At 72.0% G+C, this 56,247-nt stretch carries 51 protein-coding genes (2 of these 51 running past the window's edge); 25 read left to right on the forward strand and 26 right to left on the reverse strand.

All coding sequences use genetic code 11. The features are described 5' to 3' along the window. A protein-coding gene (locus ACQCO7_RS41000) for an FAD-binding dehydrogenase (protein ID WP_464076596.1) crosses the window boundary here: on the forward strand, positions 1-639 show its 3' end. 1,035 nt of this gene lie to the left of the window's left edge; 639 of the gene's 1,674 nt are visible here — the last part of the coding sequence; the start codon falls outside the window, past its left edge; the stop codon is at positions 637-639. 179 nt (positions 640-818) lie between these two features. Here ACQCO7_RS41000 and ACQCO7_RS41005 read toward each other — a convergent pair whose 3' ends face one another. Then, on the reverse strand, positions 819-1,166 hold the full coding sequence (locus tag ACQCO7_RS41005) for a DUF488 domain-containing protein (RefSeq protein ID WP_464076597.1): 348 nt from the start codon (positions 1,164-1,166) through the stop codon (positions 819-821). Positions 1,167-1,320: 154 nt separating this feature from the next. Here ACQCO7_RS41005 and ACQCO7_RS41010 point away from each other — a divergent pair, with 154 nt between their 5' ends. Continuing rightward, a complete protein-coding gene (locus tag ACQCO7_RS41010; RefSeq protein WP_464076598.1) occupies positions 1,321-2,703 on the forward strand; it encodes a M1 family metallopeptidase in 1,383 nt (460 codons plus the stop codon). A 122-nt stretch (positions 2,704-2,825) separates the two neighbouring features. Here ACQCO7_RS41010 and ACQCO7_RS41015 read toward each other — a convergent pair whose 3' ends face one another. Next, a complete protein-coding gene (locus ACQCO7_RS41015; protein WP_464076599.1) occupies positions 2,826-4,043 on the reverse strand; it encodes a saccharopine dehydrogenase family protein in 1,218 nt (405 codons plus the stop codon). Between the two features lie 110 nt (positions 4,044-4,153). On the opposite strand from ACQCO7_RS41015, the gene ACQCO7_RS41020 reads away from it, so the two are divergent. Next, entirely contained in the window at positions 4,154-4,867 is a 714-nt protein-coding gene (locus ACQCO7_RS41020; protein ID WP_464076600.1) for a TetR/AcrR family transcriptional regulator, read from the forward strand. On the opposite strand, the gene ACQCO7_RS41025 is transcribed toward ACQCO7_RS41020, so the two are convergent. Continuing rightward, positions 4,842-5,729, reverse strand: a complete 888-nt coding sequence (locus ACQCO7_RS41025; protein WP_464077420.1) for a LysR family transcriptional regulator ArgP — start codon at positions 5,727-5,729, stop codon at positions 4,842-4,844. The genes ACQCO7_RS41020 and ACQCO7_RS41025 overlap by 26 nt on opposite strands. Positions 5,730-5,798: 69 nt before the next feature. On the opposite strand from ACQCO7_RS41025, the gene ACQCO7_RS41030 reads away from it, so the two are divergent. Further along, positions 5,799-6,413: a LysE/ArgO family amino acid transporter gene (locus ACQCO7_RS41030; protein ID WP_464076601.1), complete on the forward strand. Its 615-nt coding sequence runs from the start codon at positions 5,799-5,801 to the stop codon at positions 6,411-6,413. Between the two features lie 52 nt (positions 6,414-6,465). Next, the gene (locus ACQCO7_RS41035) at positions 6,466-7,749 is read left to right on the forward strand and encodes an MFS transporter (RefSeq protein ID WP_464076602.1); all 1,284 of its coding nucleotides are present in this window, start codon (positions 6,466-6,468) and stop codon (positions 7,747-7,749) included. Position 7,750: 1 nt separating this feature from the next. Here ACQCO7_RS41035 and ACQCO7_RS41040 read toward each other — a convergent pair whose 3' ends face one another. The 3 genes from ACQCO7_RS41040 to ACQCO7_RS41050 all read right to left on the reverse strand — a co-directional run bounded on the left by ACQCO7_RS41040 (position 7,751) and on the right by ACQCO7_RS41050 (position 12,171). Then, positions 7,751-8,197 (reverse strand): cyclic nucleotide-binding domain-containing protein, encoded by a 447-nt coding sequence (locus ACQCO7_RS41040; protein ID WP_464076603.1) that lies wholly within the window; start codon positions 8,195-8,197, stop codon positions 7,751-7,753. Positions 8,198-8,511: 314 nt separating this feature from the next. Beyond that, the gene (locus ACQCO7_RS41045; protein WP_464077421.1) at positions 8,512-10,725 is read right to left on the reverse strand and encodes an FUSC family protein; all 2,214 of its coding nucleotides are present in this window, start codon (positions 10,723-10,725) and stop codon (positions 8,512-8,514) included. Between the two features lie 93 nt (positions 10,726-10,818). Further along, positions 10,819-12,171, reverse strand: coding sequence for an NAD(P)/FAD-dependent oxidoreductase (locus tag ACQCO7_RS41050; protein ID WP_464076604.1), 1,353 nt, complete (start codon positions 12,169-12,171; stop codon positions 10,819-10,821). Between the two features lie 241 nt (positions 12,172-12,412). Here ACQCO7_RS41050 and ACQCO7_RS41055 point away from each other — a divergent pair, with 241 nt between their 5' ends. Beyond that, entirely contained in the window at positions 12,413-12,784 is a 372-nt protein-coding gene (locus ACQCO7_RS41055; RefSeq protein ID WP_464076605.1) for a PRC-barrel domain containing protein, read from the forward strand. A 3-nt stretch (positions 12,785-12,787) separates the two neighbouring features. Here ACQCO7_RS41055 and ACQCO7_RS41060 read toward each other — a convergent pair whose 3' ends face one another. Beyond that, on the reverse strand, positions 12,788-14,689 hold the full coding sequence (locus tag ACQCO7_RS41060; RefSeq protein ID WP_464076606.1) for an AMP-dependent synthetase/ligase: 1,902 nt from the start codon (positions 14,687-14,689) through the stop codon (positions 12,788-12,790). Between the two features lie 315 nt (positions 14,690-15,004). Here ACQCO7_RS41060 and ACQCO7_RS41065 point away from each other — a divergent pair, with 315 nt between their 5' ends. Then, positions 15,005-15,463 (forward strand): pep a2, encoded by a 459-nt coding sequence (locus tag ACQCO7_RS41065; protein ID WP_464076607.1) that lies wholly within the window; start codon positions 15,005-15,007, stop codon positions 15,461-15,463. Here ACQCO7_RS41065 and ACQCO7_RS41070 read toward each other — a convergent pair. Then, positions 15,460-16,239 (reverse strand): VOC family protein, encoded by a 780-nt coding sequence (locus tag ACQCO7_RS41070; RefSeq protein ID WP_464076608.1) that lies wholly within the window; start codon positions 16,237-16,239, stop codon positions 15,460-15,462. The two genes, ACQCO7_RS41065 and ACQCO7_RS41070, sit on opposite strands and share 4 nt — an antisense overlap. Positions 16,240-16,356: 117 nt before the next feature. On the opposite strand from ACQCO7_RS41070, the gene ACQCO7_RS41075 reads away from it, so the two are divergent. The 4 genes from ACQCO7_RS41075 (at position 16,357) to ACQCO7_RS41090 (ending at position 19,149) form a co-directional block, all read left to right on the forward strand. Further along, a complete protein-coding gene (locus tag ACQCO7_RS41075) occupies positions 16,357-16,824 on the forward strand; it encodes a MarR family winged helix-turn-helix transcriptional regulator (protein ID WP_464076609.1) in 468 nt (155 codons plus the stop codon). Beyond that, positions 16,821-17,639 (forward strand): ABC transporter ATP-binding protein, encoded by an 819-nt coding sequence (locus tag ACQCO7_RS41080; protein ID WP_464076610.1) that lies wholly within the window; start codon positions 16,821-16,823, stop codon positions 17,637-17,639. The genes ACQCO7_RS41075 and ACQCO7_RS41080 overlap by 4 nt, the downstream gene beginning before the upstream one ends. Next, positions 17,599-18,441, forward strand: a complete 843-nt coding sequence (locus ACQCO7_RS41085; RefSeq protein WP_464076611.1) for an ABC transporter permease — start codon at positions 17,599-17,601, stop codon at positions 18,439-18,441. The genes ACQCO7_RS41080 and ACQCO7_RS41085 overlap by 41 nt, the downstream gene beginning before the upstream one ends. Positions 18,442-18,618: 177 nt before the next feature. Then, the gene (locus tag ACQCO7_RS41090) at positions 18,619-19,149 is read left to right on the forward strand and encodes a hypothetical protein (RefSeq protein WP_464076612.1); all 531 of its coding nucleotides are present in this window, start codon (positions 18,619-18,621) and stop codon (positions 19,147-19,149) included. 281 nt (positions 19,150-19,430) lie between these two features. Here the strand turns inward: ACQCO7_RS41090 and hemC are convergent, their stop codons facing one another. The 4 genes from hemC to ACQCO7_RS41110 all read right to left on the reverse strand — a co-directional run bounded on the left by hemC (position 19,431) and on the right by ACQCO7_RS41110 (position 23,635). Further along, entirely contained in the window at positions 19,431-20,366 is a 936-nt protein-coding gene (gene hemC, locus ACQCO7_RS41095) for a hydroxymethylbilane synthase (RefSeq protein WP_464076613.1), read from the reverse strand. Between the two features lie 116 nt (positions 20,367-20,482). Continuing rightward, positions 20,483-21,259 (reverse strand): NPP1 family protein, encoded by a 777-nt coding sequence (locus tag ACQCO7_RS41100; RefSeq protein WP_464076614.1) that lies wholly within the window; start codon positions 21,257-21,259, stop codon positions 20,483-20,485. A gap of 140 nt (positions 21,260-21,399) precedes the next feature. Next, positions 21,400-22,551: a sensor histidine kinase gene (locus tag ACQCO7_RS41105; protein ID WP_464076615.1), complete on the reverse strand. Its 1,152-nt coding sequence runs from the start codon at positions 22,549-22,551 to the stop codon at positions 21,400-21,402. A gap of 43 nt (positions 22,552-22,594) precedes the next feature. Then, positions 22,595-23,635 (reverse strand): zinc-dependent alcohol dehydrogenase, encoded by a 1,041-nt coding sequence (locus tag ACQCO7_RS41110; RefSeq protein WP_464076616.1) that lies wholly within the window; start codon positions 23,633-23,635, stop codon positions 22,595-22,597. Positions 23,636-24,000: 365 nt separating this feature from the next. Between ACQCO7_RS41110 and ACQCO7_RS41115 the strand changes: the two genes are divergently transcribed. The 6 genes from ACQCO7_RS41115 to ACQCO7_RS41140 all read left to right on the forward strand — a co-directional run bounded on the left by ACQCO7_RS41115 (position 24,001) and on the right by ACQCO7_RS41140 (position 29,610). Further along, positions 24,001-24,663 (forward strand): response regulator transcription factor, encoded by a 663-nt coding sequence (locus ACQCO7_RS41115; RefSeq protein WP_464077422.1) that lies wholly within the window; start codon positions 24,001-24,003, stop codon positions 24,661-24,663. Positions 24,664-24,769: 106 nt separating this feature from the next. Next, positions 24,770-25,975, forward strand: coding sequence for a cytochrome P450 (locus ACQCO7_RS41120; RefSeq protein WP_464076617.1), 1,206 nt, complete (start codon positions 24,770-24,772; stop codon positions 25,973-25,975). A gap of 35 nt (positions 25,976-26,010) precedes the next feature. Beyond that, positions 26,011-26,217 carry a ferredoxin gene (locus tag ACQCO7_RS41125; RefSeq protein WP_464076618.1) on the forward strand — a complete coding sequence of 69 codons (207 nt, stop codon included), beginning with the start codon at positions 26,011-26,013 and terminating at the stop codon, positions 26,215-26,217. 30 nt (positions 26,218-26,247) lie between these two features. Continuing rightward, positions 26,248-26,748, forward strand: a complete 501-nt coding sequence (locus ACQCO7_RS41130) for a MarR family winged helix-turn-helix transcriptional regulator (RefSeq protein ID WP_464076619.1) — start codon at positions 26,248-26,250, stop codon at positions 26,746-26,748. 55 nt (positions 26,749-26,803) lie between these two features. Further along, positions 26,804-27,268: a peroxiredoxin gene (locus tag ACQCO7_RS41135; RefSeq protein ID WP_010357303.1), complete on the forward strand. Its 465-nt coding sequence runs from the start codon at positions 26,804-26,806 to the stop codon at positions 27,266-27,268. 32 nt (positions 27,269-27,300) lie between these two features. Next, positions 27,301-29,610 (forward strand): ATP-binding SpoIIE family protein phosphatase, encoded by a 2,310-nt coding sequence (locus tag ACQCO7_RS41140; RefSeq protein ID WP_464076620.1) that lies wholly within the window; start codon positions 27,301-27,303, stop codon positions 29,608-29,610. A gap of 1 nt (position 29,611) precedes the next feature. Here ACQCO7_RS41140 and ACQCO7_RS41145 read toward each other — a convergent pair whose 3' ends face one another. After that, positions 29,612-30,031, reverse strand: coding sequence for a cupin domain-containing protein (locus tag ACQCO7_RS41145; RefSeq protein ID WP_464076621.1), 420 nt, complete (start codon positions 30,029-30,031; stop codon positions 29,612-29,614). Positions 30,032-30,133: 102 nt separating this feature from the next. Between ACQCO7_RS41145 and ACQCO7_RS41150 the strand changes: the two genes are divergently transcribed. Then, on the forward strand, positions 30,134-31,060 hold the full coding sequence (locus ACQCO7_RS41150; protein WP_464076622.1) for a TauD/TfdA dioxygenase family protein: 927 nt from the start codon (positions 30,134-30,136) through the stop codon (positions 31,058-31,060). 3 nt (positions 31,061-31,063) lie between these two features. Here the strand turns inward: ACQCO7_RS41150 and ACQCO7_RS41155 are convergent, their stop codons facing one another. The 3 genes from ACQCO7_RS41155 to ACQCO7_RS41165 all read right to left on the reverse strand — a co-directional run bounded on the left by ACQCO7_RS41155 (position 31,064) and on the right by ACQCO7_RS41165 (position 34,526). Then, positions 31,064-32,089 (reverse strand): LLM class flavin-dependent oxidoreductase, encoded by a 1,026-nt coding sequence (locus ACQCO7_RS41155; RefSeq protein WP_464076623.1) that lies wholly within the window; start codon positions 32,087-32,089, stop codon positions 31,064-31,066. 52 nt (positions 32,090-32,141) lie between these two features. Continuing rightward, a complete protein-coding gene (locus ACQCO7_RS41160) occupies positions 32,142-33,662 on the reverse strand; it encodes a metallophosphoesterase family protein (RefSeq protein WP_464076624.1) in 1,521 nt (506 codons plus the stop codon). Positions 33,663-33,731: 69 nt separating this feature from the next. Then, the gene (locus ACQCO7_RS41165; RefSeq protein ID WP_464076625.1) at positions 33,732-34,526 is read right to left on the reverse strand and encodes a DUF1684 domain-containing protein; all 795 of its coding nucleotides are present in this window, start codon (positions 34,524-34,526) and stop codon (positions 33,732-33,734) included. A gap of 317 nt (positions 34,527-34,843) precedes the next feature. Here ACQCO7_RS41165 and ACQCO7_RS41170 point away from each other — a divergent pair, with 317 nt between their 5' ends. Both ACQCO7_RS41170 and ACQCO7_RS41175 read left to right on the forward strand, forming a co-directional pair. Then, positions 34,844-35,839, forward strand: a complete 996-nt coding sequence (locus tag ACQCO7_RS41170) for an LLM class flavin-dependent oxidoreductase (RefSeq protein ID WP_464076626.1) — start codon at positions 34,844-34,846, stop codon at positions 35,837-35,839. A gap of 43 nt (positions 35,840-35,882) precedes the next feature. After that, positions 35,883-37,238, forward strand: coding sequence for an NtaA/DmoA family FMN-dependent monooxygenase (locus ACQCO7_RS41175; protein WP_464076627.1), 1,356 nt, complete (start codon positions 35,883-35,885; stop codon positions 37,236-37,238). Here the strand turns inward: ACQCO7_RS41175 and ACQCO7_RS41180 are convergent. Next, the gene (locus ACQCO7_RS41180) at positions 37,189-38,025 is read right to left on the reverse strand and encodes an MHYT domain-containing protein (RefSeq protein WP_464076628.1); all 837 of its coding nucleotides are present in this window, start codon (positions 38,023-38,025) and stop codon (positions 37,189-37,191) included. The two genes, ACQCO7_RS41175 and ACQCO7_RS41180, sit on opposite strands and share 50 nt — an antisense overlap. A gap of 330 nt (positions 38,026-38,355) precedes the next feature. Between ACQCO7_RS41180 and ACQCO7_RS41185 the strand changes: the two genes are divergently transcribed. After that, positions 38,356-40,749 carry a M4 family metallopeptidase gene (locus ACQCO7_RS41185; protein WP_464076629.1) on the forward strand — a complete coding sequence of 798 codons (2,394 nt, stop codon included), beginning with the start codon at positions 38,356-38,358 and terminating at the stop codon, positions 40,747-40,749. 60 nt (positions 40,750-40,809) lie between these two features. On the opposite strand, the gene ACQCO7_RS41190 is transcribed toward ACQCO7_RS41185, so the two are convergent. Together ACQCO7_RS41190 and ACQCO7_RS41195 are read right to left on the reverse strand one after the other, a co-directional pair. Beyond that, positions 40,810-41,568 (reverse strand): dienelactone hydrolase family protein, encoded by a 759-nt coding sequence (locus ACQCO7_RS41190; protein WP_464076630.1) that lies wholly within the window; start codon positions 41,566-41,568, stop codon positions 40,810-40,812. 65 nt (positions 41,569-41,633) lie between these two features. After that, on the reverse strand, positions 41,634-42,254 hold the full coding sequence (locus ACQCO7_RS41195) for an L-threonylcarbamoyladenylate synthase (RefSeq protein ID WP_010357318.1): 621 nt from the start codon (positions 42,252-42,254) through the stop codon (positions 41,634-41,636). Positions 42,255-42,333: 79 nt separating this feature from the next. Between ACQCO7_RS41195 and ACQCO7_RS41200 the strand changes: the two genes are divergently transcribed. Further along, positions 42,334-43,809: a helix-turn-helix domain-containing protein gene (locus ACQCO7_RS41200; RefSeq protein WP_464076631.1), complete on the forward strand. Its 1,476-nt coding sequence runs from the start codon at positions 42,334-42,336 to the stop codon at positions 43,807-43,809. 104 nt (positions 43,810-43,913) lie between these two features. Here the strand turns inward: ACQCO7_RS41200 and ACQCO7_RS41205 are convergent, their stop codons facing one another. Genes ACQCO7_RS41205 through ACQCO7_RS41230 form a run of 6 tightly spaced genes read right to left on the reverse strand, consistent with a single transcriptional unit; the run spans position 43,914 to position 49,874 of the window. Beyond that, entirely contained in the window at positions 43,914-45,128 is a 1,215-nt protein-coding gene (locus ACQCO7_RS41205; RefSeq protein ID WP_464076632.1) for a cytochrome P450 family protein, read from the reverse strand. Then, positions 45,125-46,363 (reverse strand): cytochrome P450 family protein, encoded by a 1,239-nt coding sequence (locus ACQCO7_RS41210; RefSeq protein WP_464076633.1) that lies wholly within the window; start codon positions 46,361-46,363, stop codon positions 45,125-45,127. Before ACQCO7_RS41210 ends, ACQCO7_RS41205 begins: the two co-directional genes overlap by 4 nt. Next, positions 46,360-46,956: a GTP-binding protein gene (locus ACQCO7_RS41215; protein ID WP_464076634.1), complete on the reverse strand. Its 597-nt coding sequence runs from the start codon at positions 46,954-46,956 to the stop codon at positions 46,360-46,362. Before ACQCO7_RS41215 ends, ACQCO7_RS41210 begins: the two co-directional genes overlap by 4 nt. Beyond that, positions 46,931-47,293, reverse strand: a complete 363-nt coding sequence (locus tag ACQCO7_RS41220; RefSeq protein WP_464076635.1) for a DUF742 domain-containing protein — start codon at positions 47,291-47,293, stop codon at positions 46,931-46,933. Before ACQCO7_RS41220 ends, ACQCO7_RS41215 begins: the two co-directional genes overlap by 26 nt. Next, the gene (locus tag ACQCO7_RS41225; protein ID WP_409113847.1) at positions 47,290-47,715 is read right to left on the reverse strand and encodes a roadblock/LC7 domain-containing protein; all 426 of its coding nucleotides are present in this window, start codon (positions 47,713-47,715) and stop codon (positions 47,290-47,292) included. The genes ACQCO7_RS41220 and ACQCO7_RS41225 overlap by 4 nt, the downstream gene beginning before the upstream one ends. Continuing rightward, the gene (locus ACQCO7_RS41230) at positions 47,712-49,874 is read right to left on the reverse strand and encodes an ATP-binding protein (protein ID WP_464076636.1); all 2,163 of its coding nucleotides are present in this window, start codon (positions 49,872-49,874) and stop codon (positions 47,712-47,714) included. The genes ACQCO7_RS41225 and ACQCO7_RS41230 overlap by 4 nt, the downstream gene beginning before the upstream one ends. 397 nt (positions 49,875-50,271) lie before the next feature. On the opposite strand from ACQCO7_RS41230, the gene ACQCO7_RS41235 reads away from it, so the two are divergent. Together ACQCO7_RS41235 and ACQCO7_RS41240 are read left to right on the forward strand one after the other, a co-directional pair. Continuing rightward, complete coding sequence (locus tag ACQCO7_RS41235) at positions 50,272-52,758, forward strand: glycoside hydrolase family 127 protein (protein ID WP_464076637.1); 2,487 nt, start codon at positions 50,272-50,274, stop codon at positions 52,756-52,758. Between the two features lie 181 nt (positions 52,759-52,939). Next, positions 52,940-53,704 carry a chitosanase gene (locus ACQCO7_RS41240; protein WP_464077423.1) on the forward strand — a complete coding sequence of 255 codons (765 nt, stop codon included), beginning with the start codon at positions 52,940-52,942 and terminating at the stop codon, positions 53,702-53,704. 12 nt (positions 53,705-53,716) lie between these two features. On the opposite strand, the gene ACQCO7_RS41245 is transcribed toward ACQCO7_RS41240, so the two are convergent. After that, complete coding sequence (locus ACQCO7_RS41245) at positions 53,717-54,760, reverse strand: GAF domain-containing protein (protein ID WP_010357331.1); 1,044 nt, start codon at positions 54,758-54,760, stop codon at positions 53,717-53,719. Between the two features lie 668 nt (positions 54,761-55,428). On the opposite strand from ACQCO7_RS41245, the gene ACQCO7_RS41250 reads away from it, so the two are divergent. Continuing rightward, positions 55,429-56,247, forward strand: the 5' end (the start) of a protein-coding gene (locus ACQCO7_RS41250; RefSeq protein ID WP_464076638.1) for a beta-ketoacyl synthase N-terminal-like domain-containing protein. 1,131 nt of this gene lie beyond the right edge of the window; 819 of the gene's 1,950 nt are visible here — the first part of the coding sequence; it begins with the start codon at positions 55,429-55,431; its stop codon lies off the right edge, out of view.

Raw genomic sequence — 56,247 nt, forward strand, 5'->3', positions numbered from 1 at the left:
GTGCTCTCGCAGAAGATCGTCGAGAAGGAGTTCGCGCTCTCGGGCTCCGAGCAGAACCCCGACATCACCGCGAAGGACCGCAAGGCCGTCCTGCGGGACCGGCTCCTCGGCAAGGGCGCCCCCGCCCCCGTGCAGGCGTTCCTCGACCACGGCGCCGACTTCGTCATCGCCGACACGCTGGACCGGCTCGTCGAGAAGATGAACGGCCTCACCGACAAGCCCCTCCTCGACGCCGACACCCTGCGCCGCCAGATCCGCGCCCGCGACCTCCAGATCGCCAACCCCTACAGCAAGGACGCCCAGGTCCAGGGCATCCGCAACGCCCGCCGCTACATCGGCGACCGCCTCGGCCGCGTCGCCACCCCGCACCGCATCCTCGACCCCGCCTCCGGCCCGCTCATCGGCATCAAGCTGCACATCCTCACCCGCAAGACCCTCGGCGGCATCCAGACCGACCTCGACTCCCGCGCGCTGGACGCCGACGGCACGCCGATCGCGGGACTGTACGCGGCCGGCGAGGTCGCCGGCTTCGGCGGCGGCGGGGTCCACGGCTACAACGCGCTGGAGGGCACGTTCCTCGGCGGCTGCCTCTTCTCGGGCCGCGCGGCGGGAAGGGCGGCGGCCGAACAGACGAGGTGAGGCCGGCTCCGGGAGCCGGCGTGGGGTGCGCAGGAAGGCGGCGGCGTAGTGGGCGAGGTGAGGTCGGCTCCGGGAGCCCCCGGGGCACCGACAGGCGGCCGTCCGGCGGACGAGGCGGGACGGGCCTCCGGGGGCCGGTACGCCGACGGCTCGGCGTACCGAGTGAGGCCGCCCGGCCGTCAGCCCAGCAGGCGCAGCAGCACAGCCGCGTGGCTCTCCCCGGGTTCCTTCACCGCCGTCAGTAGCGTGACCGTCCCCGTGGCGGCCAACTCCCGTACACGAGACAGGAGTTCGGCCGCCTCCGGACCGGCCAGCTCCGCCTCGTACCGCCGTGCGAACTCCTCGTACGATCCCTCACCCGCGTGGTACCACCGGCGTAGTTCGTTCGACGGGGTGAGCCCTTTCGGCCACTCGTCGACACGGGCCGCCTCCTTCGAGACGCCACGCGGCCAGAGGCGGTCGACGAGGACGCGGACGCCGTCGTCCGGCTCGGGAGGGTCGTAGACACGGCGGATACGAGCGCTCATACGGGCGAGCCTAGGGCGCTGACGAGGCGTGACGCTCCGTGGTTTGACCTGAATGGGGGACGAATACGGGGTGCCGGTTATCTAATCTGAAGGGCGTTTGATCACCTCCCTGATCCCCTGTCACCAGGGGACCACCCCTCACCGAGGAGCGCCCGTGCCCCCAAGACGTTCCGCTCTCGCCGTACCCGTCGCCCTCACCGCCGTACTCGTCGCCGCGAGCCCCGCGGCGGCGGGCCCCGTCGGGAACGCGGGCGCCGGCGACCCGTACTTCCCGCTCGCCGGTAACGGCGGCTACCACGTCTCCCACTACGACCTGACGCTCGGTTACGACCCCGGGAAGAAGCACCTCGACGGGAAGGCCGTGCTCACCGCGCGCGCCACCCAGGACCTCACCCGCTTCGACCTCGACTTCACCGGCCCGAAGATCACCGGCCTGACGCTCGATCACCGCGCCGCCTCCTACCGCCGCTCCGGCCAGGAACTCGTCGTCACCCCGAACCGCCCCCTGCGCAAGGGGCAGCTCTTCCGCGTCACCGTCACCTACCAGGGCACCCCCGCCCCGGTCACCGACCCGGACGGCTCGCTCGACGGCTGGATCCCCACCGACGACGGCGCGTTCGTCGCCGGGGAGCCGCAGGGCGCGATGACCTGGTTCCCGGCGAACAACCACCCGCTCGACAAGGCGTCGTACGACTTCACGATCACCGTCCCCAAGGGGCGCACGGCCGTCGCCAACGGAAGTCTCCTCGGCCAGTGGACGAAGAACGGCCGCACCACCTTCCGCTGGCAGCAGCGCGAACCCATGGCCGCCTACCTCGCCACCGCGACCGTCGGCACCTTCAAGGTCCGCCAGTACACGACGAAGAGCGGCCTCAAGGTGTACGACGCCGTCGACCCGCGCGAGGCGAACGCGGCCGACCCGGTCCTCAAGAAGCTGCCGTCCGTCCTGGAGTGGGAGAGCAAGCTCTTCGGGCCGTACCCGTTCCGCGCCGCCGGATCGATCGTCGACCACGCGCCGCAGGTCGGCTACGCGCTGGAGACCCAGACTCGCCCCGTGTACGACCGCGCGCCGGACCTCTCCGTCCTCGTCCACGAGAGCGCCCACCAGTGGTTCGGCGACTCCGTGTCGCTGACCTCGTGGAAGGACATCTGGCTCAACGAGGGCTTCGCGACCTACGCGGAGTGGCTGTACGACGAGCAGCACGGCGGGGACAGCGCGCAGAAGGCGTTCGACGCGCTGTACGCGCGGCCCGCGGGCGACGGACTGTGGAAGTTCCCGCCGGGCAACCCCGGCAGCGGGGCGAACATCTTCGGCCAGCCCGTGTACGCGCGCGGCGCGATGAGCCTGCACGTCCTGCGCAAGGCCGTCGGGGACCGTGCCTTCTTCCGCATCCTGCGCGCCTGGGCCACCGAGCACCGCGACGGGCACGGCACCACCGCCCAGTTCCAGAAGCTCGCCGAGCGGACGTCGGGCAAGAACCTCGCGCCGCTCTTCCGCACCTGGCTGTACACGGCGGGCAAGCCGAAGCTCTCCTAGAAGCTTCCGGGACCCTCGCGGCCCCGGGCCCCGCTGCTCACCGGATGCGGCGGGGCGCGGTAGCCGCACCCCACGGGCCACCCGCGTCACCGCCCGGCCCGCGCCCTCCAGAGCGCAGCCGCTCACTGCTCCCGCAGCCCCCACGGCGAGCCGTACTCCGTCAGCAGGTCCAGGTACGGCCTCGCCGGGAACGCCTCCGGGCCCAGGACCCCCGTCCCCGACCAGGCGCCGGACGCGAGGAGTTCGAGTGCGACGACCGGGTTCACCGCCGTCTGCCAGACGACCGCCTGACTGCCGTACTCGGCCATCGACCACTCGTTGTCGACGACGTGGTAGAGGTACACCTCGCGCGGTGAGCCGTCCTTCGTGCCGCGCACCCACGTACCCGCGCACGTCTTGCCCCGCATCCGCTCCCCGAGGGAGGCCGGGTCGGGCAGGCAGGCGGCGACGACGTCCCGGGGCGAGACGGCGACCGGGCCGCCGGCGGTCGGCACGGTCACCGGGGCCGTGCGGTCCAGCTCCAGGCGGTGCAGCGTCTTGAGGGTGTCGACGAACTCCTTGCCGAGCCCGTACTTGAACGTCACCCTGCGGGCGTCCACCCAGCGCGGCACGAGGAGCACCTCCTCGTGCTCGACGTTCACGCACTCGACCTCGCCGATGCCCTCCGGGAAGTCGAACACCTCGGGCTCGCTGAACGGCGCGGTGGTGTACCAGCCCCGGTCGGCCTCGTAGACCACCGGCGGGTTCAGGCACTCCTCGATCGTCGTCCAGATGTTGAAGGACGGCGCGAAGTCCAGCCCTTCGACGGTCAGGTTCGCGCCGTCGCGGATGCCGATCTCCTCGATCTCGTCGAAGAGTTCGTCGGCCGCGTACCGGGCGAAGACGTCCGAGAGGCCGGGCTCCACGCCCATGCCGACGAGCGCGAGCGTCCCCGAGTCCGTCCACCGGCCGGCCCGCGCGAACTGCGCGTCGCCGAGCTTGACGCCGCACTCCTCGTACGGCCGGTCCGGATGCGGGCGGGACAGGGACATCGCCATGTCGACATAGGTGGCGCCCGTCGCGTGCGCCGCCTCGAACAGGGGCAGGACGAAACGCGGGTCGGTCGCGTTGAGCAGGACGTCGCAGCCGTGCCGGACCAGCAGGTCACGGACGGCCGTCTGGTCGGAGGCGTCGACGGACGCCGCCGTGAAACGGCCGTCGCCGTCGAGCGCCGCCACGGCCGCCGCCGCACGGGCGGGGTCGTAGTCGGCGACCACCATCGCCTCGAAGAACGGTCGCCGGGCCGCGATCCGGGTGATGGCGGTACCCACGCCACCGGCTCCCACGAGCAGTACACGCATGACAAGGCTCCTCTGTTGTCGCTATGTCGCTACAGGGGTGCGCGCGCCTTGCCGAGGATCCAACGCGCCGGGGTGCCGTAAGGTCAATGGCGTTGGCATAAGGAGGCTCCGTGGCCAAACAGGTCGTCCCCGAGGAGAAGCGCCGGCGCCGGCGCCGCACCAAGAGCGGCACGCTCCTCTCCGAGGAACTCATCGTCGGTACGGCGCTGCGGCTGCTGCGCGAACACGGCAGCACCGGCCTCACCGCCCGCCGCCTCGGCCTCGCCCTCGACTGCGACCCCAGCGCCCTGTACCGGTACTTCCGGGGCATGGACGACCTGACGCTCGCGATCGGCGACGCCCTCATCGGCCAGGCCCTGCACGGCTGGCGTCCCACCGGTCAGTGGCGCGCCGACCTGCACGCGGTGGGGCTGCGGATCTACGAGGCGTACGTCGCCCACCCCCAGGCCGCGCAGCTCACGGCCAGCCGCGTGACGGGGCGCGCGAACGAACTCGCCGCCGACGAGGCCGTGCTGGACGTCCTGCGGCGGGCCGGGTTCCCGCTGGCCGAGACCGTGCGGATCTACCACGCGTTCATCGACCAGACCCTCGCGTTCGCGGCGCTCGACGCGGCGTCCCTCGCCCTGCCGCGCGCCTCCCAGCGGGCCGACGACGCCAAGTGGCAGTCCACGTACGCGCGCCTGCCGGCGAGCACGCACCCCCGGATCGCCGAGGCGGCGCCGCTCCTCACGACGCGCATGGTGACCAGCGCCTATCCGACGGCGCTGGAGATGCTGCTGGACAGCGCGCAGGCGCGGCTCAGCGCAGGAACGCGCGGGCGGTAGCGGTGACGGCTTCGGCGACGGTGGCGAGGGCGGGGGAGTCGAGTTTCCACTGCTGCCAGAACAGCGGCAGATCCAGCGGCCGGTCCGGGGCGAGCGAGACCAACTCGCCCTCCCGGACCAGCGGCCGGGCATGCACCTCCGGGAGCATCCCCCAGCCGAGCCCGGCGACCACCGCGTCCCGGAACCCCTCCGAGGCGGGTACGGCGTGCCGGACGCGGCCCGCGCCACCCGCGCCCAGCATCCGGACGAACGTGTCCTGGAGGCCGTCACGCCGGTCGAACACCACGACGGGGGCCCGGGACAGCGCCTCGGGCAGCGGGCCGGCGAGATGGCGGGCCGCGAAGCCGGGGTGGGCGCAGGCGAGGTAGCGCATCGTCCCCAAGGGGCGGACCGAGCAGCCCGTGACCGGCTCCGGCGAGGCCGTCACCGCCGCCATCACCAGCCCCTCGCGCAGGAGCTGTGCCGTACGCGTCTCGTCCTCGCGGTGCAGTTCGAAGCTGAGGGGCGGGTCCTGCGGGACCTCCTGGAGCGCGGGCAGGAACCAGGTCGCCAGGGAGTCGGAGTTCACCGCGACCGACACCCGCGTCGCCTCCCCCTCGCCGCTCATCCCCAGCTCGGACCGCGTGTCGCGTTCCAGCCGGGCGAGCTGGCGCGCGAACCGTACGACGATCTCCCCGGACTCCGTCGGCCGTACCGGCTTGGTGCGCAGCAGCAGGACGCGCCCCGTCCGCTGCTCCAGCGCCTTCACGCGCTGGCTCACCGCCGACGGCGTCAGGTGCAGGGCCGAGGCCGCCGCGTCGAACGTGCCCTCGTCGACGACCGCGAGGAGCGTGCGTACCTGGTCCAGGGGGAGGTCCGTCATCACGAACGCTGATGATACGTAAGAATCTTTAGCTGTACGCGCGGTGATCCGCTTCGTAGCGTGGACGTCATGCCTCAAGCACTCACCGCCGCCGCGGCCGGTTTCGGAACCGGTCTGTCGCTGATCGTCGCCATCGGCGCCCAGAACGCGTTCGTCCTGCGTCAGGGCGTCCGCCGCGCCGCCGTCCTCCCCGTCGTCGCGATCTGCGCGCTCTCCGACGCCGCGCTCATCGCCCTCGGCGTCGGGGGAGTGGGGGCGCTGGTCGTGGCCTGGCCCGGGGTGGTGACCGCCGTCGGGTGGATCGGGGGCGCGTTCCTGCTCTGCTACGGCGCGCTCGCCGCGCGGCGCGTGGTCCGGCCGCAGGGGGCGCTGGTGGCCGAGGGCGAGGCCGCCGGGTCGGTGAAACGCGCGGTGCTCACCTGTCTCGCGCTGACCTGGCTCAACCCCCACGTCTACCTCGACACCGTGTTCCTGCTCGGGTCCGTCGCCGCCGACCGGGGGTCCCTGCGGTGGGTCTTCGGGCTCGGTGCCGCGACCGCGAGCCTGTGCTGGTTCGCCGGGCTCGGGTTCGGGGCGCGGCTGCTGGGGCGGTTCCTGACGCGGCCGTCCGCCTGGCGGGTGCTGGACGGGGTCGTCGCCGTGACGATGATCGTGCTGGGGGTCACGCTGATCGCCGGGAGCTGATGGCCGTACGGTGTTCCCGGCAGCGATCCGTGTAACCGGCAAGCAGGTGCGTGTGGACACGAGTGAGGACAGCGCGGCGGTCTCGGAACCCGCGCCGGTGCGCAAGGGGTGGCGGCGGTTCGCGATGGACACGCGGCCGTTGCGCCGGCCCGCGTACCGGCGGCTGTGGTCGTCGACGATCGTCACGGCCGTGGGGAGTCAGCTGACGGCTGTCGCCGTGCCGAAGCAGGTGTACGACATCACCGGGTCGTCGGCGTGGGTGGGGTACGCGAGCCTGGCGGGGCTCGTGCCGATGGTGGTGTTCGCGTTGTGGGGTGGGGCCGTCGCCGATGCGATGGACCGGCGCAAGCTGTTGCTCGTCACGAACTCCGGGATCGCCGTCACCTCGTTGTTGTTCTGGGTGCAGGCGTTCTCCGGGGCGGATTCCGTCGGGGTGCTGATGGCGCTGCTCGCTGTGCAGCAGGCGTTCTTCGGGCTGAATTCGCCTGCGCGTAACGCGTCCATCGCTCGGCTCGTGCCTGCGGAGGAGCTGGCCGCGGCCAATGCGCTGGGGTCGACCGTCATGCAGACCGGGCTTGTCGCCGGGCCCTTGCTGGCGGGGGCGTTGATTCCTGTGGTGGGGCTGCCCGAGCTGTATCTGATCGACGCCGTCGCTTTGTGTGTGACCGTGTGGGCCGTTTATCGGCTGCCCGCGTTGCCGCCGCTCGGTGGGAGGGGGAGCCGGCGGGCCGGGGTGCGGGAGATCGTCGAGGGGTTTCGGTACATCTCCCGGCACAAGGTGCTGTTGTTGTCGTTCCTGGCCGATGTCATCGCCATGGTGTTCGGGATGCCTCGGGCGCTGTTTCCGCAGCTCGCGGCCGAGACGTACGCGTCGTACGGGGAAGGGCTCGCGTTGGGGCTGCTCTTCGCGGCGATTCCCGTCGGGGCTGTGCTGGGCGGGCTGTTCTCCGGGACGTTCTCCCGGATTCGGCGGCACGGTGTGATGGTGATCGGGGCGGTGGTCGCCTGGGGGGCCGCTATCGCTCTGGTGGGGGTCAGTCTCAACCTGTGGTTCTCGGTGGCGTTCTTGATCGTCGCCGGGGTCGCGGACATGGTGTCGATGGTGTTTCGCGGGGCGATCTTGCTGTCCGCCGCCACCGACGAGATGCGGGGGCGGATGCAGGGGGTGTTCACGGTGGTGGTCGCTGGAGGGCCTCGGCTCGCGGATGTGCTGCACGGGACGGCTGGGGCCGCGTTCGGGCCGAGGGCGGCTGTTGCGGGGGGTGGGGTGTTGGTCGTGGTGGTGATGCTGGGGATCGCTGCGGCTGTTCCTGCGCTGAGGAGGTATCGCATCTGACTTACAACGTCCCCCTCCTGTGCGCCTCCAGCAATCTCCCCCTCGTCATCTCCAACCTGTGCGCCAAGATCTCCGCCACCAGCCTCACCAGCGGCAGACCCAGCGCCGGGTCCTCCTCGCACAGGCGCAACACCGGTTCCGCCTCGAACTCGTACGCCCTCACCGGGCTGAACGCCTCCGCGCCGAAGTCCCACTCGTACGGGGGGAACAGCCAGGACCAGCCCAGGAGGTCGCCGGAGCCGAGGCTCGCGACCGTGACGCGCTGCTGGGACGTGACCTGCTGGTCGAGGCTCACCGCGCCCGAGCGGATGACCCAGAAGCGGTCGGCCGGGCCGCCGGCCTCGAAGATGCGGGTGTCCTCGGGGAAGGCGACCTCCTCGGCGAGGGCGAGCAGGTGTTCGCGCTGGGGCGGGGCGAGGGCGGTCAGGAGTTTGGTCGCTCTGGTCATGGCGCGGGGCTCCTTGGCGCGAGGGTTCTCGGGGTTTGCCTGCGTCCATTGGAGCGTGTCCGGGTGGCGGGGGCACCTCGGAGGGTGTGAAGAAAAAGGGGAAAGCCCTGGCTGGACGGGGGAAGCCAGCCAGGGCTGTCACACGGTGATGTCCGGAGGAGCGGTGCTCGACTCCGTGCACCCCGTATGAATGAACCGTAAACCATCGAGGGAGATTTCGCGTAGTCTCAAGCGGGTTGAGTGACCTGTTTCACTTTCACCCTTCCCGAAAACCGCCCAAGTGGGTTGATCTCAAAGGAAGTTCACCGGTCCGCTCAGGCCGCCAGGTCCCCCGACTCGGCCTTCACCGGCGCCCCCAGCGGACGCGCGAGCCCCACGACGGCCTCGTCGAGCCGCTGGAGATGACGCAGCACGCGGTCGGTGACCCGCCCGTACCGGGGCGTGCCGTACCGCCCCGGCCGCAGCAGCGACGCGATGCTCGCCCCCGTACGGACGGCCGCGCCCTCGCCCCGGACGTGCGCGGCGACCGCCCCGATGTTGGCCACGATCCGCTCACCCGCTCCCCGCAGCCGGGGATCGGCGGCGATGGACGGGTGCGTCGGCAGCAGCTCGGCCGTCGCCGCCAGCGAGCGCGCGTGGTACGCGCACGTCTCCAGCAGCGCCACGACGTACCGCGCCGTGTTCTTGCGGCTGCGCAGCGGCGACACCGGGTGCGTCAGGGGCTGCGTCGCGGCCAGCAGGTCGGCGAGCGCCTGGTCGAGCTCGCGGGCCCGCTCCAGCAGGTCGTCCGCCCGCGCGCCGCTGAGCTGGTCCAGGGCGCCGGAGGTGACGTCCGCGAGGTGCTCCAGGACGGATTCGAGGAGTTCGTTGGTACGCCGGTCCGTGTGCACCGGCAGCACCAGCGCCGCCGCTATCACCCCGCAGGCCGCGCCGAGCGCCGTCTCCTCGACGCGCAGGACCAGCACCGAGAGGCTGTAGGTGTGCAGCAGCGTGTACAGGACGCCGAGCGCGGCCGTCACGAAGAACGACATCAGCGTGTACGACAGGGGCGCGGTGTAGAACATCGCGAACACACAGAGCAGGACCAGCGCGAACGCCGTCCACGTGTGCCGGCCGACCAGCCCCGCGAGGACGAGTCCGGCGGCCACGCCGAGGACCGTGCCGAGCAGGCGCCGGTATCCCTTGACGAGGATCTCGCCGGTCGACGCCGTGTTGAGGAAGACGATCCAGCAGGTCAGGACGGCCCAGTACCAGCGCTGCGAGGACAGGAACTCGCCGCCCACGATCGCCAGCGACGAGCCCACGGCGACCTGGAGCGCCGCGCGGGTCGTCGGCCGGGCGAGGCCCGTCTCCTCCGGCTCCTCCTCGGCCTCCAGCGCCGCGTCCTCCGCGTCCAGCTCCTCCCGGGAGCGCGCTGTCTCCGGGGTGTCGTCGGCGTCGTCCTGCGGGCCGTCCAGCACGATCCGCAGGCCCAGGACCGCGCGCGCCGCCTCCCCTATGCCCCGGAAGACGTCCTGCACGGCCGGTGGCCCGGCGGGGAGGTTCTCCTCGTCGCGGTAGCCGAGGAGGCGGTTGCGCAGGTACGACCGTGAGGTGCCGGCCGCCTCCGGTTCACGCACGAGCAGGCGCAGCGCGGAGAGGTCCCGGCGCAGGGTGTCCCGCGCGGCGTCGCGGACCAGGAGCTTGCCGCCCTCGGGGACGGGGGCGCCGGGGAGGTGGAGGGTGAGCGTGTCCGCGCGTTCGGCGCTGCGGGCGGTCAGCAGGAGCAGACCGAGGCGCTCGGCGGTGATCTCGGCGTCCGCGATCCGGCGCTGGACCAGGCGGGCCGACGCCTCGTCCGGGGTGCCCTCCTCCAGGCGGCTCTGGATCATCAGCGCCGACTCGTGCAGGCGCGCGGTGCGCTCCCGCAGGTGCTCCAGTGCCTTCTCGACGTCCTCGGGACCGGCGTCGAGCAGCTCCAGCTGCGCGTCCAGGAGCTGCGCGAGGCGGGCGCGGAACGCTCGGCGCAGACGGTGGAAGATGCCGGGCGAGGTCTGGGGGACGAGGACGAACCGCGCGACCGCGCCGCACGCGAAGGCCACGGCGACGGTGCCGAGGAAGCCGGGGAGGCTTCCGGCGCGCACGCCGACGAACAGGGCGACGAAGTGGGTCTGGAACGCGATCATGCCGAGCGCGTGCCCCCGGTCGCCGAACCTCCTGCCGTACACCGCGCCGAAGATCAGCACGACGAAGAAGACGTCCCCGACGACCACCAGCGAGTGCAGCAGCGTCGCCAGCGCGACCGACGCGGCGGCCACCGGCAGGCCCAGCGCCAGCGTCACCCCCTGCGGGCCGCGCCGCTTCTCCTGGATCGCGAACGTCGCGACCATCGCGGTGATCGCCCCCGCGACGAGATGCGACACGCCCACCCCGAACGGCGCCAGCACCGCGAGCGTCAGCGCGATCGCCCCGGTCGTCCGCAGCCCCGCCGCGAGCCGCAACAGCCCCGGATCGGAGGCCGAGACCCTGTCCCACACCCGCCTGACCACTGTGTTCACGCGGCGTACTTTATGCGGGGCGGGTGGGAGGCGGGGTGGGGGACAGGGGCGAATCTCGCAGGCCGGACGCCCCCCACCCGCCGCTCACCTCCCCTTGATCTGCTCCGCGACCTGCTCCGCCGTCAGGTACGTGTCCGTGTACTCGAAGTCGCTCATCCGCGCCGGCCTGCGGTACTGGAAGCCCGTGCGGACGAAATCGTCGCCCGCGACGGCGTTGAGGGTCCAGTTCGTGAGGACGCGGACCTTCGCGACGTTCGTGCGCAGCGCCGACCAGTGGTAGCCGCGCGCGACCGCCTGCGCGGGGATGCCCCGGAGTTCGATCCCCATCGGCTTGGATACCGCGTCCGTGCCGCCGAGGTCGACGACCAGGCCGAGGTCCTTGTGCTTGTACGGTTTCGACGGCAGCCCCCGCAGCGTGGCGATGACGTTGTCCGCGACGACCTTGCCCTGCCGCATCGCGTGCTGCGCCGTCGGCGGGCAGATCGCGCCGTCCTCGCCCTTGGCCAGGTCGGGCACGGCCGCCGCGTCGCCGAGGGCGAAGACCCCGTCGTGCCCGGGGAGCGACATCTGAGGCGTCACGGCGAGCCGTCCGCGCACCGTCTCCGCGCCGAGCGTCCCGATGAGGGGGCTCGCGGCGACCCCGGCGGTCCAGATTAGCGTGCGCGTCGGGATCACCCGGCCGTCCGTGAAGGTGACCTCCTCGGCGCCGGCCTTCTCGATGGACACGCCGAGCGAGATCTCGACGCCCCGCTTGCGCAGCACCTCCTGCGCGCTGGACCCGAGCCGGTCGCCGAGTTCCGGCATCAGCTTGGGCGCGATGTCGATGAGATGCCACTTGATGAGCCCCGGATCGAGGCGCGGATACCGCTTGACGGCGTTACGGGTCAGCAGCTGGAGACAGGCCGCCGTCTCGGTCCCCGCGTACCCGCCGCCGACGACCACGAACTGGAGCCGGGAGGCCCGCTCGGCGGGGTCGTCGCTGGCGTCGGCCAGATCGAGCTGAGCGATCACGTGGTCACGGACGTACGCGGCCTCGGAGAGCGTCTTCATGCCGATCGCGTGATCGGTGAGGCCGGGGATGTCGAACGTGCGGGTCACACTGCCGGGCGCGAGGACGAGGTAGTCGTACGGCTCGTTCACCAGCTCCCCGGTGATCGTGCGGACCACGCACACCTTGGACCTGAGGTCGACGCCGATCGCGCCGCCCGGGATGATCCGGGTCCGGTACTTGCTGCTGCGGCGCAGCGACACGGCGATCGACTGCGGGGTGAGCACCCCCGACGCCACCTGCGGCAGCAGGGGCAGGTACAGCTGGTAGGCGAACGGCGTCACCAGGGTGATGTCCGCCTCGCCGGGGGACAGCCCCCGCTCCAGCCGCCGGACGCATCCCACGCCCGCGAAACCCGCACCGACCACCAGGATCTTGGGTCGATCCACGTCGACCTCCCTTTCTACGGCACCACACCGATCCCACCGTGCCGGGAGCGCTCGCGCCAGCCGGGTGAGGCAAGGTGACGACCCCGGCCCGATAGTCACATTGCAATACCCCTGTCACACGGTTCCATGCGTGCCGTACGGCACGCGCCCCTGCGGCGTCAGGGCGGCTCCGGGCGGGTATGGGGGAGCTGTACGGACGGCGGTGGGCGGCCGTCCACGGGGTGAAAGGGAGGGAGCCGTGTTGACCAGCGAGAGAATCTGGACGTACGGGCCGCGGACCGGCCGTACCGAGGGCCGGACACTGACCGGCTACACCGTCGTCGCGACCGACGGCACCGTGGGCCGCGTGGAGCGCGAGGCCGCACCCCAGGGCCTGCGCCACCTCGTCGTCGAGACCGGCATGTGGGTCTTCGGCCGCAGCGCGGTCGTCCCGGCGGGCACCGTCGCCGGGATCGACGACACGGGCCGGCGCGTCCTGCTGACGTGCACCCGCGACGAGGTGAAGGCCGCGCCGCGCTTCCGCACCGACAGCGAGACGCGCGACCCCGGCTACCTGGGCACCGTCGGCGCGTACTACCTGCGCCTCACCCCGCACGGCACCGCGCCCGCGTAACCGTCACCGGAACACGTCGTCCGCGTCGTCCCAGCTCAGCGCCTCCGGCGGGCTGTAGCGCGGGATCGGCGCGCGGGCCTGGTACATCGCCTCGATCTCCGCCGACCAGTGCTCGACGATCGAGTCCCGGCGCAGCTTCATCGACGGCGTCAGCAGTCCGCCCGCCTGGTCGAAGGCGCGCGGCAGGATCCGGAACACGCGGATCGACTCGGAGCGGGAGACGGCGCTGTTCGCGGCGGCGACGGCGCGGCCGATCTCCTCGCGCAGCGCGTTCTCCTCGCGCGCCTCACGGCTCGGCACGTCCCCCTGGAGGGCGAGCCGGGCCCGCCAGTGCGCCAGGAACTGCGGGTCCAGGGTGATGAGCGCGCCGACACAGGGCCGGTTGTCGCCGACCACGACCGCCTGGTGGACCAACGGGTGCATCCGCAGCCGCTGTTCGAGCAGCGTCGGTGAGACGCTCTTGCCGCTGGTCGTGACGATGACGTCCTTCTTGCGGCCGGTGATCGTCAGATAGCCGTCCGAGTCGAGGTGCCCGAGGTCGCCGGTGGCCAGCCAGCCGCCGCGCAGCGCCGCCCGGGTCGCCGGCTCGTCGCCGACGTACCCCTGGAACACCGAGGGGCCGTGCACCAGGATCTCCCCGTCGTCCGCGACCCGGACGTCCGTACCGGGCAGCGCCTGGCCGACCGTGCCCGACTTCTCGCGGCCCAGCGGCTGCATGGTGATACCGCCGCCGGTCTCGGTGAGGCCGTAGCCGTCGTGGACGTAGACGCCGATGCCCTCGTAGAACAGGGACAGGTCGCGGTGCAGGGTCGAGCCGCCGGAGGTGGCGCGGCGGACCCGGCCGCCGAGCGCGGCGCGCAGTCTCCGGTAGACGGTCCGCTCGAAGACGGCGTGCTGCATCCGCAGGTCGAAGCCGGGACCCGAACCCCGCCCGAGGCGCTGGCGCTCCACGGCCGCCGCGAACTCCCGCGCGGTCTGCGCCGCCCGCTCGAACAGCCCGCCCCTGCCGTTCTGCTGGGCGGTCAGGAGGAACCCCTTGTAGATCTTCTCGAACACCGACGGCACCGCGTACAGGTACGTCGGCCGGAAGGAGCGCAGCGCCGCCGTGATCGCCGCCTCGCTCATGTCCGGCTCGTGCCCCATCAGGAGGCCGCCGCGTATGCACAGGCCCTGGATCATCAGCCCGTACACGTGCGAGAACGGCAGGAACGCGAGGACGGCCGGACGCTGGTCCGGCGCCGCGACCGTGTGCCCCCACCCGGCGAGGAGCATGTCGCAGGGGCTCGCGAGGCCCGCGTGGCTCAGCGCGCAGCCCAGCGGACGGCCCGAGGTGCCGGAGGTGTAGACGACCGCCGCCGTCGAGTCCGGGAACACGATCCGGCGCAGCGACTCCACCGTCGTCACCGGCACCGACTCGCCCGCCGCCGCGAGCTGTTCGAGGGCGCCCGCGTCCAACTGCCAGACGTGGCGCAGCCAGTCGAGCCCCGCGCACACCGAACCGACCGTCATCACGGTCGCCTCGTCCTCCACGATCACCCCGACACAGCCCGAGTCCCGCAGGATCCACTCCACCTGGTCCCGCGACGACGTCGGGTACACCGGCACGATCTCCGCGCCCACCGTCCACAGCGCGTAGCTCAGCACCGTCCACTCGTAGCGGGTGCGCGCCATCACCGCGACCCGGTGGCCCGGCGAGATCCCCGAGGCGACGAACCCCCGCGCCAGCGCCACCACTTCGTCCCGCAGCCGGACGGCGCTCACCTCCTCCCACCCCTCGGGGTCGGTCGCCGAACGCCGGGCCAGGACCGCGCGTCCGGGGGTGCTCAGGGCGGCGTCGAAGACGCTGTCGGCGAGTCCTCCGGTCAGGGGTGAGAGGGGTGGGGGAGCGACCGTGACGTCGCGCATGCACTGGCTCCTGATACGTACGGGCTGCGGGTGCTCGAATCTAGCCCAGTCACCGGCGCTTTTGACCTCGAACGCACAAGGAAACAGCACTGATCGACGACATCGGCACCACTTCTTCCCCCTGTTTCCTCCCTGCTTTCCGTCTGCTTTCCCCCTGCTTTTCACCTGGTCTTTTCAGGTGGCATAACCCGGACGATCACGGGTAGGCGAGGTGCTCGTGTTGCACGAATGGAGCAACGCCTCCACCGTGGAAGTGACGCGGAAGCGAACGGCAGTCACGCTCCGTGGAGCGGACTCGGTGAGGAGCCAACGACGATGGAGACCGCCGCTCCCTGCACCTACCACCTCGACGTCGACGTCAGCCCCGAACGTGCCGGACAGGTCCGGCGCATCCTCGCCGCACACCTGCGGCACTGGGGCCTGGAGACGCTGGTGGAACCCGTCGGGGAAGGCGCCGAGCTGCTGCTCAACGCCATCGACCGGCACGCCCTCGACAAACGCGCGGCGATCGAGATGTGGTGGAACGGCCACCACCTCATCACCGCCGTCGCCGAGCACGACCCCGACCTACGCCCCGACCAGGACCTCCGCGCCTGCCTCACCCGCCTCGCCGCCACCAGCGACGGCTGGGGCTGCTGCGCCACGGCGGGCGGCGCCAAGGTCATCTGGTTCAGCCGCCGCGCCCGCACCGGCCGCCACGCCGCGCTGATCCCGGTCCGCCCGGCCCCGAGCCTGCGCACGAGCCTGGACCTGCCGAGGGCGGTCCTGGTCTAGCCCTGGCGCTCCACCACGGTGAACTGGGCCCCGTCCGGGTCGCGCAGGACGGCGTGCTCCGCCGACTTGGTCAGGACGCTCCCGCCGTGCACCTCGGCCGCCCGCGCGCACGCGGCGACGTCGGAGGCCCGGAAATGGACCTGCCAGTGCGGCCGTACCGTCGGATCGGGGGCCGCCTCCAGGGCGCCCGAGCCGATCCGGGCCACCGCCGCGCCCCGGCTGCGCAGCACGACCTCGCCGTCCTCGTAATGGACCTCGCAGCTCCCCGGCCGGTCCGACGCCCAGTCCAGGACCTCGCCGTAGAAGATCGCCGAGGCGAAGGCGTCCCGCGTGTGCAGGCGGACCAGTGCGGGCGCCGCGCGGCGCCACAGGTCCCAGTCGCCGAACAGCTCGCCCTCCCAGATGCCGAACGCCGCGCCGTCCCGGTCGGCCAGCAGCGCCGCGCGGCCCGGCGGCAGCGACACCGGGCCCACCGCGACCGTGCCGCCCCGCTCCCGGACCCGGCCCACCGCCTCGTCCGCGCCGAGCACCGCGAAGTACGGCGTCCACGCCACCGCCATCTGCCACATCGCCGCCACCCCCGCGACCCCGGCCACCGGGACGCCGTCCGCCGAGGCGACCCGGAAGTGGTCGCCCAGGGAGCCCTGGCGCCACTCCCAGCCGAACACGGCTCCGTAGAACTCCTGGGTGGCCGCCAGGTCGCGGGTGGTGAGGCTGACCCAGCAGGGCGCCCCGAACACGGAGCGGGTGGTGACGACCTCGGGACGTGGGTTCATGACGATCTCCGGTACGGCGGTCGGGGGAGCAGGTCCAGTGTCGTGCGCACGGAGCGCCGACCGCCTCTTGACTCACCCTTGAGGCTGTTACCTCTGCTAAAGAGATAATCTGTTCGTATGGACGACGAGACGTTTCCGCAGGAACTCGCCGACGCGATCACCGGAGTCCAGCGGCTCCTGCGGCGCAGACTGCGCGCCGGACTCACCGTCCCCCGGCTGCGCGGCGGCGAGGCCGAACTCCTGCGCCTCGTCGCCGCCCGGCCCGGCATCGGCGTCACCGAGGCCGCGAAGGAACTCCTCCTCGCGGGCAACTCCGTCTCCACCCTCGTCAACCGGCTCGTGCAGGAGGGGTTCCTGATCCGCGAGAGCGACCCCGCCGACCGGCGCGCCGCGCGTCTGAGGCTCACCGAGGCCGCCGAGATCCGGCTGCGGGACTGGCGGGAGCGGCGCGCGGAACTCGTCGGGCGGGAGGTCGCCCGGCTCGACGCGGCGGACCGGGCGGCACTCAGCGCGGCGCTGCCGGCGCTGCGGACTCTCGCCGTACAGCTCCAGCAGGAAGAGCCCTCGGAGGAGGACCCGTCATGACCGACGCCGTCACCTGTACCGGCCTCGCCTACGCCTTCGGGGACACCCGGGCCGTCGACGGCCTCGACCTCACCGTCGCCGAGGGCGAGGTCTTCGGCCTCCTCGGACCCAACGGCGCCGGCAAGACCACCGCCATCCGCTGCCTCACCACCCTGCTGCCGGTCCCCGCCGGCATGGTCCGCGTCTTCGGGCACGACGCCGCCGACGACCGCATGGCCGTACGCCGCCTCCTCGGCTACGTCCCCCAGCAGCTCTCCGCCGACGCCGGGCTCACCGGGCGCGAGAACGTGTCGCTGTTCGCCCGCGTCTTCGACGTACCCCGCCGCGAACGCGCCGAGCGGGTCGGGCAGGCGCTGGCCGCCGTCGGGCTCACCGACGCCGCCGGGCGGCTCGCCGGGACGTACTCCGGTGGCATGGTGCGCCGACTCGAACTCGCCCAGGCACTCGTCAGCGCGCCCCGGCTGCTCATCCTCGACGAACCCACCATCGGCCTCGACCCCATCGCCCGCACCGGCGTCTGGGAGCACATCGGCGCCGTGCGCGAGGCCACCGGGATGACCGTCCTCGTCACCACCCACTACATGGACGAGGCCGACCACTACTGCGACCGCGTCGCCCTCATGCACCACGGCCGGGTACGCGCGCTCGGCACGCCCGGGGAACTGCGCGAGGGCCTCGCCGCCCGGCGGGCCACCGAGGCGCTGCCCAGCCTGGAGGACGTCTTCCGCGACGTCGCAGGCGGCTCCCTCGACGAGAACTCAGGAGACTTCCGAGATGTCCGAAGCACCCGCCGTACCGCTCAGCGCGTCGGCTGACATATCCCTCCTCGTCAAACCCCCCGCCCCGCGCGCCGGCTGGCGGCTCGTGCCCGCGCGGGTCGGCGCGATGTGCGTCGTCGAACTCCAGAAACTCCGGCACGACCGGACCGAGTTGTACACGCGCGCCGTACAACCCGCGCTGTGGCTGCTGATCTTCGGGCAGACGTTCACCCGCATCCGCGCGATCCCCACCGGGGGCATCCCGTACGTCGACTACCTCGCGCCCGGGATCATCGCCCAGTCCGCCATGTTCATCGCGATCTTCTACGGCATCCAGATCATCTGGGAGCGCGACGCGGGCGTCCTCAACAAGCTCCTCGTCACGCCGACGCCGCGCGCCGCGCTCATCACCGGCAAGGCGTTCGCCGCCGGCGTGAAGTCGGTGATCCAGGCCGTCGTCGTCATCGTCATCGCCGCGCTGCTCGGGGTCGCGCTCACCTGGAACCCGCTCAAGCTGCTCGGCGTGCTCGCCGTCGTCGTCCTCGGGTCCGCGTTCTTCTCCTGCCTGTCCATGACCATCGCCGGGATCGTCCTGAGCCGCGACCGGCTCATGGGGATCGGGCAGGCGATCACCATGCCGCTGTTCTTCGGCTCCAACGCGCTCTACCCCGTCTCCGTCATGCCCGGCTGGCTCCAGGCCGTCAGCGCGTTCAACCCGCTCAGTTACGAAGTGAACGCGCTGCGCGGTCTCCTGATCGGTACGCCGGCGCATCTCGCCGTCGATTTCGGGGTGCTCGCGCTCGCCGCCGCGCTCGGTGTCGCCGCGTCCTCCGCGCTGCTCGGCAGGCTCGCCCGGTGACGTGATGTGCGGCACGTTTGCACAAGGTGTCACCTCGGGCGTTCAGATATTTCCGCTGGGCACGGCTTGATCACCGATCAAAAGGGACGATGTCCCAGGCCACGGGGTATTCCGCTCATTTGACAGTGCACTCGGGCCACGGATAGGACTCAGCCGGTGGACGTCGGGAGGTGGGCCGTGTACGAGCCGAACGTGGTCGGAGACTGGCAGGAGTACGAGGCGTACTCCGGTCTGCGCCTGTGCGTGAACCGGCTGGAGCGTGCGGAGCCCCCACGAGGCCGCGACGACGCCGCCGACGGCCTCACGTACTTCAGGCTCCGCGTGGTCGTCGAGAACCGCGGCGAGTCCAAGTACTGCGTCCACCTGGAGGACGGCCAGATCGACGTCCGCCTCGGCCCCGACAGCGAGAGCGCCTTCGTCGACTGGCGCAACTCCCAGTTCGTGGAGGGCTTCGACGTCTACCCCCTGCGCCGGGTGACGGCGGTCCTGCACGCGGCCGGCCCCGAGTCCGCGCTGGACCGCATCGACATCCAGGTCCAGCTCCGGGTGGACGACGAATGGACCGAACGCCGGTTGTGGACAGGCGGATTGGACCTCTGCGAGGAGCGGGTGGGCGCGGCCCCCTGCGCCGGGCGCGAGAGCGAGCTGTCCCGCCAGGTGAGCAACTACCTCCGGGACCAGGCCGAGGCGGGGGACGGGACGTCCTGAGGTCGGCGCAGAGCTCTTGAGCCGGTGATCGGGGCCCGGGCGGTGCCACCCTGAGGGGCTGGTTGCCGCCGGTCGAGCCGGTGGATTCCGCAGCTCGCGGCGCCTGGATCGCCTTCGGCGGAGGCCCTGCCAGGACTCGCCGAGCCGTGACCGGCGGTGCGCGTGCCGGACGGTCCCGATGCTGAGGCGGCAGGCTCTGACCGGCCGTACCACGACCGAGCGCCCGACTCCGGGCCATGTCGTCGACCGGCCCGGTCGAGCCCGCGCCGCCCCCGGAGGGCTCAGTGCGGGATGCCGTCGATCAGGTCCCGTGCCCCCTGCCGCAGCAGCGCCACCGCCACGGACGTGCCCAGCGTCGCCGGGTCCAGTGGGCCGGCCCATTCGTGGGCGTTCAGACGGGTCTTGCCGTCCGGGGTGAAGACGCAGGCGCGCAGGGAGAGTTCGCCGGTGCGGTCGACCTGGGCGTAGCCGGCGATGGGGCTGTTGCAGTGGCCCTGGAGGACGTGGAGGAACATGCGTTCCGCCGTGGCCTCGCGGTGGGTCGAGGGGTCGCCCAGCGCGCTGACCGTGTCGATCAGGTCCGTGTCGCCCTCGCGGCACTGGAGGGCCAGGATGCCCGCGCCGATGGGCGGCATCATCGCCTCGGGGGAGAGGATCTCGGTGATGACGTCGGTGCGGTCGATGCGCTCCAGACCCGAGACCGCGAGCAGCAGCGCGTCGGCCTCGCCCGCGGCCAGCTTCTCCAGCCGCCGGTTGGCGTTGCCCCGGAACGGCACGCACTCCAGGTGCGGGTGGGTGGCCGCCAGTTGGGCGATACGGCGGACCGAGGACGTCCCGATGCGGGTGCCGTCGGGCAGCTCGTCCAGAGTCAGACCGCCGGGGTGGATCAGCGCGTCCCGGACGTCGTCGCGCTTCAGGAACGCGGCGAACACGGTCCCGGCGGGCAGCGGCCGGTCAGCGGGCACGTCCTTCACGCAGTGGACGGCGAGATCCGCCTCCCCGGCGAGCAGCGCGGCATCGACCTCTTTGGTGAACGCGCCCTTGCCCTCGACCTGGGACAGGTCGCCCATCCACTTGTCACCGGTCGTCTTCACCGGCACGACCGCGGTCCGCACCCCGGGATACAGGGCGCCCAACTCGGCGCGCACCCGCTCCACTTGGGCCAGAGCCATCGGCGAGTCACGGGAGACGATACGGATCAGTTCGGGTACCGACATGTGAGACACGATAGACCCTCCCGGCCGCCCCACGGACACCGCGGGCCTCCGTCCGGACGAGCCCCGGCCGTCCCCCGAACCCGGTCGGACCCGGATCCGGGGGACGCCTCAGCAGCTCACGCGTTGGGATCGAACGAGATCCCCGAGGGCAGCGCCTTCGTCAGGTGGGCGGCGAAGTTCGCGTCCTTGAGCCCGAAGTTGGCGGACCCGAAGTCGTACGCGCTCAACTTGTCCCGCAGCCCCGCCGGGTACCCGTTCCAGCCGACCAGCGGCGGGTACTGCCAGGTGTGCTTCGCGTTCTCCGGCGGCTCGTCGTTGGAGTTCGCCAGCCGGAAGCAGTGCGTGCTGATCCCGTCCTTGTGGTAGACGACCTTCGCGTGGGTCCCGTCGAAGCGGACCGAGGACGCCGGACTGACCGTGAACGAACCGTGGTTGGACGTCGCGACGTACTGGACCGTGCCGTTCTGCACCCAGATCACGACATGCTCCCAGTCGTTCCGGTGCCCGCCGATGCTGCTGTTGGCGAGGGCCTGGTCCTTCTCGAAGTACAGGCCGTACATGTACGCGCACCAGCCGTTGTCGCACTTGGCGCGCGAGTAGCTGTTCGTGTTGTCCAGGTCCGAGGCGTCGTGGCACTCGCCGCTGAGCGAACCCGTCGGGTTCAGGCCGCCGTTGACCGTCCCGTCGGGGCCGATCGCCGGGGTCGAGTAGCAGCCGTCGGTGTCGTAGTCGAACGCCGGCAGGTACGTCAGCTCGGCGGCTTCAGCGTTCTGCGGCAGCGCCTTCGGCGGGGCGGCGTACGCGGCCGTCGGGACGGCGAGCACGAGCGCGCCGGCGAGCGCCGACACGGTGAGCCATCTGCGGCGGCCCGACGGGGACTTGGGTGACGACAAGGCGTCCTCCGGATGGGGGGAGAGGGGGAGCGTGGGGGGGGGGGCAGCTCAGCTTCCCCGCTTTTCCCACCCCCGCCAAGGGGTCATGCACATATCAAAAGTGAAGTATCGGCGAAGACTTGGCTGTTGGGAGGCGGTGATCACCACACGCACGGCAGCTCCGCCGTCACCACCGTCGGCCCGCCCGGCGGACTGGAGACGCCGACCGTCCCGTCCAGCGCCGCGACCCTGCGCCGCATTCCGGTCAGCCCCGACCCCGCGTGATCGTCCGCGCCGCCCTTCCCCGCGTCGCGGATCTCGACCCGCAGCCCCCGCCTCGTCCGCGCCAGACCCACCTCCGCCTGGTCGGCGCCGCTGTGCTTCGCGACGTTCGTCAGCGCCTCGGCGACCACGAAGTACGCCGCCGCCTCCACCGCCGCGGGCGGCCGTACGCCGTCGTCCAGCCCCTCGGCACGCACGTCGACCGCCAGCCCGCTGCTCCCCGCGAGCGCGCGTACGGCACCGGCCAGACCCCGGTCCGTGAGGATCGGCGGGTGGATGCCCCGTACGACGTGCCGCAGCTCGGAGAGGGCCTCCTCCGCCTGGCCGAGCGCGTCGTCGAGCAGCGTGCGCGCCTTCTCCGGGTCCGCCTCGTACGCCCGCTGCGCCAGCCCGATCCGCATCGACAGGGCGACCAGGCGGGCCTGGGCGCCGTCGTGCAAGTCCCGTTCGATACGGCGCAGTTCGGCGCCGTGCGCGGCGACCGCGTCGGCACGCGTCGTCGTCAGCTCCGCCACCCGCGCCTCCAGGAGCGCTTCCGGCGAGGGGCGCAGCAGGGCCGCCGACCAGCCCGCCTCCAGGTCGGCCAGCTTCGTGATCAGCGGCAGGACCACCGCGCGCCGCCGCAGGACGCCGCACCAGACGCCGTCCACGACCAGGCCGACCGGCCACAGCGGGACCATCAGGAGGTTCAGCCAGCCGTACGCGTACTGCGCGGCCATCCACAGCAGGTCCTTGCCGGTGCCCGGGTCCCGTACGGCGATCTTGATCCGGTCCGGCAGGGGGCCCGTGATCGGGCGGTACGCCTCCGGGATCGGCCGCTCCGTCCACCGCGCCGTCAGCGTCCGCTTGGCGCCCGCGATCCGGCGGACGATCAGCACCGTCTCCGGGAACATCCAGATGCCGATCACCGCGACGACGCAGACGGCGGTGATCAGCAGGACCGTGATGAACAGGTACGACAGGAACGCCACGACCGCGGCGAGGGCGAGGTGGGCGGAGGCGCGGGCGGCCTGGCGGAGGGTCGCGAGCATGGGGGTCCCGGGGAAGCGGAGGGGCGTACGGCCTGTGCTTGCGTCAGTCGTCCAGCGTGACGACGATCTTCTCCGCCGCGCCCGGCGACAGCGCCAGTTCGAAGGCGCGGTCCGCCTCCGCGAACGGGATCGTGTGGCTGATCAGCTTCGCGAACCGGTCCTGGTGCTCGACGAGTTCGGGGGTCACCTCGAAGATCTCCGTGGGGTAGCCCTGGGACGGGATCAGCGTCAGCTCGCTGCGGAGCATGCCGCCGAGGTCGATCTCGCCCTTCTTCTGGACGGCCACCATGACCAGCTTGGCGTGCCACTTCGCGTTGGCGACGACCGTGGTGAAGACGGCGGGGGCACCGGCCGCGTCCAGGTAGATGTCCGTGCCGGGGCGGGGCTGGCCCAGCGCGTTCGCGGCCTGGCCGTGCAGTTCCGTGAGGCGCGCGGTGACGTCCTGCGCCGCCGAGTCGATGACGGCGTCCGCGCCCACGGCCAGTGCCTTCTCCAGCCGGGAGGGGATGACGTCGACCACGGTGACGTGCCCGACGCCGCGCAGCTTGAACCAGATCGCCGCGCCGAGGCCGATGGGGCCCGCGCCGAAGACGACGACCTTGTCCTCGGGGCGTGCCCCGGAGCGGTTCACCGCGTGCCGGGCCACCGCCATCGGCTCGTTGAGGGAGGCGACCTGGAAGGGGACGGTGTCGGGGAACACCGCGACGCTCCTGCCGACCTCGGCGTTCTCGATGAGCAGGTACTCGCTCATGCCGCCGTACGTGCCGCCGCAGCCGATGATGCCGGTCGGCGCGTCCTGCGGGTTCACCACGACGCGGTCGCCCGCCTTCAGGCCGGTGACCTCCGCGCCGACCTGGACGACCTCACCGGCCGGCTCGTGCCCCAGCGCGACGGGGACCAGGTCGCCGCCCAGGTGGGCCCTGGCCGGCATGCCGCCCATGTGCAGGAACGTGACGTCCGTGCCGCAGATGCCGCAGGCCCGGACCCGTACGAGCGCGTCCTTCGGGCCGGGCTCGGGGAGTTCGACGTCCACGGTCTCGACGCGGTGCACGCCGGCGGTACGGACGGACTTCATGGTGCTCATCGCGGGGGCCTTTCGTCGCTGCTGGGGGTGTCTCCGGGCCCGGCGGCGGCTGGGGGGAGACGCCGTCCGCCGGGCCCGGAGCGCGCCGTTCCCCGTCCCCACGGGTCCGGCGCTCGGGACCTTCTCCGCTCAGAGAGTCCCGGCTCGGTGTTGCTTGAGTTAGGCAAGCATGTGCGAGTTACTTGAGTCAAGCAAATGGTTGGGATTTGCTTGAGTAAGGCAAGCAGGGGGCTAGGGTGAACGGCATGTGCGCTTTACGACGTCCGGACGACGCGTCGGCCTCTCCCTGCCCCGTCTGTCGGGCTCCCCTCGCCGTCACCCCCCGAGCCCACCTCCCCTCCCTGGTGCGGGGCTCCGGACAGCGCGTGCTCGTCGCGGCCCGGGAAGTCGCCGTCGCCGAACTCCTCGCCGTGAGCCTGGAGCTGGCCGGGTACCGGGTCGGGCTCGCCGGGAGTTTCGGGGAGGCCGTGGCCCGCTTGGGGGAGGGGCGGTTCGAGCTGGCGGTGGTCGATCTGGGGCTGCCGGGGCTGCCGAGGAGCAAGGGGGCGGGGCGGCCGGTCGTGCGGCGGTTGCCGGTGTTGTACCTGCTGCCGCCCGACCGGTTGGAGGCGATTCTTCCGGAGCTGGACTCCGGGGAGAAGGACTACGTGACGACACCGATCCGGGTCGCCGAAGTCCTCGCCCGGATGCGGGTGCTGCTGCGCTCCGCCGACCGGAGTCGGGGGAGCGCGCTCAGTTACGACGACCTGGTGCTGGACGACGACGGCTGCCGTGCCGTACGCGGACTCCGCACCCTCGACCTCACCCCCGCCGAGTACCGCCTCCTGCGCCACTTCCTCGTCAACGCCCACCGCGTGCTGTCGAAGGAGCAGATCAGCCGGTTCGTGTGGGGCGACTTCCGGGAGGGCAACGCCATCGAGCAACTGGTCTCGCGGCTCAGGCGGAAGCTGGACCAGGACGGCCCCCCGCTGCTCCACACCCGCCGGGGCTTCGGGTACTGGCTGGGCCGGGAGGAGAGCGAGGCGTGACCTGTGATCCACGCCACGTCAGCTCCCCGTCAGCTTCCTGACCGGGTCGAGTCAGCGCCTTCTGTTTGCCTGGGCCCACGAAACCCCCCCACTCCCGAGGAGAGCCATGGCGGACGCGCTCACCGCACCGGAATTCCCCATGCCGAGGTCGAGTCGGTGCCCCTTCGACCCGCCGCCCGCTCTGACGGAACTCCGCGAGAAAGGGCCGCTGGCGAAGGTCAGGCTCTGGGACGGCAGCGAACCCTGGCTCGTCACGACGTACGCCGAACAGCGCGCCCTGCTCGGCGACCCCAGGGTCAGCGCGGACCCGGACAACCCCGGCTACCCCACGAAGGCGTCGCCCGGTGCCGGGGACGGCAAGCTCAGCTTCATCATGATGGACGACCCGGAACACGCGAGGCTGCGCCGGATGGTGACCGGCCCGTTCGCGATCAGGAAGGTGGAGGCCCTGCGCCCCGCCGTACAGAAGATCACGGACGACCTGATCGACGGCCTCCTCGCCGGACCGAACCCCGTGGACCTGGTCGAGGCGTTCGCGCTGCCGCTGCCGTCCCTCGTGATCTGCGAGCTGCTCGGAGTGCCGTACGCGGACCACGACTTCTTCCAGGGCAACACGAAGACGATGATCCTCCGGACGGCGACCCCGCAGGAGCGGACGGCGGCGAGTCAGGCGATCGGCGGCTACCTCGGCGCCCTCCTCGAAGAGCGCGTCAGCGACCCCCGCGACGACCTGATCTCCGGCATCGCGGGCCGGATCGCGGCCGGTGAACTCGACCACCGGCAGGCCACCGAGATGGCCCTGCTGCTCCTGATCGCGGGCCACGAGACGACCGCGAACATGATCGCCCTCGGCACCCTGGCCCTGCTCAGGAACCCCGGCCAGCTCGCCCTCCTGCGCCAGGGCGGCGACCCGAAGTTCGTCGCGGGCGCGGTCGAGGAACTGCTGAGGTACCTGCACATCACCCACCTCGGCCGGCGCCGCGCGGTCACCGAGGACATCGAGATCGCGGGCCGTACGGTCAGGGCGGGCGAGGGCCTGATCATGGCCAACGAGATCGGCAACCGCGACCCCGAGGCGTTCCCCGACCCGGACCGCCTCGACCTCACCCGCGACGCCCGCCGCCACGTCGCGTTCGGCTTCGGCGTTCACCAGTGCCTCGGCCAGCCCCTGGCCCGTATGGAACTCCAGGTCGTCTACGGCACCCTCTACCGGCGCCTCCCCGGTCTGGAGCTCGCGATCCCCTTCGAGGACGTCCGTTTCAAGGACGACGCGTTCGTGTACGGCGTCCACAGCCTCCCCGTCACCTGGTAATCCGCCAACTCCCCGCAGAACATCAGGAGATCACCGTGCAGGTGGAACTCGAAGCCGACAAGTGCGTGGCGTCCGGCCAGTGCGTCCTCGCCGCGATGGACGTCTTCGACCAGGACGACGACGGCATCGCCGTCCTCCTCGAAGCCGAACCCGCGGCCGACCAGCTCGACGACGTCCGCGAGGCCGTCGCCGTCTGTCCGGCAGCCGCCATCCGTCTCGTCGAGAAGCCGCAAGTTACTTGAGTTACGCAACAACAGGGTAAAGTGGGGCGCATGCCGATCGAACCGCTCCCCGCCTCCGCCTCCCCCGAGGTCATCGAGATCGAGCGGGCGCTCACCCGCATCACGTACCTGAGCACCCGTGCCCGCCAGCACGACCGGCTGATGGCCATCGCGGGCGTCCCCCTCGACCGCGCGGCCGTCGCGCTGCTGCGCCAGGTCGCCGACTCCGAGCCGCTGCGCCCCGGTGAACTGGCCCAGCGGCTCGGCGTCGAGGCGTCGCACGTCACGCGGACCGTCCAGCAGCTCCAGAAGTCCGGGTACGTCACCCGCGTACCCGACCCGCAGGACGGCCGCGCGCAGCGCATCCAGCTCACGGAGGCGGGGGAGCGGGCCGTCGGCCGGATCCGGGCGGCGAGCCAGCGCGGTATGCAGCTCGCGCTCCAGGACTGGACGCCGCAGGAGCTGGAACAGCTCGCCGGGCTCTTCCACCGCATGGTCGACGACTTCCTCACGTATGCGATCGAGGAGGACACCGAACCCGCCACGGCCTGACCTGGAGCGGTCAAGTAGCATCGCGCGCAACCCCACTTGAAGGAGGGACTGGCCCATGAGCCGCGCCCCCGAGACCGGCGACGTCGTCGACGATTTCTCCCTGCCGGACGAGACCGGAACGGTCCGCAGCCTCACCGAGCTGCTCGCCGACGGTCCTGTCGTCCTCTTCTTCTACCCCGGCGCCCTGACGCCCGGCTGCACCGCCGAGGCATGCCACTTCCGCGACCTCGCCGCGGAGTTCAAGGCGGCCGGCGCGCGCCCGGTCGGGATCAGCGGCGACACCGTCGACAAGCAGAACGAGTTCGTCGGCAAGCACACGCTGGGGATGCCGCTGCTGTCCGACGAGGACGGCACCGTGCGGGAGAAGTTCGGCGTCAAGCGCGGGTTCGCGCTCATGGCCACCAAGCGGGTCACGTTCGTGATCGGGCAGGACCGCAGGATCCTGGAGGTCGTGCGCAGCGAGCTGCGGATGAACCAGCACGCGGACCGGGCACTGGAGGTCCTGCGCGCTCGGGGTTGAGCCCCCGCCGCATTACCCCCATTCTGGGACGTATGGAGCATCTCGTCGCTGCGGCGGTCATCGATGCCCGGGGCGTCGTGACGGGCTGGAGCGAGGGGGCCCGCGAGCTGACCGGGCGGACGGCGGGCGAGGCGGTGGGCCGGTCCGCGGCCGAGCTGCTCGGTGACGCGCTGCCGGGCGGCGGGCCCGTCGTCCTGCGGCACAAGGACGGCCACCCCGTCTCCGCCACCCTCACGGCCTGCCCGGTCCTGGGCCCCGGCGGCGAACCCGCCGGGTTCGTCGTCACCGTCGCAGCGCCCCCGCCGCCCTCGCTCGGGGAGCTGGCCTTCCAGCAGGCGTCCATGCCGATGTCCGTGTTCGACACGCGGCAGCGCTATCTGCGGCTCAACTCGGCCGCCTGCCAGGTGATGGGCGTCGACGAGGACGTGCTCCTGGGGCGGCCGTTCCCGGAGACCGTCGAGGACGCCGAGCACAGCCAGGGCTTCCACCACCACCTCCGCGAGGTCGCCGACACCGGGCGGCGCGTGCACTACGAGAGCTACACCGGCGAGCCCTCCGGGAACCGGGAGCACGCCTGGAACATCGAGATGTGGCCCGTGCACGACGCCGGGGGCGAGCTGAGGGCCGTCGCGCTCGCCGCGTTCGACAGCAGCGAGCAGTACTGGGCCCGCCGCCGCCTCGCCCTCCTCAACGAGGCCGCCGCCTCCATCGGCACCACCCTCGACGTCGTCCGCACCGCCGAGGAGGTCGTCGGCCTCCTCGTCCCCCGGTACGCCGACTTCGCGAGCGTCGACCTCTTCGACTGGGTCCTCGGCTCCGACGAACCCCCGCGCATCCCCGAGAGCCAGGTCGTCCTGCGGCGCGTGGCGCACGGCTCCGCCGCCGACGGCACCCCCGAAGCCGCCGTCCACCTCGGCGAGACCGACGCCTACCCGCCGTACAGCCCGCCCGCGAAAGCGCTGCGCGAGGGGCGGGCCGTGCTCAGCCAGGCCGGGGAGCCGGAGTTCGTACGGTGGGTCGCCGAGCGCAACACCCGCTCACCCGAAGGGCGGCCCCACCGGCAGGGCGTGCACTCGATGCTGGCCGTGCCGCTGCGGGCCCGCGGGACGACCCTCGGGGTCGCCGTCGCGATCCGCATGGCGCACCCCGACGACTTCGGGGACGACGACGCCGTGTTCGCCGAGGAACTCGCCAGCCGCGCCGCCGTCTGCGTCGACAACGCCCGCCGCTTCGCCCGCGAACGCGCCACCGCGCTCACCCTCCAGCACAGCCTCCTCCCGCGCGGCCTGCCCGGACAGGCCGCCGTCGAGGTCGCCCACCGGTACCTCCCCTCCGGGTCGACGGCCGGGATCGGCGGCGACTGGTTCGACGTCATCCCCCTGTCCGGCAGCCGTGTCGCGCTGGTCGTCGGCGACGTCGTCGGCCACGGCATCCCCTCCTCGGCGACCATGGGACGGCTCTGCACGGCCGTGCGCACCCTCGCCGACGTCGACCTCCCGCCGGACGAGCTGCTCACCCACCTCGACGACCTCGTCACCCACCTCGCCACCCACGACGACGGCTCCACCGACGCCGCCGAACTCGGCGCGACCTGCCTGTACGCCGTGTACGACCCCGTCGCGCGCCGCCTCGCCCTCGCCGCCGCCGGGCATCCGCCGCCCGCGCTCGTGCTGCCCGACGGGACGGTCCGGTTCGTCGAGATGAGCCCCGGGCCACCCCTCGGCGTCGGCGGACACCCCTTCGAGGCGGCCGAGGTGGAGCTGCCGGAGGGCGCGATCGTCGCTCTCTACACCGACGGGCTCATCGAGGGCCGCGACCGGGACGTCGACCGGGCCGGCGCCGAGCTGTGCGGCGCGCTCGCCGCGCCCGCCGCGACGCTGGACGCGCTCTGCGACACCGTCCTCAAGGCCGTCCTCCCCGAGGAACCCGGCGACGACGTCGCGCTGCTCCTCGCCCGCACGCGTGCGCTCGGCGCGGACCGGGTCGCGACCTGGGACGTCGTACCCGATCCCGAGCACGTCGCCGCGACCCGGCAGGCCGCGATGGCGCAGCTCGCCGCCTGGGGGCTCGACGAGGCGTCCTTCGTCACGGAACTCGTCGTCAGCGAACTCGTCACCAACGCGATCCGGTACGGCGAGCCGCCCATCCGGCTGCGGCTCATCCGGGACCGGACGCTGATCTGCGAGGTGTCCGACGCGAGTTCGACCTCACCGCATCTGCGACGGGCGCACGCCTTCGACGAGGGCGGGCGGGGGCTGCTGCTGGTCGCTCAGCTCACCCAGCGGTGGGGGAGCCGGCAGAACAGCCGGGGGAAGACGATCTGGGCCGAACAGGCACTGTGAACTACTGGAAGTCGCAGCCCGGGTTCGGGGCGTCCTCGGAGAACGGGGCGCCGTGCGGGAGGATGTACAGCGCCTTCAGGACCAGCGGCTTGTCACCCAGGTTGCGGCCGATGTGCACGTAGTTCGGGCCCTCCTCGATGACCTGGCCCTTCTGGTACACGCCGTCCGAATCGCACGTCGCGTCGAAGTGGCTCAGCGTGCCCTCCTCGATGAAGCCGTAGACCATGCCGTCGTGGAAGTGCCAGCCGGTCGTCTGGCCCGGCGGGATCGTCAGCTCGCGCAGGACGTAGTCCTTGTCGCCGACCGTCTTCTGCGCGAGGAGCTTCGCCGTCACCCCCGGGCCCGGAGGCGTGGCCTGGGCGGCCGTGGTGGAGAGAACGAGAGCCGCGAAAGCGGCGGCGAGGACGGTACGTGTACGCATGGGGGGCCTCCTGAGACGTCGTCGGGCGGGACCCTACCGAACGCCAGGAGCACGGGGAGGGAAAACCGGGTAGGGAGTCCGTAAACGGATCTTGGAGGGTTCATGGAGGTCAGGCCGGTCGCCGGGTACATCGGCGCGGAGGTCCACGGGGTCGATCTCGCCGGGGAGTTGGACGCGGCGACGGTACGGGGCATCCGGGACGCGGTCCTGCGCTGGAAGGTCGTCTTCTTCCGGGAGCAGAAGCTCGACCACGCCGGACACGTCGGGTTCGCCCGCCGGTTCGGGGAACCCGTCGCGCCGCGCAAGCGGGGCAGTGCTTCGCCGGCCGGCTTCCCCGAGGTCGAGACCACCGCCGACCGGCTGGAACTCGGCGGGAAGTTCGGCATGGAGCACGAGGAATGGCTCCAGCGGCGCCGGCACACGCTGCTGCGCGGCTGGCACTGCGACCACGGCGCCCGTATCGACCCGCCCGCCGCGACGATCCTGCGCGCCGAGGCGGTTCCGCCGTACGGGGGCGACACGACCTGGTCCAACCTCGCCGCCGCGTACGCCGGGCTGTCGGAGCCGGTACGCCGGTTCGTGGACGGGCTGCGGGTGGAGCACCGGCTGGGCGTGGGGTACCAGCCGCGTGCCGGGGACGACGCGTACGTGCGGCATCTGCTGGACCACCAGGTCGCGTCCGTGCACCCGCTGGTGCGGGTCCATCCCGAGAGCGGGGAGCGGATCCTGTACGTCAACGGGTACTACGCCGAGCAGATCCAGGACGTCTCCCGCGCGGAGAGCCGGGCCCTGCTCGACATGCTGCTCGAACAGGCCGTACGCCCCGAATACACGGTCCGCTTCAGGTGGGAGCCGGGGAGCGTGGCCTTCTGGGACAACCGCGCGACGATCCACCTGGCCCCGGGCGACAACGCGCACCTCGGGTTCCCCCGGACCATGCACCGGGTGATGCTGGCCGGGGACGTGCCGGTGGGGGCGGACGGGAGGGCGTCGGAGGGGGTGACCGGGACGGAGGTGGGGCGGTGGTGAGGGTCAGTCCTCCGACCCCGGCTTCCAGCCCAGCGCCGGGCCCAGGTTCGTCGCCATGTCCGTGAGGATCTGCACGTAGTCCTCGTGGTCGAACGTGAAGGGGAGCGCGAAGGCCACCTCGTCGATCTCGCGGTACGCGGCGTGTGCGTGGAGGCGTTCGGCGATCTCGGCGGACGTGCCCACGTAGTCGGGGGCGAACATCATGCGCGCCGGGCCCTGCGGGGACGCCGTGCGGGGGAGGCGCTTCGCCGCGTACTCCTCGTACCTGGCGCGCTGCGCCGGGGTCGCCGAGTCCGTGGGGACGACCACCAGGCCCTGGGAGACGCGGGCCGCGTCACCGTCGGGGTGGGCGGCGCGGAACGCGCGGATGTGGGAGAGCTGGATCTTCGCGAAGTCCTCGGACTCCTCGGCCTTGACGACGCTACTGGTCAGGAAGTTCATGCCGTGCTCCCCGGCCCAGCGCGCGGAACTCAGGCTGCCGCCGCCGTACCACATGCGCCGGCCGAGGCCGGGGGAGTGCGGCTGGACCCGGTCGGAGAAGACTTCGAACCCCTGCACGCCGCTGAAGTCGCTAGCGGACTCGCCGCGCACGAAGTCCAGGAGCCGCCGGACCCGCTCGTACGAGAAGTCCTCGGCGTCGGCCGTGTCCGGGTAGAGCGCGCCCTTGACGTGCTCGTACTGCATCGGCGGGCCCACGCTCACCCCCGGGTTCAGCCGCCCGCCGGAGAGGAGGTCGACCGTCGCCCAGTCCTCGGCGAGCCGCAGCGGATTCTCCCAGCCGAGCGGCGTCACGGCCGTACCGAGGTGGATACGGCTCGTGCGCTGGGTCGCGGCGGCGAGGACCGCGACGGGGGAGGAGATGCCGTACTGGAGGTGACGGTGGCGCAGCCACGCGCTGTCGAAGCCGAGGCGCTCACCGAGTTCGATGATCTCCAGCGTCGATTCGTGGCCCGCGCGGGGGTCGTCCCCGTCGAACAGGCCGATGGTGAGGAAACCGAGCTTGCGCAGCGGGCGCGGGGTGGACGGCATGAGGCTCTCCAACGGTCACGGGACGTACGACCGTGCCAACCCGCGCCACGCCTCACGCATTCCGGCGCAGCGGGATGATCACCTCGTCCTCGACCGGCGGCTCGACCTCCTGCGCGAGGTTCCCGGTCGCCGCGAAGCACCGGATGCGCACGGACTCCGGCGTGACGTCGAGCCGCAGGAAGCTCTTGAAGAACGGCGGACTGTACGTCGCGGAACCGGGCGAGAAGAGTTGCGTGTAGATCTTCCGTACGGGGAGCCTGACGCGCCGGGGTTTCCCCGCCACCCCGAGCAGCGCGGCGACCAGCCGGATCCGCCGGGTGATCCGCACCTCGGCGCCAGGTGCGCGGGCCGGGGTGATGCCCAGCCGCTCGGCGATCACCGCCGTCGCCTCGTCCTCGGTCAGCCGAAAGAACCGCCTGAGGCGCAGCCGCCGCCCGTACAGCCCCGCGTAGAACGCCAGCGAGTCACCGCGCAAGGGGTAGCACCGGAACTCGTCCTCGCCGACGCCCGCGACCGAGACCCGAGAGATGGTGTGCGTGGCGTGCGTGAACGCGCCGCCGCCCCCGGACACGACGTACTGGAGTATCCGCCCGTCCGGGCAACGCACCGGATAGCGCTGGTAGTTGTGGATGTCGCCGCCTATCGCCGCGACGTACCCGTGCTCCGGCGCCCGCACGATCTCGTCGACCGTCCCGCCGCCCTCGATCGCGCAGGGGTCGGACCGGCCGTCGACGTACAGGGGCGAACCGGTGACGAGGATCTTCGGGCGCGGACCCTGGGACACCTCCCGCAGCCACGCGCCCTGTTCGGCGTCGAGGGTGCCGAGGAGTCCCGTGTCTATCCCTATGATCCGTACGGGTCCGGCGTCGATCGCCCAGTACGGGCCCGGCTGGACGGCCTGTTGACCGGGCGTGGAGCGCAACTCCCGTACCTTGTCGAGCTGTTGGCCGTCCCCGGGGCGCGCCTCGTGCCACAGCAGCGACCGCAGCCACGCCTTCGTCAGCGCACGGGGTCTCGGCTCGGCGGGCAGGGGCGGCGCGTCCCCGCAGAACACCCGCATGAACGCGCCGAGGCCCTCGTACCAGTCGTGGTTGCCGGGGACCGCGTAGATCGGCGCCGGGTAACTCGCGTACGGGCGGAAGAACTTGGTGCCGTAGTCGGCGGCGCTGCCCACGGGGTAGATGACGTCGCTCGCGACGACCGCGAACCGGGTTCCCTCGCTCACCTTGAGGAAGCCCGGTACGACGGCGTACTGCGGGTCGTCGCCCTCGCCCGTGTCGCCGATCACCATGAACGAGAAGCGGTCCGGGTCGTCGCGGCGGATCACCTTGTCGGCGAGGGCCTGTTGCTGTGCCTCTTGTCGTGCCTTTTGCTGGGCCACCCACCGGCTTCTCGTCCGCCCCGTGGGGTCCCCGAGCCAGGACGCCACCACCCCGTTGCGCGCCGCCCACAGCGTGCGCGGGTCCAGCCACGAGACCTTCTCGGTCTTCTCCGGCATGAGCTGACGGTAGGCACCCGGGGCGGCCTCGCCCCAACCGGCGCCGGCGGCGGTATCGCGTGATGATTCGGACACGGGGGGAACCGTAGCAATGGCCAGAACATGTCAGGGGGTTGGGGATGCGGCCCTCACCGGGCGGCGGGATCAGGCCCTTTCGTACGGGAGCCTCTCGCCCGCCTCCACCGCCACCGGGAGCCTGTTCTCCCTCGGCGGCAGGGGGCACGTCGCCTGGTCCGTGTACGCGCACGGCATGTTCCCGGCGCGGTTGAAGTCGACCGTGACGTGACCCTCCGCGTCCGGTGCGGCGATCTGGAGGGCGCGGTTCGCCGCGTACGTCGTCACGCCGGACGTCTCGTCCGTGAACAGCACCATCAGGCTGCCCGGGGTCATGCCGTTGAACGCGGTCAGGCGGTGGACGGCGCCCTTCAGCTCGAACTCGACCTGGCCCGGCGAGTCGTACACGTGCTCCAGCCCCTCCACGGCCGCGCCCACGGTCACCTCGCGGGGGCTGTCGTACGCCACGAAGCGGCCCTGTACGGCCCAGGTCTCGTCGGGGGCGTACGTGGGGGTCTCGCGGTGGTTCGTGCGCAGGGCGTTGCCGGGATGGCGGGGCCGCAGGATGTCGCTCCCGCCCCGCTTGCCGATCTCGAGTACGGCGTCCCCGGCACCGACGTACACACTCGCCCGCTCGGGGATGACCCCGAAGGAGTGCCGGCCCGTGATGGTCTCGCCGTCCAGGGTCAGCTCCTCGCCCTCGCCCAGCTCCACGACCACCCCCTCGCCGGTGGTGGCCCAGGCACCCGGCGCGTCGTCGAACCGCTCCGGCTCGGGGGAGAGCCAGCGCAGGCTGGTGATGGCGAGGAAGCCGTGCGGGGAGGTGAGGACCTCCTCCCTCGTGCGGTGCCACTTCTCCCACTCCGCGACGAAACCGCTGCTCATGTGTGCGCTCCCTGCTGGAGGTCGTACCGTCGTCCGTGGCAACCACGCCGGCCGGCGGGTCATTCCCGGGGGCCGTGTCCGGTCTTGACAGGCCGCGGTCCCGGCGACGTAAGTTGACGTGGTCTGCTGCGGACAGTGGAGGAAGCCATGCGCGCACCGAGTTCGGCACCTGGTGGTGCTGAGGTGTGGCTGGTTGTCCGGCGGCATGTGGACTACTGCCGTACCGCCTCCGCCGTCTGTCCTTCCGCACGCGTCTGATCCAGCGCCGGTCCCGCTCCGTGGCCGGTGTTCTCCGCCGTGCCCCGGAAGGACTCCGTATGCCCTCCAAGCCCCTGCGTCTCGCCGTCGAACTCGACGGTTCCCTCGCGCCTCGGGCCATCGCCCGTGCCGCCGCCTCGGCGGAGAACGCCGGGTTCACGCTGGTCACCCTCGACGACTCGACGCTGGTCCCCGGGCGGATCGGGGCCGTCGAGCGGGCCGCGTTCATCGCCGCGTCCACCACGACCATCGGCATCGCCCCGGCCGTACCGCTCACCTACGCCGAACCCTTCCACGTCTCCAGCCAGTTGGCGTCGCTCGACCACGTCTCGCTGGGCCGCGCGGGGTGGGTCGTGTCGCAGGAGGACCGGCCGGAGGCGGCGCGGGTCTGGGGTCGGCCTGTCGTCGCGGGCGCCGAGGCGCTGACCCGTGAGTCGGCCGACGGTGTCGACGTGGCGCGTGCCCTGTGGGACTCGTGGGAGGACGACGCGGTGATCCGCTCCGTCGCCACGAGCCGTTACCTCGACCGGGACCGCCTCCACTACATCGACTTCACGGGCGACACGTACGCGGTGAAGGGCCCGGCGATCGTCCCCCGGCCCCCGCAGGGGCAGTTGGTGGTCCTGGGCGACCCGCGCCGTATCCCCGCCGACCGGCTGGACGTGGCGCTGATCGACGGCCCCGACATCGCGTCGGTCAGGGAGACCGCCGCGCGCACGGACACCCCGCTGGTGTTCGCGGAGATCGAAGTCGCCCTGGACACAGAGGAGGTGACGGGCCGTCAACGCGCCGCCGACTGGCCGGAGAGGGGCCGCCTGCGCCACGTGGGCTCGGCGGCGGGCCTGGTGAACCTCCTGGAGGAGCTGAGGGGTTCGGTGGACGGGGTCCGCCTCCGTCCCCTCTCCCTGGACGACGACCTCCTCGTCCTCTCCCGTCTGGTCCTCCCGGACCTCTTCACGACCCGCACGGCCACCCGCCCTCTCCCGGCGGCGACCCTCCGCACGAACCTGGGCCTGACCAGGCCGGCGAACCGGTACGAGGACGCGACACGGTGACCGATCGACTCGCCACCCACTCCACGACCGGGAAGGCCCTCCGATGACCCGCACCGACACCCCTTTCCCGCACGCCCAACTTCACTTCGGCGTCTTCTTCCAGGGCGTCAACCACTGGACCGTCTGGTCCGACCCGGCCAGCGGTTCGCAGATCGACCCCGCGAGCTTCCGGAAGGTCGCGCAGACCGCCGAACGCGGCTTGTTCGACGCGTTCTTCCTCGGTGAGGGACTCAGGCTGCGCGAAGTGGACGGCCTGATCCACGACTTGGACGTCGCGGGACGGCCGGACGCGATCACGCAGCTCGCCGCGCTCGCGGCGGTGACCCGGCGGATCGGGCTCGTCTCGACGTCCAACACGACCTTCAACGAGCCCGCGGACCTGGCGCGGCGGCTCTCCGGTCTTGACCTGCTGTCCGAGGGACGCGCCGGATGGAACGTCGTCACCACCGACAACGCCTGGACCGGCGCCAACTTCCGGCGCGGCGGCTACCTCGACCACGCCGACCGGTACCGCAGGGCGGAGGAGTTCCTCACGCTCGCGCGGGAGATCTGGGACGCCTGGGAGGGGGAGACGCCGCGCCAAGTCCGGCACCAGGGGCCGCAGTTCGACGTCGACTTCACGCCCACCCTGCCGCGCAGCCCGCAGGAGCACCCCGTCGTCTTCCAGGCCGGCGACTCCGGCGAGGGCCGCGACTTCGCGGCGCGCAATGCCGACGTCATCTTCTCCGCGCACGGCGACGACTTCGACGACGCGCTGGCGTTCGCGCGGGACGTGCGGCGGCGGCTGAGGGCGTTCGGGCGGCCGGAGGACGATCTGCGGATCCTGCCGGGCACCGAGATCATCATCGGGGCGACGGAGGCGGAGGCGGCGGAGAAGAAGCGTTGGATCAGGCTCCAGCAGGTCACCCCGGCAACGGCGTTGAGCATCGCGGGCCAGCTGTGGAACCGGGACCTGTCGGGGCACGACGCGGACGGCCCGCTCCCGCGGGAGGACCCGGTCGTCGCGGAGAACGACGGCTCCTTCGGCGCCCGCCGGGTCGCCGACCCGCGTGCGGTGGTCGCCGAGTGGCGGCAGAAGGCGGAGGCGAACGGCTGGTCGCTGCGGGAGACGGTGATCGCGCTGGGCCCGCAGCGCGGCCACGTCGGCACCCCCGGCGGCCTCGCCGACAAGTTCGCCCACTGGGCCCGCCACGGCGCGGTGGACGGCTTCAACGTCACCCCGTACCTGATCCCGGACGGCCTCGACGACATCGTCGACCTGCTGATCCCGGAGCTCCAGGAACGCGGCGTCTACCGCACCGCGTACACGGGCACGACCTTGCGCGACCACCTCGGCCTGCGCGAACCCCTCACCCGCCGCTCCGCGTCCGCTCCTTCTGCCACGCTTCGGGCCGGCTGAAGGCCTCGGGGACGGCGGCGGACCTGCGCTCCTGCACGGGCCGGTTCCACTCGCCGTCCCCCAGCACCAGCAGCGGATCGAACATCACGACGACCCCCGCGAGGAGCAGGAAGATCACCGGCCCGATCAGCATCGGCAGCAGCAGCGAGGTCGGCGAGTCCCCGGCCCACGACGCGGTCGTCCCGTGCACGTGGACGCTGACCGCCGCCATCCCGGTGTAGTGCATGCCGGAGACGGCGACCCCCATCACGAGGCTCGCGCCGAGGCTGGGCAGGAACCCCCGGATGGAGACGGCCGCCCACAGTGCGGCGGTCGCGGCGCCGATGGCGATCAGGACGGACAGCGCGACGATCGGCACGGCGTAGTCGATACGGCCGTTGAGGCTCATGGCCGCCATGCCGAGGTAGTGCATCGCGGCCACCCCGAGCCCGGTCACCACGCCCGCGAACAGCAGCGTGCGCGGGCTCGCCCCCCGGTAGCCGACGATGAACACGCCGATGCCGACGACGACCACGGCGACGACGAGACTCAGGACGGTGAGCCCGACGTGGTATCCGACGCGGGTCTCCACGACCTGGAACCCGATCATCGCGATGAAGTGCATCGTCCAGATCCCGCACCCGATGGATGCTGCACCCAGTGCGAGCCACCCCGGTTTCCAGGACTGCGTGTTGAGCAGTGAGCGGACAATGCACCGCAGTCCCAGGGCGGCCCCGAGACATGCCATCACATAAGCCGCGATCGGCGTCACCGCCCCGTAGCGGAAACCGTCGACGGTGCCTTCCATAGGCCAACTCCCCCCAGAGATAAGGCTGTGTGTGTTCGAAGGTCTACGTGTAAAGGGACAGTGATAGCAAGCTGAACCGGCCAGTAGTGGAGCATCTCTCAAATAGCGAAACGCAACTCTGCGCACAGATGCGTCAATTTCGGTCCGCCGCATTTCTGCTGGCATATTCATTCGGCACGCCGCGGTCGGTTCTTGAAAGTTCAAAGCGATTTCCCATCGAGGGGAAACCCTTGAGCCGCTCCGGCCCTGATGACATGACCGCGTCAAAGATGTCATCCTCCGTGCCACCCCCCACTCAGCTCATCCCGGACACACACCGTAGGAGTTCGAGTGAGACCCACCCCCCGTAAGCGGACCACGGCCTGCGCAGCCCTCCTCTCCACCACCGCACTGCTCGCCCTCGGCGTCCAGACGGTCCCCGCCACGGCCCGGCCCGCCGCCCCTCACCCCGCTCCCCTGCGCACCGGCGCCCTCCCCGCCGACCTCACCCCCGCGCAGCGCACCACGCTCATCAAGAACGCCGAGTCGAAGGCCCCCGGCACGGCGAAGGGACTCGGCCTCGGCACACAGGAGAAACTCCTGGTCAAGGACGTCGTCAAGGACAACGACGGGACCGTCCACACCCGATACGAACGCACCTACGCCGGCCTGCCCGTCCTCGGCGGCGACCTCGTCGTCCACACACCCCCGGCCTCGCTCGCCGCAGGTACCGTCTCCACGACGTTCAACAACGACCGCCGCACGATCTCGGTGAAGTCCACCACCCCCACCCTCGGCAAGTCCGCCGCCGAGACCAAGGCGCTCAAGACGGCCAAGACCGTCGACTCCCGTGCCGGCGCCGCCCGCAAGGTGATCTGGGCCGCCGAGGGCACCCCCAGGCTCGCCTGGGAGACGATCGTCACCGGCACCCAGAAGGACGGCACACCCAGCAAGCTGCACATCGTCACCGACGCGACCACCGGCACCGAACTCTCCCGCTGGGAGGGCATCGAGACCGGCACCGGCAACAGCCAGTACAGCGGCACGGTCACCATGGGGACGACCCTCTCCGGCTCGACGTACCAGCTGTACGACACCGCGCGCGGCGGCCACAAGACGTACAGCCTCAACAACGGCACCTCCGGCACCGGCACACTGATGACCGACGCCGACGACGTGTGGGGCACCGGGTCCGGGTCCAACACGCAGACGGCCGGGGTGGACGCGCACTTCGGGGCACAGACCACGTGGGACTTCTACAAGAACACGTTCGGGCGCAGCGGCATCAAGAACGACGGCGTCGCCGCCTACTCCCGCGTCCACTACAGCTCGGCGTACGTCAACGCCTTCTGGGACGACGACTGCTTCTGCATGACCTACGGCGACGGCTCCGGCGGCACGCACGCGCTGACCTCGCTCGACGTCGCCGGGCACGAGATGAGCCACGGCGTCACCTCCAACACGGCCGGGCTCAACTACACCGGCGAATCAGGCGGGTTGAACGAGGCGACCTCCGATATCTTCGGCACCGGCGTGGAGTTCTACGCGAACAACGCCACCGACGTCGGCGACTACCTCATCGGCGAGAAGATCGACATCAACGGCGACGGCACCCCGCTGCGCCACATGGACCAGCCCAGCAAGGACGGCGCCTCCGCCAACGCCTGGTACTCCGGCGTCGGCAACCTCGACGTGCACTACTCCTCCGGCCCCGCCAACCACATGTTCTACCTGCTCTCCGAGGGCAGCGGCACCAAGACCATCAACGGCGTCACCTACAACAGCCCGACCTCCGACGGCGTCGCGGTCGCCGGGATCGGCCGGGCCGCCGCCCTCCAGATCTGGTACAAGGCGCTGACGACGTACATGACGTCGTCCACGAACTACGCGGGCGCCCGCACCGCCGCCCTCAACGCGGCGACCGCGCTGTACGGTTCGAGTTCCGCGCAGTACGCGGGAGTCGGCAACGCCTTCGCGGGGATCAGCGTCGGCGGCCACATCACCGTCCCGTCGACCGGCGTCACCGTCACCAACCCGGGCAGCCAGTCGTCCACGGTCGGTACGGCGGCCAGCCTTCAGATCTCGGCCGGCTCCACCAACAGCGGCTCGCTGACCTACGCGGCGTCAGGGTTGCCGACCGGACTGTCCATCAGCAGCTCCAGCGGCCTGGTCTCCGGGACGCCGACGACCGCCGGGACGTACAGCACGACCGTCACGGTCACCGACTCCGCCGGGGCGACCGGCACGGCTTCCTTCACCTGGACGGTGAGTTCCAGCGGCGGCGGCACCTGCACCGCCACGCAGCTCCTGAGCAACGCGGGCTTCGAGTCCGGCAGCACCGGCTGGACCTCGACCAGCGGCGTCATCACCAACTCCAGCGGCCAGGCCGCCCGTACCGGCTCCTACAAGGCGTGGCTCGACGGGTACGGCTCCACCCACACCGACACGCTCTCCCAGTCGGTGACCGTCCCGAGCGGCTGCACCAACACCACGTTCACCTTCTACCTGCACATCGACACCGCCGAGACGACCACCAGCACGCAGTACGACAAGCTGACGGTCGCCGCCGGTTCGACCACCCTGGCCACGTACTCCAACCTCAACGCGGCCTCCGGGTACGTCCAGAAGTCCTTCAGCCTCGGCTCCTACGCGGGATCGACCGTGACCCTCACGTTCACCGGCGTCGAGGACTCCTCGCTCCAGACCAGCTTCGTCGTCGACGACACCGCCGTCACGACCGGCTGATCCGGCTCCGGACAGGGGCGCTCGCGGAGGACGGTGCCGCGAGCGCCCCGCTTCAGAGGCTCAGGCGAAGGTGCGGCCCAGGAGGTCGAGCAGCGCGGCCCAGTGCCGGTCGTCGCCCTCCTTGTGGTACGCCGCCGTGTCGGCCTGCGTGTAGCCGTGCGCGGCACCCTCGTAGAACTCCGTGCGGTGGCGGACACCGGCGGCGGTGAACGCCTCCTCCAGGACGCGGGCGTTCTCGGGGGTGAGGGAGTCGTCGTTGTCGGCGTGGCCGAAGTACACCTCGGCCGTGATGTTCCCGGCGAGCAGGTGCGGGCTGTCGGGGCCGTCCGTGACGAGCCGTCCGCCGTGGAAGCCGGCCGCCGCGGCGACCCGCTCCGGGTAGGTGCCCGCCGTCAGCAGCGACAGACGCGCGCCCATGCAGTAGCCGGTCAGACCGACCGGACCGTCCAGGACGGCCGGGTTCTCCGCCAGCCAGCGCAGCCAGGCGCCCGCGTCCTTCATCGCCGGCTCCGGCGTGAGGGACTGGACGACCGGCCAGATCGCGCCGAAGACCTCCGGGCGGGCCTGCGGGTCGATGAACTCGGGGAGGTCGAAGACCGGGGTGCGGCCGTGCCGGTAGAACACGTTCGGGACCAGCACGGCGTACCCCTCGGCCGCGATCCGGTCCGCCATGCCCCGCAGGTGCGGGCGCAGCCCGAACGCGTCCTGGTAGAACAGCACGGCCGGGTGCGGGCCGCCCTCGGCCGGGTGGACGAAATAGGCGTCGGCGACGCCGTCCTCGGTGGTGATGTCGACTGACGTTCCAAGTACAAAGGTCATGACCGGAAGCGTTGCATGTTTCAACCAACGCCCCGGACGGCGCCCCTCACCTCATGAACCGCCCTTTACTCGAACCGTGACGCGTCCCCCGCCCCGTACCGCACGATCTGCGCCTCGCCCTCCGAGAAGTCCACCACCGTCGTCGGCTCGGTCCCGCACTCCCCGGAGTCCAGCACCCCGTCCAGGACGTGGTCCAGCTCGTCCTTGATCTGCCAGCCCTGCGTCATCGGCTCGTCCTCGCCCGGCAGCAGCAGCGTGCTGGACAGCAGCGGCTCGCCCAGCTCCGCCAGCAGCGCCTGGGTGACCGTGTGGTCCGGGATGCGCACGCCCACCGTCTTCTTCTTGGGGTGCTGGAGCATCCGGGGCACCTCGCGGGTCGCCGGCAGGATGAAGGTGTAACTCCCGGGCGTGGACGCCTTGATGGCCCGGAACACGTTGTTGTCGATCTGCACGAACTGGCCGAGCTGCGCGAAGTCCTGGCACACCAGCGTGAAGTGGTGCCGGTCGTCCAGCTTGCGGATGGTCCGGATCCGGTCGGTGCCCTCCTTGCTGCCGAGCTTGCAGCCCAGCGCGTAGCAGGAGTCCGTGGGGTACGCGATCAGGGCGCCGCCCCGGACGGCGTCCGCGATCTGCGAGATGGTGCGCGGCTGAGGGTTGTCGGGGTGCACGTCGTAGTACTTCGCCATGGGGTGACCCTATGCCGCCCTCGCCCCGGACGCCGACGCGCGGACCCGTGTAACGTCCCAGGTCGGCGAGAGGGAGGGTATGCGCATGGCGGCCGGCGACGCGGGCGGCACACGCTGGGCCGAGGAACTTCTCGCGCTGCTCAGACCCACGGCCGGACACGGCGTCCGGTCCACCGTGAACTGGCTGGCCCGCACGCTCGACGCCGACGTCTGTCTGTGCGACGACACCGGCACCCCGGTCGCCGGGACCCCCCTGCCCGTGGACGGCACGCCCGCCGCCGACGTCCTCGGCGGACGCATCGCCGCCGCCTCCTGGGAGGGGGACGGCCGGTATCTGCGGCTCGTCAGAGTCGTACGGCCCGGCCCCGCGCACCCCTGGCTCCTCGCCGTCGCCCGCCGGGCCCCCTTCGACCCGCGCGCCTCCGACGTCGTCGCGCACACCGCCGCCGTCCTCGAAGCCGTCCTGCGCACCCGCGAGGCCGACGCCACCGAACGCCGGCTGCGCCGGGCGGCGGCCGATCTGCGGCTCGCGATCCTTCAGCTGCTGATGGTCGAGGACACCGTCGCCGCGCGCCGGGTCGCGGCGGGCCTGTGGCCGGGGCTCCTGGACGTCGAGACCGCGCGCGTCTACATCGCCGAGTCCACCGTCGAGGACCGCGACCGGCTCGCCGAGGACATCCTCACCGCCACCCGCGACGCCGCCCTCGTCGTCCGCTGCCCGGCGATGGACCCGCAGGTCATCATCGTCGTCCCCGACGGGAGCGCGGACGCCGGGCTGCGCGCCCTGCCCGCCCGCCGCCCCGGCACCTACCTCGGCGGCAGCGTCCCGCAGGCCCTCGCCCGCACCGCGACCGCGTACGGCCAGGCGGCCAGCGCCCTCGCGGTCGCCCGCTTCCACCCCGACCGCACCGCCATCTACACCGAACGCACCCACCCCCGCCGCCTGATGGACCCCCAGGACCTCAACGCGTGGGCCCTGGACCTGCTGAGCCCCCTCGACCGCCTCCCGCACCACGTGCGCGCCGAACTCGTCGCCACCACCCGCCTCGGCCTGGAGTTCACCGCCGTCCGCGCCGCCCGCATCCTCGGCGTCAGCCGCAACACCGTGCGCGCCCGCATGGAACGCGTCGAGTCCCTCCTCGGCACCGACCTCTCCGACCTGCCCTCCCGCGCCGCCCTCCACCTCGCCCTCGCCCACCACGACTCACCGGTCGAACCCGCGCCCCGGGCGACCCTGGACGACCTTCTCACCGCCCCCGCCCTGCGCACCTGGGCGCACACCCTCCTCGCCCGCCTCGACGCCGACCCCCGCGACCTGCGCGGCACCCTGCGCGCCTGGATCGCCGCCCAGGGCAACGCCGAACGCGCCGCCGACGCCCTCGGCATCCACCCGCAGACCGTCCGCGACCACGTCCGCAGCGCCGAACCCGTCCTGGAGCGCCAACTCCTCGCGCCGGGCGGTGACCTGTACGAAGTGGTGCTCGCCCACCTCGTCACGGGAGACGTCCCCGGCCCGGCGAACCCGGACGAACCGGACGGCCCTGTGCACAGGTGAGCCCCGGCCGGGCACCCGTGCGATGCACACCCGGTACCCCGGTGTGTACGTTCACAGACCATCGGGGTGCGACCAGGACGGGGGACCGGTCGCACCCCACGAAGTCACCCCCGCAGCCGCACCGGGATCTCCTGCCACCCGAACGCGATGAACGACGGCACCTGCTTCAAGTCGTCCTTCTCCAGCGCCACTTCCGGGAACCGCGCGAACAGCGCGGCCAGCGCGTACGACGCCTCCATGCGGGCCAGCGGCGCCCCGATGCAGCGGTGCACACCGAGCCCGAACGCCAGGTGGTCGTCCGCGCCGCGCGCCGCGTCGAAGACGTCCGCGTCACCGCCGTAGTGCGCCGGGTCGACGCCGGCCGCCGCGTACGTCGTCAGGATCGCGTCCCCGGCCGGGACCGTCACCTCGCCGACCGTCAGGTCCTCCACCGCGAACCTCAGCGGCAGGGACGCGATCGACGGGTGCACGCGGAGCGTCTCGTCGATCACGCCGTCCCAGGACAGCTCTCCGGCGCGGACGGCCGCGAGCTGCCCGGGGTGGCGCAGCAGGGCCACGACCGCGTTGCCGATCAGGTTCACGGTCGTCTCGAAGCCCGCGCCGATCACCAGCAGCAGCGTGTACAGGAGCTCCTCGTCGCTGAGCCGGTCGCCGTCCTCGTCGCGCATCCGGATCAGCTCGGTCGTCATGTCGTCGCCAGGCTCCTCCCGCTTGCGGACGATGAGCGTGCCGAGGACCGCGCCGATCTGCTCCTGCACGAACGCCGCGTGCTCGGGGGAGGGGTCCGAGGTGTCCATGATGGCCGCGATCAGCCGGCCCGTCGCATCCCTCAACTCCTCGGGGACACCGAACAGTTCGCAGATGATCCGCATCGGCAGGGGATGCGCCAGCGCCGCCCGCAGATCGACGGCGTCCGCGCCCTCCAGGGCGTCCAGCAGCTCCGTCGTGATCGCCTCGACGCGCGACCGCAGCGACTCCGTACGGCGCGCCGTGAAGCTCGGCGCGACCAGTCTGCGCAGGCGCGTGTGGTCCTCGCCGTACGTCGAGAGCATGTTGACGACGCCGACCCAGCCCAGCACCCAGCCCCAGGACGGGTGTTCGGGGACCTCGGGCCACAGCCGCCAGTGTCTGCGCGGGTCCTTGCTGACCCTCGGGTCGAGGAGCAGCTCCTTCAGCGTGTCGTACCCGGTCGGCGCCCACGCCGGGATCCCGCCGGGGAGCTCCACCGGCACGATCGGGCCCAGGGCGCGTAACCGCGCGGACTCGGCGGGGATGTCGGCGCCGAACGGGTCGATCGCGATGCGGTCGGTCATGGTCACGTGGGATCTCCAGGCTGGTCGGGACTGCGAGGGGTGAAACGGACGGGCAGGGCCCGCAGGGACCGGTGGAACGGGCCCGGCCGCCAGGCGAGCCGCTCGCGCGGCAGCACCGGTTCGAGGTCCGGCAGCCACTGCGTCAGGCGCTCGATGGCCTCGGTGACGATGAGCAGCGTGTGCTGCTTGACCGGACAGGCGTGCGGGCCCGCGCCCCACGACAGGTGCGAGGCGTCCGAGGGATGCCGCCCGCCGGTCACCTCGCGCTCCGCGAAGTGACCGAGCGCGCCGTACGACACGACCACCGGGACCGTCTCCGGCAGCCACACGCCGTGGAAGGCGACCGGCTCGCGCGCGTAGTAGACGCCGTAGTTGGCGAGCGGCGTCTCGTGGTGCAGGACCTCCACCACCGCGTCCATCACCGGGCGGGCGCCGCTGGTGAGCGTCGAGTAGTACAGGTCGTTGCCCAGGATGCGCGACAGGGTGTTGGAGACCAGGTTCGCCGTCGGCTCGATCCCGGCGCCCAGCGTCAGGAACACCTGCCAGGTGACCTCCTCCTCGGTCAGCCCGAGGGGATGGTCCAGGAGACGGCTCGGCAGATCCTCGCCGGGGTTCTCTGCCTTCGCCGCGACCAGGTCCAGGACGTACCCGGCGTACTCCGCCTCACCGGCCGCCGCCTCCGGGCCGCCCTCCATCATCCGCGCCAGGCCCCGGTGCAGCCGGTCGCCCTGGCTGTCGGGCAGCCCGAACAGGTCGTTGAAGACCAGCGCCAGCAGCGGGCGCGCGAACTCCTCGACCAGGTCGGCCTCACCGCGCGGCCCGATCCGGCCCACCACGAGCCGTACCGCCCGGTGCACGCGGGCCCGCAGGTCGTGCGGCTCGACCATGTCGAACACGTCGAGGAGGGTACGGCGGTAGCGGACGTGGGCCGCGCCGTCGGAGAACAGGGCGTTGGGCCGCCAGCGCATCATGCCCAGCACCGGCGAGTCCACCGGGACGGTCGTCTCCCAGGCGCGCGGGTCGTGCGAGAACGTCGCGTCGTCGTGCAGGATCTCCAGCGCCGCCCGCCGGTCCGTCACCACGAACGCCGTGATCCCGGGCGCCAGTTCGGCCCAGCCGACCGGGCCCTGCGCGCGCAGGGCCGCGTAGTAGCGGTGCGGATCCGCCGCGAAGTCGTCCTCCCACAGCCGCACGGGGGCGGAGCGGGAGAAGTCGCGCTGGTCCGGGGGATAGGTGGTCACCGGGGCTCCCTGGAGACGAGGTGGTCGACGAGCGCGAGCAGCGCGTCGATCGAGGAGTTCGCGTCCCGCGCGTCGCACGTCACCATCGGCGTGCCCGCCTCCAGGTCCAGCGCGCGCCGCAGCCGCTCGTGCGTGTGGTGGCGGGGGGAGTCGGGGAACGCGTTGATCGCGACCGCGTACGGCAGCCCGCTGTCCTCCACCAGCCCGAGCACGTCGAACGACGCCCCGATCCGGCGGCTGTCCACCAGCACCAGCGCGCCGAGGGCGCCGTACGAGATGTCCTCCCACAGCTCACGGAACCGCTCCTGGCCCGGAGTGCCGAACAGGTACAGCACCACCCCGCCCGGCAGGCTGATGCGGCCGAAGTCGATCGCGACCGTGGTCGTCGTCTTGTCCCGCACCCCCGCGAGGTCGTCGACGTGCGCGGACGCCTGCGTGAGGCGCTCCTCCGTGTGCAGCGGCGTGATCTCGGAGACGGAGTCGATGAGCGTGGTCTTGCCGACCCCGAACGGGCCCGCGACCAGGATCTTCACCAACTCCTGTGCGCTGTCCGGGAGATGCGGGGGGCTAACGCTTGAGGGCGCGGAGGCCATCGGCCACTCTCTTCAGCAGGTCGGGGTCGTAGTGCGCGGCGGACGCGACCGGGGCACGGGCGAGCAGCAGCTCCCTGTCCAGCAGACCGGCGATCAGCACCCGCACCGCCGACACGGGCAGCCGGAGCACCGCCGCCACCTCCACGAGCGCCAGCGCACCCCCCGACAGCGCGTCCAGCACGGCGAGTTCGGCCGCCGAGAGCCCTTCGGGGAGCGGCATCGACGGGTCGCGGGCCAGGACGGTGAGCCGTTCAAGACGGGGACGGCTCGGGCGGGCGACCCCGCCGGTGGACAGGTAGGCGGGCACCAGGGGCCGGCCGGGCGGACGCCCCGTCACGCGGGTCCGGCGTCGTCGGCTCCTCGGGGTACGGCCGCCATGGCCTTCTCGCCGAGCCGCGCGACCTGCGAGTGCACGCGGTGCGCCAGCAGATCCAGGCGTACGTCCACGGTGCCGTACGCGGCGACACAGGTCCCGTGATCCGTCGGCACGATCAGCACGTACCCGTGGTCCGACTCGATCACCACCTGCCGTACGACGGCCCGTTCCGCGTCCGCGAACGCGGCGGCGGCCGTGCGGCAGGCGCCCTGCACGGTGCTCGTGATCGCCGCGACGCGCTCCGCCGAGGGCTGCGAGAGGGCGTCCGTGTAGCCGGTGATCAGGCCGTCGCGGGTCAGGATCACCGCCGCGATCACCTGCGGCACCTCAAGAATCGGCTCCAGCACCCAGGCCGTGTTGTCACCCGTCTCGGGAGTGGTCATCGCGTGGGGCCTCCTTGTCGTTCGGTCCGCTCGAAGTCTAGGTGGGGGTCGGGCTCGTGCGTGGGGGCGGGCCGGGGGGCGGGCTCGAACAGGGAGAACGGCACGAACTCGGGTTCGGGGTCGGGGGCGACTCCGGGGCCGGGTGCTGCTTCCGGTTCCTGTTCAAGCTCCGTCTCGGGTTCCCGTTCCGGTTCCGGTTCCGTGAGGGGCGTGGTGACGCGGGACCAGTCGTACGACGTGCCGTCGGTGACGGGGCGGTCGTGGGTGTCGTCCTCGGGGGTGGGGACGGCGACCTGAGGCCACTCGTGGGTCTCGTCCATCGCCGGGTCCTCGGGCGGGTCGAGATCCGGGGAGGCCCAGACCGGGGGTGGCGGGGTGTCGTCGTTGGACCAGTCGTCCGCCGGGTCCGGGGTGACGGGCGGGCGGGGGATCGGCTGGGCGGGGGTGTGGTCCCAGTCGGGGGTCGGGGTGAGGCGGAGGGTCTCGGTGCTGGAGCCGTCCCGTGCCGTCGCGGTCCAGTGGTCCTGCGGCGAGGCCGCCGTGCCGTCCCGGCCCGAGCGGGCCGCCGCCGTGCCCGACTGGAGGGCGCCGAGCGCTGCCGCCGACTCCTCCGGGGTGCGCGCGGGGTGCCGGGGCGAGGACCACTCCTGGCCGCCTACCGGGCCCTGCGGGGTGCTGCCGCTGGGGGCGGGGCGGGCGGTGCGGTTGCGGCGGCGGCGCTGCGGGAGGTCGCCGAAGTCGAAGTCGTCGTCCGGGATGTCGGGGGGTGTGGGGGTGGTGAGGTACGGGTGGGCCGTGGCGGGGGCCGGGTGCGGTGTCGGCTGCGAGGGTGCCGACGGGGCCGGGGGCGACGGGGGAGGCGTCGGCGTTGGTGGGGCCGGAGGCATGGGCCGGGCCGCTGAGGGCGGTGCGGTGGCCGGTGCCGGTGCCGGTGCCGGTGGGCGCGGCGCGGATGCCGTTTGGTGCGCTGCGGATGCCGCTGGATGCGGAGAGGACGGGGCGGTCGGTGCGGATGCGGTTCGGTGCGGAGCGGTCGGCGTGGATGCCGTCGGCGCCGTGCCGGGTGTCTCCCGGGCCTCGGGGTGTTTGCGGGTCGTCCGGGGTGCGCTCACCGACGGGGGGCGGCGCGTCGGGTCGAGGCGGGTCAGCAGGTGCGTGCCGATGCGCAGGACCGCGCGTACCCCGCCGTACGGCGACGCGGACGTCAGGTCGACGGCCAGCTCGAACTGCCGGGTCAGGCGGCCGATCGCGGCGAGGCCCATGCGCGGCGGGTCGCCGAGTTCCGTGAGGTGGATCGGCGCGTCCCCGGCGACGAACCGCTGCGCCCGCTCCCGTTCGTCCCGCGTCATGCCGACGCCCGCGTCGTCGATGGTCACGCACACCCCGTGGTGGACGTGTTCCAGTCCCACGACGACGTCGGTGTCCGGCGCGGAGTGCCGCAGCGCGTTGTCGAGCAGTTCGGCGACGATGATGGCGACCGGCTCGACCGCGTGCGAGACGAGCGCGGTACCGGGTTCGAGGTGGTTGTGGACGGCGACCCGGTGGTACCCGGCGAGCCGGGCCTGCCCTCCGGTCACCGCGTCGACGAGGTGCGACTCCTCCCGCGCGAGCCCCACCCACGCCCCGCACACCACGGCCGTCACCTGGGCCCGCCGCAGCGACTGCTCGTTCTCGTGGTCGAGCCGGAACAGGGTCTGCGCCAACTCCGGTTCGTCGTACTGCTGCTGGAGTCCGCGCAGGGCGTCCTGGAGCCGGTAGAGCGCGGCCTGGATCTCGCGGGTCGCGCCCCGCATCCCGGCCTGCGCCGCCGCGTCGACCCGGTTGCGCTGGGCGGTGACCTCGACGCGCAGCGCCTCCAGGACCTTCTCCAGCGCGAGCCCGAGGGGCGTGCCGACGGTGAGCGGCTGGAGCGGGCCGGGTATCTCCAGGTGCGGATGGGAGATCCGGCGTGCGGCGGCGGGCAACCGCGCCCCGGCGAGGTGCTCTACCTCGGCGGTGAACGCCCGCACGGAACCGTCGAGTTGGGTGCGCAACGCGGCGATCTCGGCCCGCTGCCGAGTCTGCCTGCGTCTGGCGCGCAGCAGGCCGCCGCCCAGAACGAGCGCGGACAACGTGCCGGCGGCGAGACCACCGACGGCCAGGTCCGGTAGTTCGATCATCGAATCGGTATCCAGGAAGGGCCGGGCGCCCGACGAGAACACACGGGCAGGGGAAGAGGTCACCAGCGCCCCGGTGGGGCACTCGCAGCACAGTACACACCGTCATCGACCGCTCTCGCACGGTCGAGTGTCACTTCCCTCCGAATCGCTCCGCCAGTTGTGCGCTTCTGCCCACGAGTGTCGGAAATTCCGTCCGGGAAACCGCAGTTGGCGTTGAACAGGCCGCGCTCCGGGCCCGTACTGACAGGCAGCGCAACGACCGATCGCCGACCCCGGAGACCGGAAATCACCCATGCCTCCCTGACCCCGTTGACACCACCGGCCCGATGCCTACCGTGGACCCCGCACAGCGAATCGCCCGATATCCGGTATTTCGAACCGTACGGCGGAGGCTTCGTTGACCCCCCTAGGCAGACGCCCGTTCCTCGTGGCGGCGAGCGCCCTGACGCTGACCGGCATCCCCACGGCCACAGCGCACGCGGCTCCCGGCACCTCGGCAAGTCCCTTCCCGCTCACCGACGTCCATCTCCTCGACGGACCGTTCCGCGACAACCAGCGCCGCAACACGGCCTACCTGCGCTTCGTCGACCTCGACCGCCTGCTCCACACGTTCCGCCTGAACGGCGGTCTGCCGTCCACCGCGCAGCCCTGCTCCGGCTGGGAGGGCCCGGGCGTCGAACTGCGCGGCCACTCCACCGGCCACCTCCTCTCCGGCCTCGCCCTCACCCACGCGAACACCGGCGACACCGGACTCCGTGACAAGGGGCGCCGGTTGGTCGCCGCGCTGGCCGAGTGTCAGGCCGCGTCACCGGCGGCCGGGTTCGGCGCCGGGTACCTCTCCGCGTTCCCGGAGAGCTTCTTCGACCGGCTGGAGGCGGGGACCGGCGTCTGGGCGCCGTACTACACGCTGCACAAGATCATGGCCGGGCTCGTCGACCAGTACCGCCTCTCCGGCAACGAGCAGGCCCTCGACGTGGTGCTGCGTAAGGGCGACTGGGTGGACCGGCGGACGGCGGACCTGTCGTACGAGCGGATGCAGCGGGTGCTGGACACCGAGTTCGGCGGCATGAACGACGTCCTCGCCGACCTGCACGAGATCACCGGCGACGCCCGCTGGCTCACCGTCGCCGAACGCTTCGCCCACGCCCGCGTGTTCGACCCCCTCGCGCGCGGCGAGGACCGGCTCGCCGGGCTGCACGCCAACACGCAGATCCCGAAGATGGTCGGCGCGCTGCGGATGTGGGAGGAGGGCCTCGACGTCCGGTACCGGACGATCGGCGAGAACTTCTGGCGGATCGTCACCGGCCACCACACCTACGTCATCGGCGGCAACAGCAACGGCGAGGGCTTCCACGAACCCGACGTCATCGCGGGCCAGTTGTCCGACAGCACCTGCGAGAACTGCAACAGCTACAACATGCTGAAGCTGACCCGGCTGCTGCACTTCCACGCCCCCGGCCGCACGGACCTGCTCGACTACTACGAACGCGCCCTGTTCAACCAGATGCTGGGCGAGCAGGACCCCGGCTCCGCGCACGGCTTCAACATCTACTACACCGGCCTCGCCCCCGGCTCCGCCAAACGCCAGCCGTCCTTCATGAGCCCCGAGGACGCCTACTCCACCGACTACACGAACTTCTCCTGCGACCACGGCACCGGCATGGAGACCCACGCCAAGTTCGCCGACACCATCTACACCCACGACGAACAGCGGCTCCTGGTCAACCTGTTCATCCCGTCCGAGGTCGACTGGAAGGCCAAGGGGATCACGTGGCGGCAGACCACCCGCCTCCCCGACCAGGACACGACCACCCTCACGGTCACCGCCGGACAGGCCCGCCACGCCCTCGTCGTCCGCGTCCCCGGCTGGGCCCGAGGCGCCCGCGTCCGCCTCAACGGCCGTACCCTGCCCGACCGTCCGGCCCCCGGCACCTGGTTCACCCTCGACCGCGCCTGGCGCCCGGGCGACCGCGTCGACGTCACCCTCCCGCTGCGCACGACCGTCGAGGCGACCCCCGACGACCCCGAGGTGCAGGCGGTCCTGCACGGTCCCGTCGTCCTCGCGGGCGTGTACGGCGACCGTGCGAACCCGTGGCTGCCGCGCCTCGAACTCCCCACCGTGCGGCGGGAGTCGGCCGACCCGCTCAGGTTCACAGCGCGGGCCGACGGTGAACAGGTCACTCTCCTGCCGATCGCCCGCGTCCACCACCAGCACTACAGCGTGTACTGGCAGACCGGTGAACCCACGCCCCCGCCACCGGAGTTCGCCGCCTGGCACCCCTTCGACGAGACGTCCGGGACGAGCGCGTCCGACGCGACCGGCAACGGCAAGGCGGCAACCCTCGCGGGCGGCGCGAGCTGGACGCAGGGGCGCACCGGCGGCGCGGTCGCCCTGGATGGTGTGAACGGCCATGTCGCCCTGGCCGAGGACCTGTTGGCGGGCGCCTCCGCCCACACCGTCGCCGCATGGGTCCACCTCACCGGCCAACCCGCCGCGTGGACACGGATCTTCGACTTCGGCACCGGCGTCACCGCGAACATGTTCCTCACCCCGCGCAGCGACTCCGGAACCCTCCGGTACGCCATCACCGCGGGCGGCGGCGGAGCCGAACAGCGCATCGACGCACCCCCGTTGGCCACCGACCGCTGGACCCACGTCGCCGTGACCTACGGTGCCGGGACCGCCGTCCTGTACGTCGACGGCACCGAGGCCGGCCGCAACACCGCCGTCACCGTCGAACCCCGCCACTTCGGCAACCACATCCGCGTGGCCTACCTCGGCCGGTCCCAGTACGCCGACCCGTACCTGAAGGGCGCGCTGGACGACGTCCGCGTGTACGGCAGGACCCTGGACGCGGCCGAGATCGCGGCACTGGCCCGCTGACCGCAGGGGGGGGGCGCCCGCTCACCAAGCACGCCACCGCCACGCCGACTTGCGAGCGCCCCCACCACCCGGGCACGGTACGGACCGTGCCCACCTCGCTGACCGTCCCCCGCACTTCGTCCCCCGACTGCCAGGCCCTCTGCGAAGCGGCGGGGTTGGCGGAGTGAACACTCCCGCGTTCATCAGCCGCCGCAGCGCCCTCGTTCTCCCCTTCTTCGGCGTGTCGTCCTTCCGGGCCGCGCCTTCCGGCCTCGACACCCCCGCCAAGAAAGAACTCGCCCTCCAGCTCGTCTCCAGCGCCGAGAACTCCTCCCTGGACTGGCGTGCCCAGTACCCCTACATCGAGGACATCCACGACGGCCGCGGCTACACCGCCGGCATCATCGGCTTCTGCTCCGGCACCGGCGACATGCTGAAACTGGTCGAGCTGTACACGAGGCGCAGGCCCCGTAACGCGCTCGCGCGGTACCTGCCGGCCCTGCGCTCCGTGTCGGGCGGCGCGTCGCACCGGGGGCTGGACCCGTTCTTCGTGCGTGACTGGCGTGTCGCGGCCCGGGACGCCGTGTTCCGGCGTGCGCAGGAGGACGAGCGGGACCGGGTGTGTTTCGCCCCGGCGCTGCGGCAGGGGAGGGCGGACGGGCTGCGGGCGCTGGGGCAGTTCGCGTACTTCGACGCGTACGTCATGCACGGCGAGTCGGGCTTCGCCGGCATCCGTGAACAGGCCACAGCACGCGCGAGGACCCCCGCGAGGGGCGGCGACGAGCGGACGTACCTGACCGCCTTCCTCGACGCCCGGGTCCGGGCGATGCGCCGGGAACCCGCCCACCGGGACACCAGCCGCGTCGACACCGCGCAACGCCTCTTCCTGCGCGCGGGCAACCTCGACCTGGTCCCGCCCCTGGAGTGGAAGGTGTACGGCGACCACTACCGCGTCGGCCGAGGCTGACCCCCGCGCCCCTCAGTGGCGCGGACCGAAGAAGTCCACCGGCGTGGTCGCGCCGCCGCTCATCGCCCCGTTGCCCATCTGCTCGAACCGCTGCTGCACGTTGGCCGCGAACGCGTGGGACTGCTTGGCGGAGCTGTGCCCGCCCGCGTTCATGGCGACCGTGAGTATCCCGCTGACCGGCGCGCTGGGGGAGGTGCGCACCGGCGTGCACAGGAAGTCGAACTCCTGCGGGGACGGCGAGTCGTACGTCTTGATCCGGCCGCCGCCGAGCGTGGTGGTCTGCCCGCTGCGGAACGCGTCGTCCATCGCGTTGAACACGCCGATCGCCTCCAGCCCGGGCAGGACGTGCCGGCCCCGGCTGAACTGCGGGACCATGCCGAACGCCTGGCCCTGCTTGCCGTTGGCGTAGCGCAGGAGGTGCTCGGGGCCCTCGGTCAGCATGATCGGGAAGGGCGCGCCGTCGAACACCGCGAACAGCTCCTGCTGCTGGGCGAGGAGGCTGTCGCGCAGCCGGAACTCCGACAGCAGCGTGTCGGCCAGCTCCTTCATGCCCTCGCGGATGCCCGCGTCCCAGGTGCGCGGCTTGAAATCGGCCACGCAGACCGTGCCGAGGATCATGCCGGTGTTGTCGCGCAGCGGGGTGCCGAGGTAGGAGCGCACACCGAGGTCGTTGACCAGCGCGTTGCCCTTGAAGCGCGGGTAGTCGAACACGTCGTCGAGGGCGAGCTGGGAGCCCATCGCGACGGCGTGCGGACAGAAGCCGTAGTCGCCGGGGGCCTCCCGGGTGAGGTTGGAGAGGTCGAAGGTGACCGAGTTGCCCGCCGCGTCGGTCCGCGCGCCCGGGTCGGTGGGGGGCGTGTACATGCCGCGGAACATCTGCTGCTCGTCGCTGATGAAGTTGACCATGGCCAGTGGCGACTGGCTGAACCCGGCCGCGAGCCGCGCCACCCGGTCGAAGGTGGCCTCCGCGCCGACCGCATTGAGGCCGAGAATCTGCAGCCGCAGCCGGCGCTGCTCGCCCGCCAGACGGAGTTCTTCAGGTGAGAGGGAGTCCATGAGATCAGATCAAAGCAGAACTCCGCGTGGTGCGAGGAGCCTCCCCCGGCGATCCCGGTCACTTCAGCCCCGGGCGTAACCAGCTTGTCACCTGCGGTGGTTGGCGAAAGAGGCCCTTGCCAAGCGGACTTCGGGGCCTGGTTGACGGGTGCTCAACTTTTGATTCTGTCCAAAAAGCGCCGTGTTTCAACCAACGCCGATCACTTCCCGTCATTCCTTGCGGCGGCCGTCGCGCGATGTGGTTGAGGCGTACGACAATCGTGCGACGGGCGTGTTTTCGACGCTAACGTGTTCGACTCGCCATGACATCGAGGAATCGAAAGTGTGTCTGAAAATGGGGTGTCGAGCCCGGTGTGCGGCGTTCCCGTCCAGGGGGGACGTGTCCGGCGCAGGGGGAAGAGCTGTTCCGGTGGGGGACCGGTGTGCGGAGCGGGGGGTCCGCGCAGGCTGAACAGGCCCTAGGCACGCGCCTGTCGGGCGCGGGTCTGTCCTTTCGACTTCGTCGACCGCTCCGCGCGCCGTCGCGCTGCGGTGACGGCCGTCACCCATGGCGTGCACCTCCGGCCTGAGGTGTTGCCGAGATCTCGTCGTCTTTTCGCCGCCCTGCGGGCAAGATCAACACTACTGTCGCGTAACGACGGTGGCCGAGTATGAAATGGAGTCAGCTCATGAACAGCTGCGAGGCGGATGCCCGCTGCGTGGCGGTGATCGGCATGGCCTGCCGGCTGCCCGGCGCCGGCGGCGCCGACGAACTGTGGGAGCTGCTGCTCGACGGTGTGGACGCCACCGGGGACACCCCGGCCGAGCGCTACGACGCGGACGCCCTGCACTCCGCCAAGGGCGCCCCGGGCCGGATCACCGCCCGCCGTGCCGGCTACGTCGCGGAAGCGGGGGAGTTCGACGCCGCCTTCTTTGGCATGTCCGAGGCAGAAGCGGCCCAACTGGACCCGCAGCAGCGCCTGCTGCTGATGACCGCCTGGGAGGCACTGGAGGACGCCGGCCGCACCGCCGCCGAACTGGCGGGCACCCGGACCGGCGTCTTCGTCGGCAACGCCCGCTCCGACTACCTCGAAATCGCCCTGCGCCAGGGGGCGGACGGCGCCGACGCCGCCCAGCTGAACAACTTCCGCTCCCTGCTGCCCGCCCGGGTCTCGCACTTCCTGGACCTGCGCGGCCCGAGCGTCGTCGTCGACACCGCCTGCTCCTCGTCCCTGGTCGCCGTCCACCAGGCCGTGCAGAGCCTGCGCGCCGGCGAGAGCCCCCTCGCGCTCGCGGCCGGCGTCAACCTGGTGCTGCGCCCCGACGAGGCCATCGTGATGAGCCAGGCCGGCGGCCACTCCCACGACGGACGCAGCCGCTTCGGCGACGCGGCGGCCGACGGGCACGCGCCGGGCGACGCGGTCGGCGTCCTGGTCCTCAAGCGCCTCGACCGCGCCAAGGCCGACGGCGACCGCATCCGCGCCGTCATCCGCGGCAGCGCGGTCGGC

It is taken from the genome of Streptomyces saintjeani (genome assembly GCF_055409605.1).

What these genes read in the sequence shown, in the direction of transcription:
- ACQCO7_RS41005 (WP_464076597.1), bottom strand. Translation starts at nt 1,166, where the DNA reads ATGAGCGCTCGTATCCGCCGTGTCTACGACCCTCCCGAGCCGGACGAC.
- ACQCO7_RS41015 (WP_464076599.1), bottom strand. Translation starts at nt 4,043, where the DNA reads ATGCGTGTACTGCTCGTGGGAGCCGGTGGCGTGGGTACCGCCATCACC.
- ACQCO7_RS41025 (WP_464077420.1), bottom strand. Translation starts at nt 5,729, where the DNA reads ATGACGGACCTCCCCCTGGACCAGGTACGCACGCTCCTCGCGGTCGTC.
- ACQCO7_RS41030 (WP_464076601.1), top strand. Translation starts at nt 5,799, where the DNA reads ATGCCTCAAGCACTCACCGCCGCCGCGGCCGGTTTCGGAACCGGTCTG.
- ACQCO7_RS41040 (WP_464076603.1), bottom strand. Translation starts at nt 8,197, where the DNA reads ATGACCAGAGCGACCAAACTCCTGACCGCCCTCGCCCCGCCCCAGCGC.
- ACQCO7_RS41060 (WP_464076606.1), bottom strand. Translation starts at nt 14,689, where the DNA reads ATGCGCGACGTCACGGTCGCTCCCCCACCCCTCTCACCCCTGACCGGA.
- ACQCO7_RS41065 (WP_464076607.1), top strand. Translation starts at nt 15,005, where the DNA reads ATGGAGACCGCCGCTCCCTGCACCTACCACCTCGACGTCGACGTCAGC.
- ACQCO7_RS41070 (WP_464076608.1), bottom strand. Translation starts at nt 16,239, where the DNA reads ATGAACCCACGTCCCGAGGTCGTCACCACCCGCTCCGTGTTCGGGGCG.
- ACQCO7_RS41075 (WP_464076609.1), top strand. Translation starts at nt 16,357, where the DNA reads ATGGACGACGAGACGTTTCCGCAGGAACTCGCCGACGCGATCACCGGA.
- ACQCO7_RS41080 (WP_464076610.1), top strand. Translation starts at nt 16,821, where the DNA reads ATGACCGACGCCGTCACCTGTACCGGCCTCGCCTACGCCTTCGGGGAC.
- ACQCO7_RS41085 (WP_464076611.1), top strand. Translation starts at nt 17,599, where the DNA reads ATGTCCGAAGCACCCGCCGTACCGCTCAGCGCGTCGGCTGACATATCC.
- hemC (WP_464076613.1), bottom strand. Translation starts at nt 20,366, where the DNA reads ATGTCGGTACCCGAACTGATCCGTATCGTCTCCCGTGACTCGCCGATG.
- ACQCO7_RS41105 (WP_464076615.1), bottom strand. Translation starts at nt 22,551, where the DNA reads ATGCTCGCGACCCTCCGCCAGGCCGCCCGCGCCTCCGCCCACCTCGCC.
- ACQCO7_RS41110 (WP_464076616.1), bottom strand. Translation starts at nt 23,635, where the DNA reads ATGAGCACCATGAAGTCCGTCCGTACCGCCGGCGTGCACCGCGTCGAG.
- ACQCO7_RS41120 (WP_464076617.1), top strand. Translation starts at nt 24,770, where the DNA reads ATGGCGGACGCGCTCACCGCACCGGAATTCCCCATGCCGAGGTCGAGT.
- ACQCO7_RS41130 (WP_464076619.1), top strand. Translation starts at nt 26,248, where the DNA reads ATGCCGATCGAACCGCTCCCCGCCTCCGCCTCCCCCGAGGTCATCGAG.
- ACQCO7_RS41135 (WP_010357303.1), top strand. Translation starts at nt 26,804, where the DNA reads ATGAGCCGCGCCCCCGAGACCGGCGACGTCGTCGACGATTTCTCCCTG.
- ACQCO7_RS41140 (WP_464076620.1), top strand. Translation starts at nt 27,301, where the DNA reads ATGGAGCATCTCGTCGCTGCGGCGGTCATCGATGCCCGGGGCGTCGTG.
- ACQCO7_RS41145 (WP_464076621.1), bottom strand. Translation starts at nt 30,031, where the DNA reads ATGCGTACACGTACCGTCCTCGCCGCCGCTTTCGCGGCTCTCGTTCTC.
- ACQCO7_RS41150 (WP_464076622.1), top strand. Translation starts at nt 30,134, where the DNA reads ATGGAGGTCAGGCCGGTCGCCGGGTACATCGGCGCGGAGGTCCACGGG.
- ACQCO7_RS41155 (WP_464076623.1), bottom strand. Translation starts at nt 32,089, where the DNA reads ATGCCGTCCACCCCGCGCCCGCTGCGCAAGCTCGGTTTCCTCACCATC.
- ACQCO7_RS41165 (WP_464076625.1), bottom strand. Translation starts at nt 34,526, where the DNA reads ATGAGCAGCGGTTTCGTCGCGGAGTGGGAGAAGTGGCACCGCACGAGG.
- ACQCO7_RS41170 (WP_464076626.1), top strand. Translation starts at nt 34,844, where the DNA reads ATGCCCTCCAAGCCCCTGCGTCTCGCCGTCGAACTCGACGGTTCCCTC.
- ACQCO7_RS41175 (WP_464076627.1), top strand. Translation starts at nt 35,883, where the DNA reads ATGACCCGCACCGACACCCCTTTCCCGCACGCCCAACTTCACTTCGGC.
- ACQCO7_RS41180 (WP_464076628.1), bottom strand. Translation starts at nt 38,025, where the DNA reads ATGGAAGGCACCGTCGACGGTTTCCGCTACGGGGCGGTGACGCCGATC.
- ACQCO7_RS41190 (WP_464076630.1), bottom strand. Translation starts at nt 41,568, where the DNA reads ATGACCTTTGTACTTGGAACGTCAGTCGACATCACCACCGAGGACGGC.
- ACQCO7_RS41195 (WP_010357318.1), bottom strand. Translation starts at nt 42,254, where the DNA reads ATGGCGAAGTACTACGACGTGCACCCCGACAACCCTCAGCCGCGCACC.
- ACQCO7_RS41200 (WP_464076631.1), top strand. Translation starts at nt 42,334, where the DNA reads ATGCGCATGGCGGCCGGCGACGCGGGCGGCACACGCTGGGCCGAGGAA.
- ACQCO7_RS41215 (WP_464076634.1), bottom strand. Translation starts at nt 46,956, where the DNA reads ATGGCCTCCGCGCCCTCAAGCGTTAGCCCCCCGCATCTCCCGGACAGC.
- ACQCO7_RS41225 (WP_409113847.1), bottom strand. Translation starts at nt 47,715, where the DNA reads ATGACCACTCCCGAGACGGGTGACAACACGGCCTGGGTGCTGGAGCCG.
- ACQCO7_RS41230 (WP_464076636.1), bottom strand. Translation starts at nt 49,874, where the DNA reads ATGATCGAACTACCGGACCTGGCCGTCGGTGGTCTCGCCGCCGGCACG.
- ACQCO7_RS41245 (WP_010357331.1), bottom strand. Translation starts at nt 54,760, where the DNA reads ATGGACTCCCTCTCACCTGAAGAACTCCGTCTGGCGGGCGAGCAGCGC.